The sequence below is a fragment of the Brucella ciceri genome (assembly GCF_041930145.1).
Lineage (GTDB): Bacteria > Pseudomonadota > Alphaproteobacteria > Rhizobiales > Rhizobiaceae > Brucella > Brucella intermedia.
Window position 1 is genome coordinate 572,087 of record NZ_JBHEEV010000001.1, and the last position, 57,671, is coordinate 629,757.

Below are 57,671 nucleotides of genomic sequence, written 5' to 3' on the forward strand. Positions count from 1 at the left end.
TGGCTGCAACCGCTCCTTTGCCTGCTTCTGGCCGCGACCACCGTCAAGCGCATCGCAAACGGAATAAGCGAGACAAAGAACCGTTAAAAGGTACTGGTCCGGGACTGGTATTGACGCAATTGGGGCCTATGTTGGTCCATTCAATTCCAGCTCAATCGGAGGCCATGCCAATGAAGAAAGCTAAAACTGCTTTTCTGTTTGCGGGCATATTCGCATTTTCATCCGCGCAGAGCCCGGCGCTCGCCGCCAGCGACGGCAGTTCCAGCCAGCGCGCCAGAGAAGTCACAGCGGTGGTCAACGCCGTGGCACAGAAGTTGCCCGGCCAGCCTATCAATACGGTGATGTATATCCGCTCCAACAATTTCGAGGTGCTGGCCGGCGACTGCACAGTGCGCGCGCATATCGTCTCGTCCGGCCACAAGGCGAAAAGCACCTCTCCCGACAAGATCAAGGTCCGGCTCAACAAGCGGCGCTGCGCACGCTAACTCCCGTTGAGCTGTGACCTCGCGACGGTCTTGACCACCCAGTCGGCGAAGACGCGCAGGCGGTTGCTCAGATGCCGGTTGGGCGGATAGACCAGATAGATCGGCGTCGGCTCTATCTCCCATTCCTGCAGGACGGGGCGCAGCGTGCCGCTGGCGATATCGTCCTTCACCATGAACAAGGGCGCCTGCACCACGCCGAGCCCGGCCCGCGCGGCGGCAAGATAGGTGGTCGATTCGTTCGCCGCCACCACATAGCGCCCGTTGACCTCGATCTCCTCCGTCCCCTTCCTGAAGCGGAACGGCATCTGCTGGCCGGTCGATGGCCGGAAATAGCCGACCACAGTACAGTCACGGCTGAGGTCCGACGGGTGAAGCGGCGTGGAGCAACGGTCGAGATATTCGGCGGAAGCGCAGGCGATGAAATGCATGTCGCCGATGCGGCGCGCAATCAGCGACTGGTCGGCCAGCTCCCCGATGCGAATGGCGCAATCGACATTCTCCGCCACATAATCGACAGGCCGGTCCGACACGCCGAGATCGATCTGGATATCGGGATAGCGCTGGTGAAACTCCATCAGCGCCGGAATGATGATGAGATTGGCGACCGCGCCCGCCATTTCGACGCGCAGGCGCCCCTTGGGCAAGGTCTGCGCGCTAGACAGGCTGCCGTCGAGTTCGGCAAGATCGGCGAGCAAACGGGCCGCACGCTCGTAATAGAGCGCGCCGTCCGGCGTCACCAGAACGCGGCGGGTGGTGCGATTGAGGAGCTTCGTACCAAGATGGGCTTCCAATCCCTGAATGAGATTGCTGATCGTTGCCTTGGGCATGTTGAGCGAGGCGGAGGCGCGCGTGAAATTCCCGGTTTCGACAACCCGGAGAAAGGCGCGCATGGCCGAAAGCTGGTCCATTATCAAAAAGCCGTTATTGTTCGAGATTCTGGACAGTGTAACCAATTATAGGGGACTATTCCAGTTCATAGACAATGATAATATCTGATCATGGCAGTTTGCCGCTAGCGCATGTCCCCCAAAAGTGGGAACCGGTTTTGGGGCAAGGACTTGCGTGAATACAGCCAGAGCATTTCCGACGATTCCGTTCAGACAGAAATGCTCCGGCGCATCGTGCAGCCCGGTGGAGATCACCTGACAGGCATGAATGCGGCGCAGCAAACAGCCGGAGCGTGGGCGCGAACCATATATAGGCGTGTCCTGCTCCAGACGCATCATTTTCGGACCGGAAGCGTGAAACGGTTTTGCGTTCGGAAATACGTGGAAATAGAATGGATAGGGCGGTCTGGACGATTCCGTGTGACAGAACCGCTTTATACATGAAGGCCAGAAAAGATGTGCGAGAAGTTTAGTGTAGAGACGTTGCAGGTTCATGGGCGACTTCATGGTCAAGCCCAGGGACAGGCGGGCGACTGCACCTGCAAGGCGCGCATCTACCGGGGGACAAAGCTGCTCTCCCCGCCGCCGGTGGTGCTGCACCTTCACGGTGGCGCTTTCTCGGCCAGTTGTCTGGGCGCCTGCGAGCGCGTCGCCGAAACACTTGCCGAGGCGGGTGCGGTGGTCGTGTCGCCGGAATATTCGTCAGCCTGTCTCAACCCGTTCCCGGCGGCGCTTGAGATAGTCTATTCCATCCTGACTTCGATGCGCGCGCGCTGCCCGGAGTTTGCGCACAAGAAGTCGATGCTGTTCGTCGCCGGTGAAGAGGCGGGCGGCAACCTTGCTGCCGGCGTGGCCCTGATGGCGCGCGATCAATATCTGACCGATCTCAAGGGTCAGATACTGCTTTCGCCCATGCTCGACCCCTGCCTCGCCACGGCGTCTTTCCGCAAATATTGCCCGGAAAGCGCCGTCAAGACGATGTCGGATGGCTGGCAGCATTATCTGGGCGAGTGTGCGGGTTTCACCCACCCCTATGCCGCGCCCGCCTTGTGTACCCGTCTTGCTGGTCTGGCACCCACTTTGCTTGTCACCAGCGCCCAGTGCCCGATGCGTGATGAAACGCAGGCCTATGCCGAGCGTCTTCGTCAGGCGGGCGTGAAGGTCCAATCGCATGTCCTGCCCGGAAAAGCCGGCTGGATACCTGAAAACAAGGTGGCGGGCACCGACTGGTCGCCACAGGAGCACAAACTTGTAGACCTGTTTTCCGATTTCTTCCGGCAGGCAGGAGCAAAGGCAATCGCAGCATGACATCAGTTTTAAAGTCCTCCCAAGCTTTGACCTGATGCCCCAATGAAGCCGGCCCCCACCGGTTAGAGCGAAGCTCTAACCTCCTTGATTGAAAGCATAATCAGACCGAACCTCTCCGGTCGGGTTATGCTGCAGGAGATACAACAATGACATCGATTACAGCCCGCCGGGCCCTATGGGGCGCCGGCCTGAGTATCCTATTGTCTGCAGCTGGCGGCGGCGCCATTCTCTTCGGCGCGCCCCACCTCAAGGCCGATGCCGCAACCGATATTTCCGCTCCCCCGCCTGCCGTGCCGGTTTCCGTCGCCAGGGCGGAATCGCGCCGCATTGCGACCTGGGAAGAATTTTCCGGTCGTCTGGAAGCGATCGACCGGGTTGAAATTCGCCCGCGCGTCGGCGGCGCAATCCTGAAAGCCCATTTCCGCGAAGGCGCTCTGGTGAAACAGGGCGATCTGCTCGTCACCATCGATCCCGAGCCCTATGCAGCGGCGGTGGAAAAGGCGAAGGCACAGGTTTCAGCCGAAGAGGCCCGCGTTGCGCTGGCCAAGACGGAACTGGAACGCGGACGCCAGCTCGTCACCACCCGCACCATCGCCCAGAGCGGCCTCGACCAGCGGTCCAGCGCCTATGACGAGGCGCAGGCAAGCCTGCGTTCAGCCAAGGCGGCCCTTCGTACCGCCGAGCTCGATCTTCAATATACGGAAGTGCGCGCGCCGATTTCCGGCCGCGTCGGGCGGCTGGAAGTAACGGCAGGCAATCTGGTTGCCGCAAGTTCCGCCTCGCCGGTCCTGACCACGCTTGTTTCGGTCGATCCGATCTATGCAAGCTTCAGCGCCAATGAGGAAGTCGTCACCAAGGCGCTTGCCAAGCTTGCAGCCTCGCCCGGCGGAAACGCCATCGAGCGCATTCCGGTCCAGATCGGCACCGCTTCCGATGAAGGCACCCCGATTTCCGGTCATATCCAGCTCATCAACAATGAGGTCGATGCCACGACCGGCACGATCCGCGTTCGCGCCGCAATCGACAATCCGGACGGCAGGCTCATTCCCGGCCAGTTTGTCCGCATCCGCTTCGGCGAACCGGAACCGGATGAAAAGCTGGTGGTGAGCGACCGCGCCATTGCCTCCGATCAGGACAAGAAATTCGTCTTCGTGGTCGGGGCCGATAACAAGGTCGAATACCGACAGGTGGTTCTGGGACGCAATTATGACGGCCTGCGCATCATCGAAAGCGGGTTGAAGCCCGGCGAGAATATCGTCGTGAACGGCCTGCAGCGCATTCGTCCGGGCGTGGTCGTCGCACCGCAACCCGTCACCGAAACACTTGCCAAAAACTGAATTAAAACGGCGCGCCTGAGCGCGCGCTAACCGCAAATGCTCAGCCTCAGCAACCCGCGAAATCTGCCGATTTCGCGGGCCGGGAGAGTCTTTGCCCATCCGCCACGGCATCGGCCCAAAAATCGATTTCGATTTTTGGAAAGCACGATGCCCAGACCCAAACAATTAGAGCGTCCTTTGTGCGTTCGACCGAACGCACGGCGCTCTAAGGGGGATAAACAGATGAACTTCTCACGCTTTTTCGTCGACCGGCCGGTCTTCGCTGGCGTTCTGTCGGTCCTGATCTTCGTTGCCGGTCTGATCGGCATGACAGGTCTGCCGATCTCGGAATATCCGGAAGTCGTGCCGCCGCAGATCGTGGTTCGCGCGCAATATCCGGGCGCCAACCCTGCCGTCATTTCCGAAACCGTCGCCACGCCGCTTGAAGAACAGATCAACGGCGTCGAGGGCATGCTCTACATGCAGAGCCAGGCGACCGCCGATGGCGTCATGACGCTGACGGTCACCTTCGCGCTCGGCACCGATCCCGATCAGGCCCAGCAGCTGGTGCAGAACCGTATTTCGCAGGCTGAACCGCGCCTGCCGGAAGAGGTGCGCACGCTTGGCGTCACGACCGCCAAGAGCTCGCCCGACCTGACGCTCGTCGTCCATATCATCTCGCCCGATGGCCGGTATGACGTGAACTATCTGCGCAACTATGCGGTTCTGAACGTCAAGGACCGTATCGCCCGTATCCCGGGCGTCGGTCAGGTGCAGATATTCGGCGGCGGCGATTATTCGATGCGCGTCTGGATCGACCCGCAGAAGGCCGCCGAACGCGGTCTTTCCGCAAGCGACATCGCCAATGCCATCCGCCAGCAGAACGTTCAGGCCGCTGCCGGCGTCATCGGCGCATCGCCGTCCGTTTCCGGTCTCGACCTGCAACTTTCCGTCAATGCGCAGGGCCGTCTCCAGTCGCCGGAAGAATTCGCCAATATTGTCGTGAAGTCAGGCAATGAAGGCGAAATCACCCGGCTGGGCGATGTGGCGCGCGTCGAAATGGGCGCCGCCGATTATTCGCTGCGCTCGCTGCTCGACAACAAGCTCGCGGTCGGCATGGGCGTGTTCCAGTCGCCCGGTTCCAATGCGCTGGACATTTCCGAAAACGTCCATGCGGCCATGGCGGACCTGAAGAAAACCATGCCGGAAGGCGTGGATTTCGACATCGTCTATGACACGACCGGGTTTGTGAAGGCTTCCATCGAGTCGGTCATCCATACGCTGCTCGAAGCCATCGTGCTGGTGGTCATCGTCGTCATCCTGTTCCTGCAGACATGGCGCGCCTCCATCATTCCGCTGGTTGCCGTTCCCGTTTCCATCGTCGGCACGTTTGCGGTGATGTATGTGTTCGGCTTCTCCATCAATGCACTCAGCCTTTTCGGCCTGGTGCTTGCCATTGGCATCGTGGTCGACGACGCCATCGTGGTGGTGGAAAATGTCGAGCGCAACATCGAACAGGGGCTGTCGCCGGTCGAGGCAACCTATCGCGCCATGCAGGAAGTGTCCGGGCCGATCATCGCCATTGCGCTGGTGCTGGTCGCGGTCTTCGTACCACTTGCCTTCATCACCGGCCTGACAGGCCAGTTCTACCGTCAGTTCGCGCTCACCATCGCAATCTCGACGGTGATCTCGGCCTTCAATTCGCTGACGCTTTCGCCTGCCCTCGCGGCACTGTTGCTGCGCGGTCACGATGCGCCGAAGGATCGGCTCACCCGCATCATGGACAAGCTGTTCGGCTGGTTCTTCCGTGGCTTCAACCGTTTCTTCGGTGCAAGTTCGGAAGCCTATGGACGCGGTGTCGGCAGCATCCTCTCGCGCAAGTCGCTGGTCATGGGCCTCTATGTCGTGCTGCTCGGCGTCACCTTCGTCCTGTTCCGCGCGGTGCCCGGCGGCTTCGTTCCGGCGCAGGACAAGCAATATCTGATTGGCTTCGCGCAATTGCCGGATGCGGCAACGCTCGACCGGTCGGAAGATGTGATCCGTCGCATGAGCGACATTGCGCTCAAGCATCCGGGCGTGGCCAATGCCATCGCCTTCCCCGGCCTGTCAATCAACGGTTTCACCAACTCGTCGAACTCCGGCATCGTTTTCGTGACGCTGAAGTCGTTCGAGGAGCGCAAGACCCCGGAACTGTCGGCCAATGCCATCACCATGGAGCTGAACCAGCAATACGGCGCCATTCAGGATGCCTTCATCGCCATGTTCCCGCCGCCGCCCGTTCAGGGTCTCGGCACGACAGGCGGCTTCAAGCTCCAGCTTGAGGATCGCAACGGGCTTGGCTTCAAGGCGCTTGACGATGCGACCAAGGCGTTTCTCGCCAAGGCCTATCAGACGCCGGAACTGGCTGGTCTCTATTCGAGCTACCAGATCAACGTGCCGCAGCTTTATGCCGATCTGGACCGCGTGAAGGCGCGACAGCTTGGCGTGGCGGTGACCGACGTGTTTGAAACCCTGCAGATTTATCTGGGTTCGCTCTATGTCAACGACTTCAATGCCTTCGGACGCACCTACAGCGTGCGCATTCAGGCCGATGCGAATTATCGCAGCCATGCCGAGGATATCGGCAAGCTGAAGGTGCGTTCGCAGTCCGGCGAGATGATCCCGCTGTCGGCGCTTCTGAAAGTCGAGCAGACCGTGGGTGCGGAACGCGCCATCCGTTATAACGGCTTCCTTTCCGCCGATATCAACGGCAATCCCGCCCCCGGCTTCTCGTCCGGTCAGGCGCAGGCTGCCATTGAACGGATCGCGGAGGAAACCTTGCCGCCCGGCATCACCTTCGAGTGGACGGATCTGACCTACCAGCAGATTCTGGCTGGCAGCTCCGGTTTCCTCGTCTTCCCGCTGGCGCTGCTGCTCGTCTATCTGGTTCTGGCCGCGCAGTATGAAAGCCTTGCCCTGCCGCTGTCGATCATCATGATCGTGCCGATGGGGATCATGGCCGCACTCACCGGCGTCTGGCTGACAGGAGGCGACAACAACGTCTTTACCCAGATCGGCTTGATAGTCCTTGTGGGGCTGTCGGCGAAGAACGCGATCCTGATCGTGGAATTCGCCCGCGAACTGGAGCTTTCAGGACGAGGCGTCGTGCAGGCGGCGGTCGAGGCAAGCCGGTTGCGCCTGCGTCCGATCCTGATGACATCGATGGCGTTCATCATGGGCGTGGTGCCTCTGGTAACGTCGACCGGCGCCGGTGCGGAAATGCGCTCGGCCATGGGCATCGCGGTCTTTGCAGGCATGATCGGCGTGACCGCCTTCGGCATCTTCATGACGCCGGTGTTCTATGTGCTGATCCGCAAGCTCTCCGGCGAGCGCCCGTTGAAACATGCAGGCGCGAAGATCGAGGCCCCGCATCTGGCGCCGGGGGAATAATCCCGGCGTCTCCTTCCATCGCCTTCCACAGAAGGGCCGGAGCAATCCGGCCCTTACTTCGTTGTGGATTGGCCTTCTGCCGTCGCGATATCGCCCGAATCGGTTTCTTAAGAGGAGGCTTTGTCCGCTGCATGAAGGAGAAGATCGTTGCAGAAGTCCGGTTTGCTTGCCCTCGTCCTCGCTGCCACCGCCCTGGCAGCATGTTCCGAAACGACGCCCGGTCCTTCGGCAAGCGCCTCCCCCGCCAGACCGCCGGTCGATCCCACCCCCATCACCGGCAACTGGTGCAGCCCTGACGGCCAGCGATTCGCCATTTCCGGCGAGCGTTTCGACAGCCGCGACGGCCAGTGCTCGGTCACGCGCATGAACAATTACGAAGGCACCTTTACCGTCTCGATGTCCTGCACGGCCAACGGGCAGCAGTCGAAGGAAAACATCACCATTTCACCCGTCGGACAGACGCTGCATATCTCGTTCCTGTCGATGGGCGGCAAGCGCGCCGTGGTCAACCGCTGCGCCTCCTGACCGGGCCGAAATCAAATCAAGGCAGAACCGTGAACCGGCGCGATTTTCGCGCCGGATGCGTTTTTTCGCGGCAAACCATGACTTTTTCCCACCAAAACTTGTGGCGAACGCCCGACAAAATCATGGCGAAAATGCGGCAAATGGCATTTTGGGGATGATGTGATGCGACAGGAGGGGTCCGCTCTGCTAAACTCTCCGCTGCAATGCCATACCCAAATTATAGGGAGACAGACATGAAAGTCGTATTCGTGACTACCGCTGTCCTCGCTCTGTCGGTTACCGGCGCGATGGCAGACTGCACCTATCACAGTGCTCAATCCTCCACGAAAATGGAGAAGCCGCAGACCACTGCAAGCATCCAGACAACGGCTCCGGAACAGAAATAACCGCCGGAAAGCCGGGAACCGGATAGCCCATCCTGATTCGTGACGATCGCGCCGCAACGCCGGTCGTCACTTTTTTCTGAAATTGAAACAGGGCAAAAAAAAGCGCGCCCTTCAGATGAAGGACGCGAAAGAGTTGCAAGCTCGCTCTGTTCGAGGAACCTGAACGGCAGGTTCTAGGCTCGACCAGATGCCTGTCGGCCATTTTGCCCTGGAAGCGACCCAGAATGCGGGACCGGTTTTTATTCGTAGCTCGAAACGCTTCGCTTCGAGAGTAACCGTTATCGCCGCTTCCGCGCTGTCCGGACTGGTTTGGCTGCCTATCGACCCCGACTCCCCGCGGTCGATAAGCAGCCCCCGCCCAATTTTTTGAGTCAGCCTCCTAAGCCCCAACAGGCCGACGGTTATTTAGTGGACGCTCTAGTAGCGAAAAACAATTCCCCTATTCAGGGGGGTAGGTTAGAAAGAAGAACTGACCCACTTTTCCGGCAATGACTTTCAGCAGCCGGTAGATTTTGAAAGACTTTATGAAACCGTTTGATATTTATTTGAAATTGGACCAGACTTTTTCAGTGTTATGTGCGAATTGACGCTTTTGAAGGGGAATTTCGTCCGCCAAACTCAGGAGATTCTTGAAATTTCGGGCATCCTCCCTTTTAAGCTTCGCTGCATTCGCATTCGTTCGTTTCTGGAGATACCTCACGTGTCATGCGCAAACTGGATGTTCGCTTTCCGGCGTCTTCTGGCGCTCCCGGCACTGATCGCGCTTTTCGCCGTCTGCCAAATCATCCTTTCCACAGGCGCGGCTCCTGCTGCATCGCCTGCGACGGTGACCATCACGCTGACCGTCATCGCCCCCGATGGAACGACGCGCGTATTGAGCAATGACGACTTCACGCAGTTGCCGCAGAATACGTTGCAGACCAACACCGCCTGGACCGAAGGTCCGCAGAATTTCGACGGCGTGCTGCTGCGCGACGTGCTGGCAACGGTGGGTGTGGACGGTAAGAACGCCCCCAACCGTTCGATCACCATTCTTGCGCTCAACGATTACAGTATCAGCATTCCGCTGGAGGACGCCTACAAGTACAATGTCCTTGTGGCGCGCAGGATGAACGGCCGGGAGCTGAGCCTGCGCGACAAGGGACCATACTGGATCGTCTATCCGCGTGACCAGCATCAGGAACTGAACGATTCGCGCTATGATCACCGCTGGGCATGGCAGGTGAAGCAGATCGAGGCGAAATGAGAATCAAGCGGGGCTATATTCTCTCCGGCCTTGTCATGGCAGGTTTTGCGGCCCTGCTCGCTTATGCATTCAGCCAGCTTCTCCAGATCCAGAAATCGCTGGCGACCTATACCGGCGAGAACATGGTCTGGGCCATCACCAAGACCGAACGCGACGCCGGACGCCTGGCCGAAACGGCGCTGACAATGCCGGCGGGCAGCACCGACACCGCCGATCTCTCGCTCCGCCTCGACGTTCTTTACAGCCGTTTCGCGCTTCTGGCCGACGGGCCGCAGAAGAAATATTTCGCCCGTATTCCGGGCGCTGCCGAAATCATCCAGCGCAATACCGACCGGCTTCCCCAGATCGAGGCGATGATCAAGGCCGGGCCGGAACAATTCGACCCTATAGCCATCTATCGGGCGCTGGTGCCCATGCGCGATGAACTGACCAAGGTTGCCGATGACGCGACGATCGTGGAGCAGGACCATGGCGGTGCGCAGCGCGACCAGCAATTGCAGTCGATCTACCTGATCATGTTCGCGGTGCTGGGCATCATGGCGACGGGCGCCATCCTGTCCTGGCAGGTGGTTTCCAACATGCGCAAGGCCGAGCGCGCCCACAAGGCATTGCAGGAGTACAAGCAGCAACTCGAACAGACCGTCGCCGACCGCACCGCCGCCCTGCGCGAGGCGCTGGAAAGCGAGCGCAAGGCCAAGGAACTCTACAAGAGCTTCATCACCACGGTTTCGCACCAGTTCCGCACGCCCGTATCGATCATCGACATCATCGCCCAGCGCTTCATCCGCCGCGCCGACGAGTTCACGCCCGAAATCATCATCGACAAGGCCAAGCGGATGCGCAACGCCAGCCGCCGCCTGATCCTGCTTCTGGAAAGCACCGCCAATGCGGAACGCCTTGATGAAAGCGGGTTCCAGATCAACCGCCAGCCGGTCGATTTCTCCGAACTGGTGCGCAACACCTGCGCCTATCATCAGGAGCTGCATCCCGAGCTGGAACTGGTGACGGACATTCAGGACAGCGAGACGTTCTGTTACTGCGACGGCATTCTGGTCGAGCAGATTCTTGTCAACCTGCTTGGCAACGCCACCAAATATTCGCCCGCCGGCAAGCCCATCGAAGTGACCACGGAAGAAGACGAGAACGAATTCCGCTGCATCGTCCGCGACCACGGTATCGGCATACCGGCGGAGGAAGCGGATCGCATATTCACGCGCTTTTTCCGCGCCAGCAACGCATCGCACATGGCGGGCACCGGCCTGGGCCTCAGCCTGTCGCGCGCGCTCGCCGAATTGCACGGCGGAACGCTTGTCTTCACTTCGATTGAAGGACAAGGTACGGTATTCATCCTCACTCTACCAAAGGTGGCCCAGCATGCGACTGCCTGAAATCCTCCCCCAGCCGACCGTCCTCTGCATCGAGGACGAAACCCATATTCTGGAAGAACTGATCGATGAACTGGGCACTTCGGGGTTCAACGCCATTGGCGCGGCCAATGCGACCGAAGCGCTGCGCGTGCTGGACACGACGACGCCCGACATCATCATCTGCGATATATTGATGCCCGGCACCAACGGCCTGCAATTTCTGGAACAGATCCGCAGTTCCCGCACCGACCTTGCCGGAACGCCATTCCTGTTCCTGACCGCGCTTGCCGACCGCAGCCACGAGCTGACCGGCAGGGAGGCCGGTGCCGACGATTACCTGACCAAGCCGATCGATTTCGATGTCCTCATCCTCACGATCCGCGCCCGGCTCAATCTGGTGGCGCGCGTGAAGGCCATATCCAACCAGCCTGCGGCAGCGGAGCCGAACGGCGAGTTCATCCATCTTTCGCGCCGGGAAACCGAAGTGCTGAAGGAGATAGGCACCGGACAGCGCAACGGCGAAATCGCCCGCAAGCTTGGACTGTCGGAACATACGGTCAGCGATTATGTGAAGGCCATCTACCAGAAGCTCAGCGTGTCGTCGCGGGCCGAGGCAACGCGGGAAGCCATAAGGCGTGGCCTGGTCGACATGAGATAGTGGCCGACATGAGATAGGCTTTCGAATTCAACCGGTTTTTCTGGGGATGAGCGGTAATGATCTCGACAATCCGAAAGCCCCAAATTACGGTTTGCCCATGAAGCAACCGGTTCGACAACGCGCTGTCTTCTTCATTGGCGGCTATGATCCGAAAACGCCGGAGGCGTTTTTTGGACGATTGAACAGAGAAATCAAACGGTTCGAGGCACTGTGGAGCGTTCGTTCCGACGTTTCGGATGTCAGCGTGTCGCCGGACGGCGAGATCGGCTCCGTCGCGATCGCGACGGCCTCCGCCGATGATGGATGGGCGACCCAGACCGACTTCAATTTTCTCGTTCTGGACAAGATCGTGCTCGCGGATTTCGACCGTCCGCTGCCGGTCAGGCTCGCCAAATATCTCGCCGCCTTCGGGGATTTCGTCCTGACCGGCACCGCCTTCCGCTTCTTTGCCAAGGCCTGGCGCTTCGGGCTTTATTTTCTCTATCCTTTTCTCGTGCTGGCCCTGTTCGCCGTTGCGGGCTATGCGGTGGCGCGATGGACGGTCCAGTGGCTCGGCGCACTGAGCTGGCTCGTCGGCCTTGCGGTTTTTTTCGCGGCGCTCGCCATTCTGGGCAAAAGATGGTCCACCAACCACCTGATGGACCTCTGGTCGTTCTCGCTCAATTTCATTCGCGGGCGGCGGCGGGATGCAGAATCCCTGATGCAGCGCTTCGCAGCCGGCATTGTCGAGCGCACCGCGGCGAAACATTATGATGAAGTCATCCTGATCGGCCACAGCACCGGCGGCATGCTGATGCTGGATGTTGCCGCGCGCTGCCTTGCCATCGATCCGGAATTCAGCAGCCATGCGCCGAAGGTGACGGTCCTCACGCTCGGATCGACCGCGCTCAAGGCCGGTTACCATCCGGCGGGCGGGCATTTTCGCGAGGGCGTGCAGCGGCTGGTGGACGATGGCGGGATCGACTGGGTGGAAATCCAGTGCCTGACCGATGCGATCAACTTCTACAAGACCGACCCCGTGGCCGAGATGGGTTTGAAGCGGGATGCGCAGCGATCCTTTCCCGTCACGCGGACGGTGCGCATAAAGGAAATGCTGCAGCCGGAAATCTACCGGCGTGTGAAGCGGAACCTTTTTCGCGTGCATTATCAATATGTATTCGGAAATACGAAGCCCTATTGGTATGATTTCTTTCAAATCTGCTGTGGGCCGGTCTCGCTTCGGGAACGGACCGACGACCGCATAATCGGCGCCCTGCCAAGGAAGGAAACTGTTGCCGAATGACACCGACACTGGCTGCAATCGTCTGGAGTATCGGGCTTGTCGCCTGGGTCGTCATCCGCATTCCGCACCAGCGGCGCGCGCGCAAGATCAAGGTTGCGAAGGATGCAAGGACGCTGGCCGACAGGCTGGCGCTGGGGGCGGCGACTGTCGGCCTGTCGCTGATCCCGATCGTCTATGTCGCAACCGGCTTTCCAGCCTTTGCTGACTATGCCTTCCAGCCGTGGCTGGCCTGGATCGGGGTGATTGTCGAGATCGCCTTCCTCTGGCTTTTTTATGCAAGCCACCGGCAGCTCGGCAAGAACTGGTCGGTCTCGCTTGAAATCCGCCGCGAGCACAAGCTGGTGACCGAAGGGCTCTATAAATATGTCCGCCACCCGATGTATCTGTCGTTCTGGCTGTGGGCGATTGCGCAGTTCTGCCTGCTTCCGAACTGGTTTGCGGGGTTGGCGGGCCTTGTCGGTGTCGCCATCCTCTATTTCTACCGGGTCGGCCACGAGGAGGCGATGATGCGCGCGGCGTTCGGCGCATCCTATGACGACTATGCGCGCAGGACGGGCCGCGTCATCCCGAAGATCAAAATATAGCTCAAGTTCTAGTGATTTGGCCGAAGCGGATCGGCGCTCTAAATACTCTTTCGATGCGTTCCGTTCGAAAGCCATTTTCGAACGTGCCCCAACAGGTAGTCGAAGATGGTTTCAAAGCCCGATAGTTTGCATTCGAAAATGACCCGCCGCAGCCTGATCTTTGCGGGGGCGGCGCTCGCCTTCTGTGGGGGCGCGGCCCAGGCAGCGCCCAGAACGCCTTCCCGAACGGCGCCGCAGGCCGATGTCTACCTCCTGCGCGGCTTCGGGGATATCTTCTCCACCGGCATCGACGAGATCGGCAAGCAGTTGCAGGCCAACGGCGTCGATGCGCATGTCGAGGGGCATCAGGCATGGCGTTTTGTGCTGAACCGGATTCTCACCGACCAGAGAAACAATCCGCGTGCGCCGGTGGTGCTGATCGGCCATTCGCTGGGCGCCAATGCCGTTATCGATATTGCAGCGGCGCTTGAAAAGAAGGGCATCCAGGTTGCCTATATGGCGACCTTTGCCGCTACCGCTCCCGCCCCCCTGCCCGGCAATATAAGACGTGTGGTGAACTTCTATTTCAAGGAGCACGGCTGGGGCCTGCCGCTGACGGCCGGGCCACGTTTCAGGGGAAGCCTCGACAACCGCGATTTTTCAGGCATGAAGGATATCGGCCATTTCAACATCGAGAAGCAGCGCCCGCTTCAGGACGAAGTGGTGCGCAATGTGATGGGCATCGTGCGTTCGAGATGATCGGAAAAGCCGAATGGCGGAAGAGAATGGGAGTCGAACCCACCAAAGACCGTCTATCGGCCCCTCCCGGATTTGAAGTCCGGACATGCCACCGGGCATGCATCCCTTCCAGATATTGATTCATTCCATAAATTCGTCTCAGGTGGCCGCGACGAGAGGCCGTTTCTGCCCGGCTGCCACCATTTCACTTACTCCTCATTCCTACCGCACCAGCAATCGAAGCGTCAATCTGGACAACTGGCCGATCATTGAATGATGCAGGTGCCCGGCCATTCATTGCAGGCTCGGTTTGCGCAACCGCCTGCGACAGCCAGAACCAGTATCAGGCACATGGTTGTTGAAAAGGTTTTCACAGGGCTCCTCCCGTTTGTTGCGTTTCCCCTTGCGCAAAATCGCCAAACAGGTCGAGCTTGCGGCGGTTGAGGCGGCGCATGTCTCCGCGCCTTATCGTAACGCTGTTGCGGTCGAAGAATTCCAGTATCTGGATCGCCACCTTGCGGCCGCTGTCGACCCGGTCGCGAAATCGCGCAGCGATAAACCAGCCGCTGTCGAAAGCCGCGTCCATGTCCGACAATATTCCGATCATCTCGGCAATCGTTGCGCGGAGGAAAAAATGGTCGTGCGCCACTTCATGCACCCGGCCCATGCGCCCGGCAAGCTTGAGCAGGCGGCGGATATCTTCCTCCCGCTCATCCAGCAGACCCGCAATATCGCGCACGCGCGGCGGGCGAAAACGGGCATCGCCGCCAAGAAGCGGCGCGATGCGCTGCCAGAGCGCCTCGTCGGCATCGCTCATCGTCACTTCATGATCGCGCAGGCGCAGCCAGGCACCGTCGAGCCGCAACAGGTCCGCCTCGATGAGTGCAGCAATGGCGGCGCGGAAGGCCGGAGCAGGCAGGCGCGGCTTCAACAGCAAGCGCAGCCGCTCCACACCCATGCCAATCAGGTCCGGGTTCTCCGTGTGGAAAGCACCGAGCCGCGCCACAATCTCGTCCCGCAGCGCATTCCATCGCTCCGGCAACAGCAGGAGCACGGAATTCGCCTGCGGCAGCATCACCGCATCGAGCGCCTGCGCCAGTGCCTGCGGATCGTCGGCCAGCGCCCGGTCGCGCTGGAAGGCCGTCGCATCCAGATAATATGGTTCGACGGACAGCAGCGCCCGCGCCGCCTGCACGGGATCATCGATGGAATGGGCGTCGAGTTGCGCCATGCGCTCGGGGCTGCGGCGCTTGCGCTGCGGCGGACGCAGATCGAGAAAACGTCCGCCCCCGATGGTTCGTTGCGCGGACACATCCCGGATGACGAAACGGTCTCCGGCGGCCACGGCAAGGGGGCGATCCAGAACCATTTGCACCCGGTCTTCGCTCCCGGGCCGAAGCTCGCCGCCCCGCAAAGGCACGATGCGCGCGCCAACTTCCGCCGACGCATGATGTAGGCGCGCAGGAAACCACTGGCCTATCGGCTTTTTCTCGGAAGGCAATATTTGCAGCGAAGCATCGATGCGGTCCGTGGGACGATGCAGAGGGGGCGACACCAGCATGTCGCCGCGATGCACCGCCTCTTTCGATATGCCTTCGCCTGCCAGATTGAGCGCGCAGCGATCACCCGCCTGCGCGGTTTCGCTCGGCCGGTTCTGCGCATGAATGGTCCGGACCCGCGCTTCTTTTCCAGCCGGGCTGATCGCCAGATGATCGCCGATGGCGACCTTGCCGGAAAGCACCGTGCCAGTGACGACCGTACCCGCGCCCTTCAGCGTGAAGGAACGATCCACGGCCAGACGAAAACGTCCGTTCGCCTGCCGCTCGCCAACCGCATGGGCCTGCGCCTCCAGCATGGTTCTGAGATCGTCGATCCCGGCACCGGACACGGTGGAAACCGCCAGAACGGGAATATCGACAAGCCCCGTCAGCGCCAGTTCGTTGCGGATAGCGGTTTCCACTTCCGCAAGGCGGTCGGGCGCGGCAAGGTCGGATTTGGTAATGACGGCAACACCGCGCCGGATGCCGAGCAGATTGACGATTGCCAGATGTTCGCGGGTTTGCGGCATGATGCCGTCATCGGCGGCGACAACCAGCATGACGAAATCGATGCTCGCCGCCCCGGCCAGCATCGTATGCACGAACTTCTCGTGCCCCGGCACGTCGACAAAGCCCAGTATATCCTTTTCGTCGCCGGACAACGGCAGATAGGCAAAGCCGAGATCGATGGAAATGCCCCGCGCCTTTTCCTCTTTCAGCCGGTCCGTATCCACCTGGGTAAGCGCGCGCACCAGCGCGGTCTTGCCATGGTCGATATGCCCCGCCGTTCCAACGATCATGGTTGCTCGTCCAGTGCGCTGCGCGCTGCCTCGATGAAAGGCGCGGCAAGCGCGCTGCCGCCCGTCCTTGCGCGCTGCAGATAATCGTAAGCCGCCAAAGGATCGCGTTCCACGCCCATGCCGAGGTGCAGCGCCGCCCCCAGCATGGCCTGCCCGTCGGCATCGCCCGCGTCGGCGGCCTTTCGCCACCAGTAGACCGCCCGGGACGGATCACGCGGCACACCGAGGGCATTATGGTAGATCATGCCAAGCCGCGTCATGGCTGCGGCAACGCCGCCTTCGGCTGCCTTCAGCGCCCATTCACGCGCCTCCACCGGATCGGCGGAAATCACCTCGCCCTCGATGAGCATCCAGCTCAGCATGTCCTGCGCCTGCGCGTCACCCTGTTCGGCGGCAAGGCGGTAGAGCCGCGCAGCTTCCGGGTAATCGGCTTCGATGCCTTCGCCCTTGAAAAGCAGGGAAGCGAGATTGCGCTGGCCGGAAGCATCGCCAGCGGCGGCGGAAAGGGTCAGCCAGCGCTGCGCGAGGCCGATATTCTTCTCGACGCCCATGCCGCCTGCAAAACAGGCCCCGATATTGTTCTGCGCACGGGCATTGCCGCTACGGGCCAGCGGCTCCCAGATGGAAAGCGCCGTTGCGTAATCACCCGTCTTTGCAGCCGCAAGCGCCTTTTCCAGCGCCTGCGCCGTCGTGTCCTGCTTCGTTTTGCGGGCGAAGAGATCAGCAAGCCGCATAGGATGACAGGTTCCCGATGAAACTGCTTTCGTCGTCAAGACAGCGCAAGTCGAGCACGAGCGCGCCCTTTTCTATCCGCCCGATGACCGGGAGAGGCAGCGCGCGCAGCGAAGCGCCAAGCGCTGTCAGCGCGGAGCCGCTGCCGTCCTTCGGTGCAATCGACAGACCGGCGCTTGGCACGGTCGAAAGCGGCAAGGCCCCGGAGCCGATCTGGCTGGCGCACTCCGTCACCGTGACGGTGAAAGCGGGCCCGAGCACCTTTTCCAGCGCGGGTTTGAGCCTTTCCGCCTGCGCGGCAATTTCTGCCTGCGGGCGCGCCAGATAACGCAAGGTCGGCAGTTTTTCCGCAAGCCGCTGCGGGTTGCGATAAAGTTTGAGCGTCGCCTCAAGCGCTGCAAGCCTGATCTTGTCGACCCGCAAGGCGCGCTTCATCGGGTTCCTGTTGATGTGGGCGATCAGATCGCGCCGCCCGACGACGAACCCCGCCTGCGGCCCGCCGAGAAGCTTGTCGCCGGAAAAAGTGATGATATCAGCGCCTTCGGCCACTGCCTCGCGCACCGTCGGCTCATGTGCCAGACCGAAAGCTGTCAGGTCGGCCAGCGTGCCGGAGCCGAGATCGTTGACCAGCGGCACGCCCCTCGCCTGCGCGATTGCTGCAAGTTCCGGGGCAGTGACTTCGCGCGTGAACCCCTCGATCCGATAGTTGGAGGTGTGGACCTTCAGCACCAGACCCGTATCGGAGTTGATCGCATTCTCGTAATCGCGCGGATGGGTGCGGTTGGTGGTGCCAACTTCGACAAGCCGCGTACCGGCGCGGGTCATGATATCCGGCATGCGGAAAGCACCGCCGATCTCGATCAGTTCGCCACGCGAAACAATGGCTTCCTTTCCCGCTGCAAGGCTGTTCAGCACCAGAAGCACCGCCGCCGCGTTGTTGTTGACGATGGTGGCATCCTCTGCCCCGGTCAGTTCGCAGACAAGCGCGCGCAGATGATCGTCACGCTCGCCGCGCGCGCCGGAAGAAAGGTCGAACTCAAGAGAAACCGCCTGCCGCATGGCTTGCGTCGCAGCCTCGATTGCGGCTTCGGCCAGAATGGCGCGCCCGAGATTGGTGTGCAGGACCGTTCCAGTCAGGTTGAACAAGGGGCGCAGGCTCGACTGGCCGGATGCTTCGAGCAGGTGAATAACCCGCTCCGCCAAAAGCACGTTGCTGGAAGGCGCGGCGCCGGACTTCACCGCCTCACGCTCATTTCCCAGCACCTTCCGCACGGCTTCCGCCACCGAAGCATGGCCAAAGCTCTCCAATGCTGCGGCAAGCGCGGGCATTTGCAGGATGGCATCCACGGAAGGAAGATGGCGCAGCGACGATTTGATCTGGTCCATGCTGCCTCACAATCCGGCGAGAAGCGGGGAGAAACCACCCCGCCTGTAAGGCGTCTCGCGCATCAGCATGTCCAGGCCGAGGCTTGCAACATCGTCGGCCACCGGATCGGCATCCGAGGATAGCTGCTGATAGATGATCTTGACCCAGCTTTCGCATTCATCGCAGGTTTCGGCCTTGATGACGCCGCCGCCTTCTTCGACTTCCTTGTAGCCGATGCCTTTTGTGGACCCGCAGCACGTGCATTTGATCCGCACATAGTGCCAGAGCGTGTTGCAGACGGAACAGGAGCAGAAGCGCGCGCCATGCGCACCGTGCCAGCCGACGACCATGGAGCTTGACGGCATGCTGCCGCAAGCGGGGCAGACGCCATCGGCAACCGGCTTCACCGACTTCGGGTCGAGCGCCGAGGCGAGCCGCGCAAGATGAAGCTGCAATCCCGCCCAGATATAGATGTGCTCGGCAATTGCGTCAGGCGGCAGAACGCCGGCAAAGATCGCCTCGACCATCCGGCGACGTTCATTCGCATCGCTGCCCGCCACACGCTCCAGCGCATCGGCGGCGTCCTGCGGCTTGGCGATATTGCGGGCGCGCTCGAAGAGCCGGTCGAAGATGGTGTGAAGCCCCGCATCCGATGCGGCATCCGCACGATCGATCGAGGGCATCCCGAATTCGCGTCCCCGATCATTCTCCTGCCGCGCAGCGACAGGGCCGAGCCCGGCGTCTATTTCGGACTGCGCCTCGCTCAGATCAGCGATGAATTCCAGATAGGGTTTCAGCGGGCTGACCGAAGCCAGAATACGCAGGCGCTCCGCCCGTCTGGCAAAAAGCGCGCCGGGGTCCGGCAGTTGCACGAAGGGTGGGGCCGATATTTCGCCGATGACCGTCGGGTCCGGCACCAGATCTTTCTTGCCTGCCATGTCACTCCTCACGAACCCAACGGGCCACGTGGACCACTGAATAACGTCATTCTGAGGTGCCTGCCGGGAAATGCAACCCGGAAGGCGCGAAGTTCAGAGCATGATTCCGAAAAGCGGAGACCGGCTACGCAGGGAAATCATGCTCAAACAAAAGCCTGGGGCGAGATGAAGCTTCAATTTGAAAGCATGCCGCTCTAGGCGGCAGGCTTGCCGCTGCCCTGCTTCGCCTTCTGCTTCGATGTCAGTTCGCGCAGCCACTTGCGATGGTGCCGCCAGGCCCAGCCGCCCGTCACCGTGCCGCGTGTCATCGCATGGATCGTGCCCTTGACCCAGATCGCGGCATAGACATGCACGATCCAGACGCAGATGGCCGCAACCGCCGCCATGGAGTGAACGAACAAGGCCCAGCGCTGCTGGTTGATGCTGGTATAGGAGCCGAAATATTCGTTCCAGATCATCAGGCCGGACACGATCAGGATCACGATCAGAAGCGACATGGACCAGAAAACAAGCTTCTGACCGGCATTATATTTGCCGACTTCAGGCAGCTTTTCCTCATTGCCGGCAATCACGTCATTGGCCTGCGACAGCCATTGGCTGTCTTCGCGCTTCCACAGATTGGCGCTCCAGAAGCGCAGGAAAAGGCCGAGAAAGCTGAAGAACAGGACAACGCCGATCCATGGATGGATGGCGCGTGTCCACTGCCCGCCGCCAAACAGGCCCGACAGGAAAAACAGCCACGGGTGGAACATTGCAAGGCCGGAAAGGGCCAGCAGCACCAGGCTGGCGGCGGTGATCCAGTGATTGATGCGCGCGCCGCCGGAATAGCGGTGCACCCTGACCGGCGGGCCGGGTTCTATGCCGTCGCCGCGCTCAACATCGTCAAAGTCGGTCCTGCTCATGAGCTTTTTTCCCCCGTGAGCTTTTCGGCCTGTTCCTCGTCGTGCTCTGTCACGACATTCGGCCCCTTGAAGATATAGTGCAGCAGACCCGCTGCGGCGGCCAGCCCCATGACAGCCATGCCCGCATATTTGGACACGCCCTTCCACGCCTCGACAACCGGGCTGATGCGCGGATTGTTCGGCAGGTTGGCATAGAGTTCGGGCCGGTCGGCATGGTGCAGCACATACATGACATGGGTGCCGCCAACGCCCGGCGGATCGTAGAGCCCGGCATTCTCAAAGCCACGCGATTTCAGGTCCTTGATGCGTCCGTCGGCCCATTCCTTCATTTCGTCCTTGGTGCCGTAGACGATGGCCTGTGTGGGGCAGGCCTTGGCGCAGGCCGGTCCCTGCCCTACCGCGATGCGGTCGGAGCAGAGCGTGCATTTATAGGCCTTGTTGGTGACCTCGGAAACGCGCGGGATGTTGAACGGACAACCCTTGATGCAATAGCCGCAACCGATGCAGTTATCGTGGATGAAATCGACGATGCCGTTGGAATATTGCACGATTGCACCGGGCGCCGGGCAGGCCTTGAGACAGCCGGGGTCTTCGCAATGCATGCAGCCATCCTTGCGGATGAGCCATTCCAGATTGCCGGTATCGGGATTGTCCCACTCGGTAAAGCGCATCAGCGTGAAGGTGTCGGGCGTCAGGTCGTGCGGATTGTCATAGACGCCGACATTGATGCCCACTTCCTCATGCGTATCGTTCCATTCGGCGCAGGCCGACTGGCAGGCCTTGCAGCCGATGCACTTCGACACGTCTATGAGCTTCGCCACCTCGGTCTGGCGCTCGGCAGGCGGCGTCACATTCGACGCCGACCGCCTGATCAGGTCCTTGTCACCGAAACGCGGCTGTTGCGGCTGGACGCTAGGATTGGGAACGGGTGGAAACATTTTATCCCTCCTAAGCCACAGGCGCGCTTGAGCGCTCGATATTGACCAGAAACGCCTTGAATTCCGGCGTCTCGATGTTCGCGTCGCCGACGAAAGGCGTCAGCGAGTTGGGGCCGAAGCCCTTGCGGGCAGCACCCATGAAGCCCCAATGGAGCGGGATGCCGACCACATGCACCGTCTTGCCGTCGCAGATCAGCGGCTTGATGCGCTTGGTCACCACCGCCTTGGCCTTCACCGAGCCGCGCTTCGACCACACCCGCACCCAGTCGCCCTTGGCGATGCCCTTTTCCTTCGCCAGTTCCTCCGAGATTTCGACGAAGAATTCCGGCTGCAGGACTGCATTCACATGGACATGCTTGGTCCAGTAGTGGAAATGCTCCGTCAGACGGTAGGAGGTGGCCGCATAGGGGAACTCCTCCGAAGCCGTTTCGGCGAACTGCTTGAAGTCGTCGTTGAAGACACGCGCTACCGGATTGCCCCGGATGTTGGGCGCGATCACATTGGCGAGCGGCGATTCAAACGGCTCATAGTGGGCCGGGAACGGACCGTCGCGCATCATGCCGCGGCTGAACAGGCGCGACGCGCCTTCCGCATTCATGATAAAGGGGCCGACTTCCTGCGGCTTGGCGGTCGGCGCAATGTCCGGCACGTCATAGCCTGTCCACTTCGAACCGTCCCATTCGATGAGCTTGCGGCTCGGGTCCCACGGCTTGCCGTCGATGTCGGCGGAGGCGCGGTTATAGAGAATGCGGCGGTTCGCCGGCCATGCCCACGACCAGTTGAGATAGGCGCCCGTCTCGTCCGGATCGTGATTGTCGCGGCGGGCCATGTTGTTGCCCGCCTCGGTGAAGCAGCCGGAATAAATCCAGCAGCCTGATGCCGTCGAGCCGTCGTCGCGTAGCGCCGCGAAACCGGCGAGCAGCTTGCCCGCCTCGGCGACCACCTTGGTCGGATCGGCCGGGTCGGTGACCGTGGAAAGCGCGCGGCCGTTCAACTCCTTGGCCAGTTCTTCCGCTGTCGGCTCGCCCTCATCCTTGTAATCCCAGGTGAGATTGAGGATCGGATCGGGGAAAGCGCCGCCTTCCTTGCGATAAAGCTCGCGCAGCCGCAGGAAAATCTGCGCCATGATCCAGTTGTCGGTCTTCGCCTCGCCGGGCGGTGTGGCACCGGGCCAGTGCCATTGCAGCCAGCGCCCGGAATTGGTGAGCGAACCTTCGTCCTCCGCAAAGCAGGTGGAAGGCAGCTGGAACACTTCCGTCTGGATGGAAGCAGAATCCACATCGTTGAATTCGCCGTGGTTTTCCCAGAAACGCGAGGTTTCCGTTTCCAGCGGGTCCATCGTGACGAGGAATTTCAGCTTCGACAGGGCATCGGTCAGCTTCTTGCGGTTCGGCACCGCCATCAGCGGATTGAACCCCTGACAGACATAGCCGTTGACCTTGCCATCATGCATCATGTCGAAGATGCGCAACATGTCGTAGTTCGGCACGTCGAGCTTCGGCAGCCAGTCGAAAGCAAAGTCGTTTTCGACGGTCGCGGCGCTGCCCCACATCGCCTTCTGGAAACTGACGAAGAACTTGCGATAGTTCTGCCAGTAGCTCGTCTGGTTGGGGCGCAGCGGCTTGAAACCGCGTGTCGACATGTAGATTTCGAGATCGGTCTCCTTTTCGACCGGGATGTTCATATAGCCCGGCAGGAGGTTGGACATCAGGCCGATATCGGTCAGCCCCTGAATGTTGGAGTGACCGCGCAGCGCATTCATGCCGCCACCGCGCACGCCGATATTGCCGAGGATCAACTGCAGCATCGCCATGCAGCGAATATTCTGCGATCCCTTGGAGTGCTGCGTCCAGCCGAGCGCGTACATCGACGTCATCGTCTTGTCCGGCGCCGAGCATTCGGACATCATCTGGGCCACTTTCAGGAATTTCTCCTTCGGCGTGCCGCAGATGCGCTCCACCATTTCCGGCGTGAAGATGGAAACGTGCTCTTTCAGCAGGTTCCATACGCAGCGCGGGTTCTGCAGCGTATCGTCGACGACCGCATAGCCGTCATCGCCGATCACATATTCCCAGCTCGAGCGGTCGTAGTCGCGCTTTTCCTCGTCATAGCCGGTAAACAGCCCGTCCTTGTACTCGAAGCCATCCTTGATGATGTAGCTGGCATTGGTGAAATGCTTCACATAATCCCACTGCACCTTGTCATTCTGAATGCAGTAGTTGATGACGCCGAGCAGGAAGGCGATATCCGAACCCTGCCGGATAGGCGCGTAAAAATCCGCCACGGAAGCCGTGCGCGTGAAGCGCGGATCGACGACGATCAGCTTCGCGCCGCGATGGTGCTTGGCCTCCGTCACCCATTTGAAGCCGCACGGATGCGCTTCCGCCGCATTGCCGCCCATGACGACGACGAGATCGGTGTTCTTGATATCGGTCCAGGAGTTGGTCATTGCTCCGCGGCCAAATGTTGGGGCGAGACTCGCCACCGTCGGGCCGTGTCAGACGCGTGCCTGGTTATCGAATGCGACTATGCCTGTGCTGCGCACCACCTTGTAGGTGAGAAACGCCGTTTCGTTGGTGGTGGCCGATGCCGCGAGAAAACCCGTCGAGACCCAGCGATTGACCGTGGTGCCCGCCGCATTCTTCGCGATGAAGTTTGCGTCGCGATCGTCTTTCAGATGGCGTGCGATGCGGTCGAGCGCATCCTCCCACGAAATCTGCTTGAATTCGGCGGCGCCCGGCTCGCGCACCCGCGGATTTTTCAGGCGGGTCTCGGCCTGGACGAAACCCCTGAGTGCCGCGCCCTTCGGGCAAAGCGTGCCGCGATTGGTGGGGTGATCCGTATCGCCTTCGACGTGGATCAGATCGGCCTTCTCGCCTTTCCTCACATCCCCCTTGGAATAGAGGATGATGCCGCAGGCGACCGAGCAGTAAGGGCAGGTATTGCGGGTTTCGGTCGTGTTGGTCAGCTTGAAGGGGCGAATGGTTTCGGCATAGGCGCTTTCCACCGCACCAAAACCGAAGGACCCAAGCGCCGAAGCCGCCACTACCGCCCCCGTTCCGCCCAGAAACTGGCGGCGTGAGAGCTCCACATTCATTGCGCTGCACCTCCCTGATCGTCAGAAGAAAAATGCCGAAGCATATCCCTCCCTGAATTGGACTTGCCTGACATCAGTTCACCGCAATAAACCCAAGTTGTCAACCGAAGGGCAGGTTAAATTAATTAACAATAAGACCCATTTATCAATAATATGACTTTCATAGTCAGGTATTAATACATGAACCTCACCACAGGAATGACTTGGAAACGTGCCAGCTGATTGACGTTGCCGTGTAAAAACGCCAGACTGATGTCGTGGCTTCTTTTGTTGCTCCCGAGTTTCGGGGCTTGAATTTTGAGCGGCTCCTGCCTCGCACCGGCTTCCCTGACCCGATGCGACGGCATCGTGCGGCCCTCGGCTCCGGCTCCCCTCAGCCGCGCAAAACCACAGCCCGAATTTCCTGCCATCGCTGCATCTATGCCCTTCGCGCGTTCCGGGCTTTTCGGGGTTTCCGGACCTTCCAGCTTGGCGGCGCGAAAGTCGTCCTTCCACGCCATCGCACAGAACAATTCAGAGCAAAAAGGGGATCGTCATGAACCGTCGGGAGCTTCTTAAATCCGGTGCGGCCTGTGCCGCCGTCAGCATGCTGCCGAATTTTGCCTCTGCGGCCAGCACCGCATTCGCGCCGCAGCCGTCGGACTGGCGCAGCTTCGAGATCACAACCAGCGTCACGCCTGCCGCTTCGGGAGAAGTCATTCGTGTCTGGGTGCCGCTGGCGGGCTTCAACGCCGATGACTGGAACCGCCCGGAGGGCAATCGCTGGACGACCAATGCCAAGGTCGCGCGGCTCGACCGCGATCCGGCGAGCGGCACCGGCCTTCTCTATCTCGAATGGGATGGAGGGGAAGAAAAGCCTCAAGCCGAAATCATCAGCCTCATCTCCACCCGCGACCGTTCGGGCAATCTCGAGGCACCGGCCAAGGCCGTGCCGCTGACCCGCGCGGAACGCGAACGCTATCTGGCGGGAACGCGGCTTGCGCCAGTCGATGGCATCGTCAAGCAGACCTCTGACAGGATCGTTGCGGATGCCGATACCGATCAGGAGAAGGCGCGCCGGATCTACGACTGGGTCGTCGCCAACACCTATCGACGGGCCTCCACGCGCGGCTGCGGAGACGGCAATATTGTCGCCATGCTCGACAGCGGCGATCTCGGCGGCAAATGCGCCGACATCAATCCTTTGTTCGTGGCTCTCGTCAGGGCGGCGGGAATTCCGGCCCGCGACCTTTATGGCGTGCGCGTCGCGCCTTCCGCCTTCGGCTACAAGAGCCTCGGCGCGAAAAACGAGGTCATCACCAAGGCCCAGCATTGCCGCGCCGAAATCTATCTCGACGGCATCGGCTGGGTCGCGACCGATCCGGCGGATGTGCGCAAGGTGATGTTGGAAGAGGAAAAGGACGGGCTCCCCGCCGACGATCCGCGTGTCGCAGCCGTGCGGCAAAAACTCTTCGGCTCCTGGGAGGGCAACTGGATCGCCTTCAATGACGGCAGCGATATCGTCTTGCCTTCCGCGCAAGGGCCGGAACTCGGCTTCCTCATGTATCCGCAGGCCGAAGTCGCCAGCACCCGTCTGGATTGTCTCGATGCGGACGCCTTCCGCTACGCCATGACCGCACGCGAAATAACGATATAAGTTTTGAGGTTATCATGGATATTGCATCGCCTATTCGTCTCAGCACGCTTGCCCATGGCGGCGGTTGCGGCTGCAAGCTTGCTCCAGCCGTTTTGCAGGATCTGCTGTCGGACCAGCCGGTCATGCAGCCGTTCAGCCAGCTTCTCGTCGGAACGGAAACCGGCGACGATGCCGCCGTCTGGCAACTGGACGACGAAAACTGCGTGATCGCCACGACGGATTTCTTCATGCCGATGGTGGACGATCCATTCGATTTCGGGCGAATCGCGGCCACCAATGCGATATCCGACGTCTATGCCATGGGCGGAACGCCGATCATGGCGCTGGCGATCCTCGGAATGCCGGTGAACAAGATGCCCGCCGAAATGATCCGAGAAATCCTGAAGGGCGGTTCCAGCATCTGCGCGGAAGCGGGCATTCCGGTTGCAGGCGGGCATTCCATCGACGCGCCGGAACCGATCTATGGGTTGGCGGTCATCGGCACCTGCAAGCTTTCGAACCTGCGCAGGAACAGCGGCGCGCGTGTCGGCGACACGCTGATCCTGACCAAGGCAATCGGCGTCGGCATCTATTCCGCCGCCTTCAAGAAGCAGGAACTCGACAGCGCCGGTTATGATGAAATGATGGCGTCAGTCACCTTGCTGAACCGGATCGGTGCCGAACTCGGCAAGGATGACGCCGTTCATGCCGTCACCGATGTGACCGGCTTCGGCATTCTCGGCCATGCGCTGGAAATGGCGCGCGGCTCCAATGCGGGCATTGCGCTGGACTATTCCGCCCTGCCCTTTCTCAATCAGGCCGAACATCTGGCGCAGGCCGGTTTCGTAACCGGAGCCTCCACCCGCAACTGGGCAAGCTACGGCCATGGCGTGCAGCTTCCGGACGACTATCCGCTCTGGAAACAGCAATTGCTGACCGACCCGCAGACGTCCGGCGGGCTTCTCGTATCCTGCGCGCCGCAGGAAGGCGAAAGGCTCCTCGGCAGCATCCGCGCCGCCGGCTATCCATCCGCCCGCATTGTCGGGAAAGTGACGGACGATGCGGGCCGCGTGACCGTAAACGGATGAAATCGCTGCAACATCAGCCTGAAAGCAGGATGCGTGGATTCTACAGTCTGGAGGGCCGTTTGTGCGTTCATAAGCACGTGCGGCGCTCCAGGACGGCTCATCAACAGCTCCCTCATTGTTTGGACTGTTCCCCTCTGGAAATCGGTGGCATGAGTCGATAAAGGCAGTAGCGCGTCCCGAAAAGTGCGAAGCGGTTTTCGGAAAAGATGCGCGTTAAAAACAAACGGATAATATTTTCCAGAGGGACATCATGGGCTATTTTCCAAGTTGGCGTTTGACATCAAACGCCGTCGTGCTTCCTGACGAGCGTCTTCCGGCCGCCGCCGCCATTCCGATGGGCGTGCAGCACCTGCTTGCAATGTCCGGCTCGACCATCGTCGCGCCCCTGCTGATGGGCTTCGATCCCAATGTAGCCGTCTTCTTTTCCGGCATCGGCACGCTTCTGTTCTTCGTGCTGACGGCAGGCCGGGTGCCGAGCTATCTCGGTTCGTCCTTCGCCTTCATCGCGGTCGTCATCGCCGCGACGGGCTATGGCGGCTCCGGCCCCAATCCCAATATAGCAATCGCGCTTGGCGGCATCATCGCCTGCGGCGCGCTCTATGCGCTTATCGGCCTCGTGGTCATGGCCATCGGCACGGGCTGGGTGGAGCGGCTTATGCCCCCGGTCGTCACCGGCGCCATCGGCGTTTCCATCGGCCTCAACCTCGCCCCGGTCGCTGTCGGCCAGCTGAAGGGAAGCGGCACGCATATCACCATCGCGCTGCTTACCGTTCTCTGCATGGGTATGATCGCCGCCTATGGTCCGCGCGGCACCAAGCGCCTGTCGGTGCTCTTCGCACTGCTTTTCGGTTATCTGCTGGTCCTGATCCTCGGCAACGGCCTCGGCATCGTGCCGGGCATCGATTTCACCGCCGTCAGCAATGCGGCATGGTTCGGCCTGCCGCATTTCACCACGCCGGAATTCAACTGGCAGGCGATCACCCTGATCGCGCCGGTCGCCATCGTGCTGGTGGCGGAAAACCTCGGTCATATCAAGGCGCTCGGTTCTATCACCGGCCAGAACATGGACCGCTACATCGGCCGCGGCTTCCTCGGTGACGGCATCGCGACCATGATTTCCGGTTCGGGCGGCGGCACCGGCGTTACCACCTACGCCGAAAACATCGGCGTCATGGCGATGACCAAGGTTTATTCCACGCTGATCTTCGTGATTGCCGCCGTCATGGCGCTGATCCTCGGCATGTCGCCGAAATTCGGCGCGATCCTGCAGACGATCCCGGCTCCGGTTCTGGCCGGTCTTGCCGTTTCGGTCTTCGGCCTCATCGCCTCGGCCATGGCGCGCATCTGGATCGTCAACAAGGTGGATTTCGCGGATTCCCGTAACCTGTTCACCGCCGGTGTGGCGCTCATTTTCGGCGCGGGCGACTTCACCTTGAAGATCGGCGAATTCGCGCTCGGCGGCATTGCGACATCGACGCTAGCCGCCCTCGTGTTCTATCAGTTGCTCGGCATCGGCCGCAGCGACAAGCCCGCCGAATAAAATCAGAGGGAGCGGGCATCCGGCCCGCTCCTTCCACTGCCGAAGCAGGTCCTGCTTGATCCGCATCAAATACTGTACTTCTATATTCGTCTATGTCCGAGAATGAAGATCATCCGGATGAGACGGGTTCATGCTATCAGACCTTTTCGAACATAACCGGCAGTGGGCCGCGGAAAAACGCCGGGAAGATCCCGAATATTTCAGCCGGCTGTCCTCGATGCAGCGCCCGGAATATCTCTGGATCGGCTGTTCCGACAGCCGCGTTCCGGCCAATGTCGTCACCGGATTGCAGCCGGGCGAGGTGTTCGTGCACCGCAACGTCGCCAACCTCGTCCATCGCGCCGATCTCAACCTGCTGTCGGTGCTCGAATTTGCGGTCGAGGTGCTGGAGATCAGGCACATCATCGTCTGCGGCCATTACGGTTGCGGCGGCGTGCGCGCCGCCATGGCCGGTTATGGCCACGGCATCATCGACAACTGGCTGCAGCCGGTGCGCGATATCGCGCAGACACATGAGCAGGAACTGGACCGCTTTACCGATCCCGAAGAACGCCTGAACCGGCTTTGCGAGCTGACCGTCGCCTCGCAGGTGGAAAGCCTGTCGCGCACGCCGGTTCTGCAATCGGCCTGGAAACAGAACAAGGAGATTGTCGTGCATGGCTGGATTTACGGCCTCAAGGACGGCCTGTTGCGCGACCTTCAATGCGACTGCACGAAAAGCGTGCTGGATTTTTCATGTCAGCAGGCCGGTTGATCCGCAAGCAGCCTCTCGGCCCTCAAGCGCATGTCGGGTGCAAGTTCGGCTGAACGCCGCGCAACCTTGTCGAAACATACAGAGGTAACTTCGTTGACCGCGCGCAGTTCGCCGTCGAGCGAACCCGCCATCGTCTGGCGAAACGTGATCGACGAGCGCCCGACTTTCAACACCTGCGAACAGATCGTCAGCAGGTCCCCGGCTGGCACTTCACGCTTGTATTCGGTTGCCGAGCGCACATCGGCCCAGCCGAATGCGTCATCGGGAATTTTCCCTGCGATGTGGCCAAGCAGTTGAAAGCTCGCATCGTCGAACATCCCGGCATAATGCCGGACATTCATATGCCCCATGACATCGCACATCCACGGATGCGCGACGCCGACAAAGGTAACAAGACCGCTCATCGCGCCACCGACCGGTAGCCGCCGAGGAAGGCCGTGAGATTATCGCCCAGCGCATCGCACAGATAGCCGCCTTCCTGCACGATGACGGTGGGCAGCCGCAGCTTCGCGATTGCTTCGGCAATGCGTCCGAAACCGCCGGTAGTCACCGACAACCCGCCGAACGGATCCCCCTCGAACGGATCGAGGCCGAGCGCGACCACGATCGCATCGGGCGCGAAGGCTTCGATGCGGCGGAAGGCCGTGTCGAGCGAGGCGAGGAATTCGGCGTCGCCGGATTTGCGCGGCAGCGGCAGGTTGAGATTGTAGCCAAGCCCCGCGCCTTCGCCGCGTTCGTCGGCGTGGCCCCAGAAGAATGGATAGAAACGCACCGGATCAGCATGGATGGAGACGGTCAGCACATCGGGACGGGAATAGAATATACCCTGCGTGCCGTTGCCGTGATGAAGATCGACGTCGAGGATCGCCACACGCCGGGCATTGGAGCGCAGGCGCTCTGCGGCGACCGCCGAATTGTTGACGAAGCAGAAGCCGCCCGCCACATCGGCAAAGGCATGATGCCCCGGCGGACGGCAGAGCGCATAGGCCGCAACTTCCCCTGCAAGCACCGCATCGGCGGCATCGACCGCGCTCCACGCGCTCCAGCACACGCTTTCCCACGTGTGTTCGGCAATCGGGCAGGCCGTATCGGCCATGTGATAGCCGACCTGCCCCACGGCGGACGCCGGATAGCGGCCGTCACGCGCGAGCGGATGGATGTTGGGGATCACCTCTTCCGACGCCTCTTCGATACGCCGCCAGCGGGCATGGATGTGCTGCAGGAATTCCAGATATTCCGGCGTATGCACGGCCGCAATCGGGCCAAGGCCGTGATTTTGCGGACGGATGATCTCGCAGCCTGCGGCCTTTGCACCGGCGAGCAGACGTTCGACACGCTCCGGCTGTTCGGGGTTCGGCTGCGGCGCGCCGCTGGAAAGAAAGGCTTTCGGGTCGTGACGCTTCTGCTCGACTGCGTAAAAGGCTTTCATGACTGCTCCCTGATTTGATTGATGCGCGCCAGGCGGGTGAAATCCTCACCATAGGCGCCGTGATCGCGGTCGGATTCGATCCAGCCGATACCGAGCCGCTCATAAAATCTCTGCGCAGCAATATTGTCCCGGTCCACGGCCAGCCGCAGATAGACGCCGCCCCGCGCCATCGACCAGGAGGAGACATGGCGCAGAAGCACTTCGCCGATCCCGTTGCCGCGAAAGGCTTCATCGACATAGAGGTCCTGCACGTAGACGCCGGGCTTGCCATACCATGTCGAGAAGATGGGGAAAAACAGGGCCAGCCCGGCAAATGCCCCGTCCACCTCGGCGATCAGGCTGGTGAATGCCGCATAGGGGCCGAAACCGTAACGGCGAAAATCCTCGACCGTGCTGGAAATCCTGTCGGCAGCGCCAAGCCCCTCGCCCATGATGCGGATCGCCTCATGGATCATTTCGGCATCAGCGGGTTCGCCCAGACGAACGATGACGCGCCTTTTGCTGTCCAACACGATTTTCGGCATCAGAACGCCACCCTGTCTCCGCCTTTGAGGCCCAGATATTCGCGTGCCTCCTCGGGCGTCGCAACGTCCAGCGACAGGCCGTCGAGGATGCCGCGTATGCGCCGCACCTGATCGGCATTGCTTCTGGCAAGCTGGCCGCGCCCGTCATAAAGGCTGTCTTCCAGCCCCACGCGGACATTGCCGCCCATGGCGGCCGCCATGGTTATCATCGGGATCTGGTGCCGCCCCGCCGCCAGCACGGAAAAGGAATAATCGTCCCCGAACAGCTTGTCGGCAATCCGCTTCATATGCATGAGATTGTCCGGATCGGCCCCGATGCCACCCAGAACGCCAAAGACGAACTGGATGAACAGATGGCCCGACACCAGTCCCCGGTCGCGGAAATGCGCCAGCGAATAAAGATGGCCGACATCGTAGCATTCAAACTCGAAACGCGTGCCGCAGCCCTGTCCGAGACTGGTCAGGATGCCTTCCATGTCCGCGAAAGTGTTCTTGAAGATGGAATGGCGGGTGGCTTCGAGCAGTTCCGGCTCCCACGCATGTTTCCATTCACGCGGCTTGTCGAGTGCCGGGAATAGCGCGAAATTCATCGAACCCATATTGAGCGAGCACATTTCCGGCTCTGCCCGGAGCGGCGCGGCCAGCCGGTCCTCCAGCGTCATCAGCGACGAGCCGCCGGTGGAGATATTCACCACGGCAGATGTCGATTGCTTGATGCGCGGCAGGAACTGCATGAACAGGTCCGGATTGGCGGAAGGCCTGCCGTCGCGCGGGTCGCGGGCATGCAGATGCAGGATCGACGCACCCGCTTCCGCTGCCGCAATGGCTTCGCTCGCAATCTCGTCGGGCGTTACCGGCAGATGCGGCGACATGGACGGCGTGTGCACGGAACCCGTCACCGCGCAGGTGATGATCACCTTGCGACCCATTTTCTTCTTGTCGGTCATGATCCGGTTTCCTTACGCATTCACGGGCAGTTTGAGCTCACGCGCCAGAACCTCCAGCGTGTCGCCGAGGATGTCGGTGATCTCGCCGACCTGTTCGCGGCTGACGATCATGGGCGGGCAGACGAGGAAATGATCGCCTTCGACGCCGCCGCGTGTGCGGCGCGAATAGATGATCAGCCCGCGCTCATAGGCGAGATCGACCATGCGCTGATGGGCGTTCAGCTCCTTCGGCAGCGGCTTCATGGTTTCGGGGTCGGAAACGAATTCGGCAGCGAGCAGCAGGCCCTTGCCGCGCACATCGCCGATAAAGGGGAAGCGCTTTGCAAGCCCTTCCAGTTCGCCCTTCAGCGCATCGCCCATGCGGGCGGCATTGCCGACGAGATCGAGGCGATCGATTTCCTGCAGCACTGCCTTGCCTGCCGCGCAGGCCAGCGGATTGCCGGCATAGGTGAAGCCATGCAGGAAGCCGCCCGCGTCCAGAACCGGCTGCACGATGCGCCCCGGCGCCGCCATCGCGCCCAGCGGGCAATAACCGGAGGCAAAGCCCTTGGAAAGCGCGATCAGGTCCGGCTTGCAGTTCCAGTGGTCGCCGCCCAGAAACTTGCCGGTGCGCCCGGCGCCGCTCATCACCTCGTCATGGATCAGCAGGATGCCATAACGGTCGCAGATTTCGCGGATGCGCGGATAATAGCTGTCGGGCGCAACCAGCGCGCCGGTAGAGGCGCCGCCGATCGGCTCCATGATGAAGGCGAGCACGCTTTCAGGGCCTTCCTCCTGAATCCGTTCCTCCAGCATGTCGGCATATTTCTGTCCGCGCTGTTCCATCGAGAGATTGTCGCGGTCGAGATAGGCGGTCGGCGCCGGAACCTTGGGCATTTCGCGCATGATGGGCGCGAAAGGCTCGCTCAGGGCCGCATAGCCGGTGACGGCGAGCGCCCCAAGCGTGCCGCCGTGATAGGAGGGAAAGCGCGAAATCACTTTCCAGCGCTTGCCCTGCCCGGTCGCAACCGCCCACTGGCGGGCGAGCTTGATGCAGGATTCGACCGCTTCCGAACCGCCGGAAACGAAGAATATCTTGTCCAGACCTTCCGGCATACGCTCTGCGGCCATGCGTGCCAGATCTTCCGCCGGTTCGTTTTCGAAATGCAGGCGATAGGCGAAGGTCACGCGGTCCATCTGCTCCTTCATGGCATCGAGCACGTTGCGATTGCCATGGCCGATATTGACCACCATCGCGCCGCTCGATCCGTCGATGACGCGACGTCCGTCCTGATCCCAGATGTAGATGCCCTCGGCGCGATCCACCAGCGGCCTGCGCAGGCGCGACTGGTAGAAAAGATGTGATGCCGGGCGTTCATTCTGTGCATTTGTGTTGAGCATGGCGTTACTCTGTCAGCGCTTGAGATATTGGTTGAGAACATTGGCGGTCACGCGCTCGACCATGCGGTCGCCGCGCTTGAGGGCCGCTACCCACTCGCAGCTTCCGGCGTGGAAGACCTCGCCCTTGCCGCGTGGAAAATTGACGATCATGCCGCAGCCCCGCTTGGTGCGTTCCACGGCTGCATCCCCATCGTTGCCAATCAGCGTATCGGCCACGAATTTTGCATCGGCGTCGGAAAGGAACTGGTCGTCGGCCGGAATATCCGCGCTTTCCTCCTTGAGAGACGACATGCCGAGCGCCAGAATCTGCAACCCGTCAGGTGCGCCGCTGCCCTCTTCCGGCTCCGGCAATCCGCCACGGATCACATAATCCAGTCCGTCGACCTCGTAGCCGAAGGCATGGCCTTGCGAACCCAGAAGATCGCCGTAATAGATGCCGGTTCCTGCAAAGGCCCAGTGTTCGGGACGATAGACCGGGAAACCGCGCACGCCGCGCGGGGCGCAGCCGCCCCAGCCGACATAAAGCCCGCGCAAGGCGTTGAGGCCGAATGTCTCTGCGGCAGGCCGTCCGGTTTCCGCCGCTTCCCAGCAGCCGCTTGTGCGGCGCGGATCGGCGGAGCGATAGACCGGATCTTCGGCGCGGGCACGGTATTTGTAGCAGGTCTGCCGCTTGCCATTATCCTCAAGCCGGGTCTGCCACATGAAATTGCCGGCGAAACGCGCCGCACGACCGCCGCCATCGACATAATTATCGACGGCATCGCGCATTTCCCATGTCCAGTATTCATCATGACCGACAAAGACCACGCAGTCATAACCGTCGAGAATTTCCGGCGCGAAATGCAGCTCATGCTGGGTTGCGAGATCGACCGCATAGCCTTCCCGTTCGGCCCAGCGGAAAAACAGGCTGTCATAGCTTGCCCAGCCGGACGAGGCATATTTCTTGGAATAGCCATTGGCATAGGCCCATTCCATGTGCGGATAGCGCGGGGGCGCGGCAGGGGGCGTGACGATTTCCAGCGGCACACGCGGCGCATCGGGCGGCAGCAGCGCGAAGCCACGGCAGAACGGGCGCTCGATGCTCACCGTCGTCGCATATTGATCGCCGTTCGGCCCGGTAATGCCCTGATAATGGTTGGAGCCGCCCCAGGTATTATAGGCCGTCCATGTGCCGGTTGCGGCAACCTGCAGGATACGGCCCGGCTTGCGCCCCGCCGCAGGGCGCAGGATGAACAGGTGATGGCAATGGATGGGCTGGCCGTCATTGCCATGCGCCTTCAGCGTGATGCGATAAGCGCCGGAGGGCCAGGTCTCATCCGTCCTGACGGCGAATGTCGTTTCCCAGCCGCAGCCGACGACCGAACATTGCGCCGGTGTATCCTGCCATTTGCAGTCGATCCCGCGTTTTGAGAATACCGGCGCTTCCACTGCGCCGTCCCGCACGATTTCGATGTCGAAACGTTGCGCGGTCGCACTTACCTGAAGATGAACCGTCGCGCCCGGCAGATAGGAATAGGCGTCGGTATAACACCAGATTTCGCCGCGCGGCCCGTCCATGCCGGGATATTCGTAATAATGGCCGAGGACAGCCTCGCGGCGCTGCGCCGGGGTCAGCCCGAAATCGGGAAACTCCGCGAAATTCACAAACTCGTTGTTTCGCTCGCTCATGCCGACACCTCACGCAGCCAGATATTTCTTGAGGAAGGAGCGGGTACGCTCCTGCACCGGGTTGCTGAGTATCTGGTCCGGCGGCCCTTCTTCCACGACCACGCCGCCATCCATGAACAGGATGCGGTCGGCAACCTCGCCTGCAAAACGCATCTCGTGCGTGACGATCAGCATCGTCATATGTTCGGCGGCAAGCTGTTTCATGACGGCATTCACTTCGTCCACCAGCTCGGGGTCGAGCGCCGAAGTTGCCTCGTCAAACAGCATCACTTTCGGCTGCATGGCGAGCGCACGCGCGATTGCCACACGCTGCTTCTGCCCGCCCGACAGGCGCGAGGGATAGACGTCGATCTTGTCGGCAAGCCCGACCTTGGACAGAAGCTCCAGCGCCAGCGTGCGCGCCGCGTCCTTGCCCATGCCCTTGAGCTTGATCGGGCCGAGCGTGATGTTTTCCAGCACGGTCAGGTGCGGGAACAGGTTGAAGTGCTGGAACACCATGCCCATCTGCTGGCGCACCGCATTGATGTGCTTTTCGAACGCCTGCCCTGCCAGCGGCTGGTTGACCTGCACGCCGTCCAGCCAGACCTCGCCGCCATTCAGCGTTTCCAGATGGTTGATCGACCGCAGGAGCGTGCTCTTGCCGGAGCCGCTGGGGCCGATGATGGCAACGATCTGGCCCCGCGCCACTGAAAGGTCTATGCCCTTCAATACTTCCAGCGCGCCGTAGGCCTTGCGGGCGCCCTTCACTTCGACCATCGGTTTTGCCGATTTGGAGCTGCTCATCGCGTGACCTCCACTTTTCTTTCAATGCGCCGCAGACCAGCCTCGAGCACGAGATTGACCACGTAATAGATGGCCGCGACGGTGATATAGAATTCAAACGGGCTGAAGGTTTCACTGATGGCAAGCTGGGCGCTGTGCACCAGTTCCGCAATGCCGATGATCGAAACCAGCGACGTGTCCTTCAGAAGAACGATCATGTTGTTGCCGATCGGCGGGATGGTGTTGCGGATCGCCTGCGGAATGACGACATAGCGCAAGGCCTGTCCGTGGCTGAAACCGATGGAACGGGCGCCTTCCATCTGGCCGGGATCGACAGCCACGATGCCTGCGCGGATGATGTCGGCATTATAGACCGCGAAATGCAGGCTGAGGCCGATGATGCCCGCGCCAAGGGCCGGAATATCGATGCCGATCTGCACCAGCCCGAAATAGATCAGGAACAGTTGCAGCAGAAGCGGCGTTCCCATGAACAGCCACATGAAGAACCGCACCGGCCAGGCGAGGATTGCGGGCGCATAGAGCACCACCAGCGCAAATGCGATGCCGAGCACGAAGCTCAGGAAGGCCGAAGCCACGGTCAGAACCAGCGTCCACCAGAGGCCGGTCAGAAGCAGATCGGTATAGGGAGTGACGATGCTGAAATCGAGAGCCTGCATCCAGTCCTCCCTCACTGCGCCGCAAAGCGCTTGTCGAGAAAATCGACCCCGCGCGCCACGACATAGATGATGATCATGTAGAGAATGGCGGCGACGCCGAAAATCTCGAACGGCTTGTAGGTCGAGCCGATAAAGCGCTGCGCGGTATAGGTCAGCTCGACCACCGAAATGGTGGAAACCAGCGCCGAGCCTTTCAAGAGAGCGATGGCGTTGACGCCAAGCGGGCGGATCATCAGGCGAGCCGCCTGCGGCAGCACGACGAGACGCATGGTCTGGCCGCGTCCGAAACCGACGGAGCGCGCGGCTTCCGTCTGTCCGCGATCAACGCTCTGGATCGCGCCGCGGATCGATTCCGACATATAGGCGCCGATATTCAGTCCCAGCCCGATGACACCGGCGGCAAACGGCTCCAGATTGATGCCCACCTGCGGGCCGCCGAAATAGAGAATGAAGAGCTGCACCAGGCAGGGCGTGCCGCGAAAGACGCTGACATAGGCCGCCGCCAGCCCGCGCAGAATGGGGGAGCGGGAAAGGCGGCCCGCCACGAGTATTGCAGCCACCACAAGGCCCAGGATCAGGGCCAGCGCGGAAATTTGCACAGTCACCCATGCCGCCTCCAGAAAAAACGGGAGGACGCGCTGCATCAACGCAAAATCCATCGGAAAACTCCGGTCAATCGGTTCTCAGCCGGCCCGGACAATTGCCGGGCCGGGATGACGGCATGTCAGCGGATGTCGCTGCCGATCCACTGCATCGAGATCTTCTCGTAGGTGCCGTCGGCCATGATCTCGTCGAGGGCCTTCTGCATCGCTGCCTTCAGTTCCGGATTGTTCTTGCGGATGGCGATGCCGATGGCGACGCTGCCGCCTTCGATGTCCGGCGTATCGAGCTTGCGGACCTTCTGCCCGGTTTCCTTGATCGCCACCATGACCGGGATATTATCGACGACGATGGCGTCGACGCGGCCCGAATTCAGCTCCAGCATCAGTTCCGGCAGGCCCTTATAGGTGCGGATGGTCCAGCCGCCCTGCTCGCGCGCCCATTTCTCGTGGGTTTCGCCAAGCGTCACGCCCAGCGTCTTGCCCTTGAGATCATCGAGCTTCTGCACGGCAGAGTCTTCCTTCACGAAAACCGCGCGGCCCGCGTGATAATAGGGTCCGACGAAGTCCACCGCCTTCTCGCGCTCCGGAGTGATCGTCATGGAGCCGACCACCGTGTCGAACTTGCCCGCCCGGAGACCTGCGACGATACCGTCCCATGCTGTGGTGATGAGCTGCGGCTTCAACTGCATGCGTTCGGCAATGGCCGAACCGATGGACGCATCGAAGCCCACGACCTCGTTCTTCTCATTGACGAAATTGAACGGCGGATACTGGCCGCTCATGGCGATCTTGAGTTCTCCCGATGCCTTGATCTTTTCAAGATCATCCGCCTGTGCGGGCGCAACTGCAAAAACTGCGGTGGCGGCAATCGCGGCAGCGGCAATGAAACCCGTGAATCTGTTAAACATCTTGTTCCCGACTTCCTCTTGTTTGTTTTTCTTGAGGCTTGTTTCTGCCCCTCAATATTCATGATTGCTTTTATGGATTCATTTCGCAAATAGATAATGGGAATGGATTGCATAGATTTCATGAATGGATAAAGCCATGTCGTTACATCGGCCCGAGCGTCTTGTCTGGGATCTGGACTGGAACCTGCTGCGCAGTTTCGTGGTGATCGCCGAGGTGAAAAGCATCACCCGCGCAGCCGAACGCCTCAACCTCAAACAGCCGAGCGTAAGCAATGCCTTGCGCCGTCTGGAAGACCGCATCGGCCAGCGGCTGGTGGAGCGGGACGCCACCCATTTTGAACTGACGGAAGTCGGCAAGCTTCTTTATGAGCAGAGCATCGAGGTCTTCGGCGCCATCTCCCAATTGCCGCAGCTGGTGCGCGGGGTGGGAGACGATGTGACCGGCCATGTCACCATATCGGTTGCGAGCCACATTATCTCGCCGATCTTCGATCAGGCGCTTGCGCTCTTTCACGAACAGCATCCGCGCGCGACCCTGACGATCAACGTATCCGCCAGCACCGAAGTCGCCCGGCTGGTGCGCGAGAAGCGCGCCTCTTTCGGTTTGGGGCTGGTAAGCAATCGCGATCCGGCGCTGGACTACACGATGGTCTATCGGGAGTTCTTCGGCTTTTTCTGCGGCCCCCGCCATCGCATGTTCGGCCAGTCGGGACTGACGCTCGCCGATCTGAAGGGGGAGCCGTCCGTGTCGTTCCAGACCGACCATATCGCCGACGCGCTGCGACCTGTCGCTCTCCTGCGCAGCGAGGCGCGGCTTTCGCCGGAGGTGGTCGGCACGTCATCGAGCCTTGAGGAAGTGCGCCGCATGATCATCACGGGCCTTGGCATCGGCCCGCTGCCGCTGCACGTGGCCCGGCGCGAGATCGATGACGGTCTTCTCTGGCGCCTGCCACCCTATGAAAACCCGCCCGCCATCGATGTTTTCCTGATCCACAATCCGGAAACCAATCTCAACAAGGCCGAGAAAGCCATGCTTGCCGGACTGAAGGGGCTGATCGCTTCCACGCCCATGGAAGAGCGTATCTATGGAGATTGACGAGCGGGCGTTACCCGCTCGTCCTTATGGCGTCATTCCGCCGCTTCGGCAGCGCATAGCGCATCGCATTCGGCGGTTTCCGTCGCAGCGGAAAGGCTGGCCTGACCAAGCGCGACGACGGCCATTGCGCTGAGGCTCGCCACGACCGAAACCCAGAAGCCGTTCCCGGCACCGAAATTGTCGACCACCCAGCCGGAAACGAAGGCCCCGAGCGCCATGCCGATGCCAATGCCAGTCATGACCCAGGTGATGCCTTCGGTCAGCATCGCTTCGGGCACGCGGCGTTCGATCAGGCCGAAGGCCGTGATAAATGTCGGGGAAATCGCAACACCGCTGACGAACACCGCCGTTGCCAGAAGCGCGGTTGATGTACCGGCGAAGGGCAGCGGCAGCGCAGTCAGGGCAAGGACGCTGACGGCGATCAGCAACTGGCGCTGCAATGGAATGCGGATCGACAATGCGCCAAGCGTTATCCCTACAAGAAACGAACCGATGGCATAGACACCGATGACGATGCTGGCGGCGCCGGGCTCGCCAAGCTCACGCGTGATCGCCACGGCGCTGACTTCAGCCGTTGCGAAGGTCGAGCCGACGAAGATGAGAGCAAGCGTGATGATTTGCACGGGACGCGACCAGATCGCCGAACGTTGCGGGTGGTTCCGGTCGAGCGCACGAACCGGCGGCTCGCTGGAACGCTGCAGGAGGAAGGCAACCGTCCCCACGGCGAGGAAGGCCGTGCTGATCAGCATTCCAGCTTCGGGAAACAGCGAAACCGCCAGGGCCACGGAAAGGGAGGCACCGGAAATATAGACCAGCTCATCAGCCGCAGATTCAAACGCGAAAGCGGTGTTCAGCTCGGGACGATTGCGGAAAATTTCAGTCCATCTTGCCCGCACCATCGCGGGAATGCTGGGCATGACGCCGGCAAAGAACGCCGAGGCGAACAGGGTCCAGTTGGCCCAACCCTGATTGGTAGCTATGAGCAGGAAGACGAAGGCTATCACCGAAACGATGGTGGCGGGCATGACGATGCGGCTTTGTCCGTAACGGTCGACAAGGCGCGAAATCTGCGGCGACACAAAAGCATTCGTCAGCGCGAAGGTGGCGGAGACCGCGCCCGCCAGCCAATATTCGCCATGGGTCTGCGCGAGCATGGCTACGATGCCGACAGGCGCCATCGCAATGGGAAGACGGGCGAAGAATGCAGCCGCCGAAAAGCCGACAGCGCCGGGCGCGCTGAAAATCTCTCTATATGGATTGGACATCGGAGTGGGTCCTTGAAAGGGGAAATTGCATCACTTGCATACGGTCCGTATGTTAATTAAATAATTGATACGCGGCGTATGTCAACTAATATACGCAGCGTATCTGAATAAATGGAGCGACGATGCGTAAACCTCGCAGCGAAATGATTGCCGAAACAAGGGCGAAGCTGATGGCTGCGGGCCGCAAGGCTTTCGGCACCGTTGGCTATGCCGAAGCTTCGATGGATGACTTTACCGCCTCCGCCGGTCTGACGCGGGGCGCGCTCTACCATCATTTCGGCGACAAGAAGGGTCTTCTGCAGGCCGTGATCAACGAAATCGATTGCGAGATGGCCGCGCGGCTGTGCACGATTTCGGCGAAGGCGCCCAACCGCTGGCAGGGCTTTGTCGACGAGAATGTCGCCTATATCGAAATGGCGCTGGAACCTGAAATCCAGCGCATCATGTTCCGCGACGGACCGGCGGTGTTTGGCGATCCGTCCTGCTGGCCGAGCGCCAATGGCTGCATCCGCACGATCACCACAAGCCTCGATGCCTTGCGCGAGGAAGGCGTCATCATCGATATCGACGCGGAAGCCGCCGCACGGCTGATCAACGCGGCAAGCAGCAGCGCGGCGCAGTGGATCGCCAATTCCGACGATCCCGAAGCCACGTCAAAGCGCGCGGTGAAGGCGTTCCGGACATTCCTGGAAGGTCTGTTGAAGCGGGAAGGTTGAGCTAGCCCGAGACGATCGAGGTGAAATCAGCCATGCCCGCGAAACGGGCGGCACGGACCTTGCCATATTTGCTCTTGTCGACGACAAGATGTTTCTCGACGGCGCGTTGCATGGCCATCTGCTTGATCGGCACTTCGTGGAAGTGCGAGCACGTGACCCCGTGCTGTTCATCGACCCCGCCGGCGGACAGAAAAGCCTTGTTGATGTTGACGCGCTTCAGCACATCGATCCCCTCATCGCCCGAAAACGATGCCGCCTCCGGGTGGTAAAGCCCGCCCAGAACGATGAGGCGCACATCGCCGCGCTGCGACAGGATTTCGGCGATGTTGAGCGCATAGCAGACGACGGTGATGTGCTGGTTCTGCGGAATGCGGTGAGCAAGATGCGGCATCGTCGTGCCGCAATCGATGAAAACCGTATCATAGGGTTCGATCAAAGCAGCGGCTGCGGCGCAAGCCTGCGCTTTCGCGCCGGCATGGCTGTCCTTTTCAAAATCGAAGACATAATCGCCGTTGGCACCGTCTTGTGTGGGGATAATGTAACCACCCAAACAATTGAGCGCTGCGCCGTCGCTGCCTATATCGCGGCGGATCGTCATTTCCGAAACGCCGAGGCGCGCTGCCGCATCGCGCAGACGAAGCACGCCGACTTCATCGACCAATGCCGCCAGTTCAGCGATGCGCTCTTCTTTTCGGCTGATTCTGCTCACACTGTCCCCAATTCTTGCAGTCTGCTCATCCGTTTATACGTCCCTCACATTTCACGCAATTACGATCCTTCGATCTTGACAGGCCGAACATAAATGTGAAACGATCCAAACATAATGATCGGATTATAACATTATAATTCGCATTGTCGGGAGGATATGACAACAGGGTTTTGCGCGCGCCGGACAGAATTCGGTTCGCAGCGTCAAACAGGCGGGAAAACAGATTGATTTTCGCCCGGCCGGGAAGCCGGGCATGGAGGAGAACGCCGGTGCACCCACCGTTCCGGGTGCACCGGCGCAGCAACAGTTGAGCCTGTCGGAGCCACCGAGGCAGACGGCCAAGGAATTCCCAGGGAGGAAAAACCGGTGAAAAAATTTCTAGCATCCGTGGCGATTGCCATGTCCGTTGCCGTTCCGCACGCTTTCGCGGAAGGCGTCGTTGATACGTCGAAGATCAACAAGGAACTCATCACCACGGCCAATGACAAGAAGTACACCATCGCGACGGTCGTGAAGGTGGACGGCATTGCATGGTTCGACCGCATGCGCGATGGCGTGGACCAGTTCAAGGCCGATACCGGCAATGACGTCTGGATGGTCGGCCCGAGCCAGGCGGACGCCGCGGCACAGGTGCAGATTGTCGAAAACCTGATCGCGCAGGGCGTTGACGCTATTGCCATCGTGCCGTTCTCGGTCGAAGCAGTGGAGCCGGTTCTGAAGAAGGCGCGCGAGCGCGGCATCGTGGTCATCAGCCATGAAGCATCCAACATCCAGAACGTCGACTACGACATCGAAGCCTTCGACAACAAGGCCTATGGCGCCAACCTCATGAAGGAACTGGGCAAGTCGATGGGCGGCAAGGGCAAGTATGTCACGACCGTAGGCAGCCTGACCTCCAAGTCGCAGATGGAATGGATCGACGGTGCCGTCGAATACCAGAAGGCGAATTTCCCGGAAATGGCAGAGGCAACCGGCCGCCTCGAAACCTATGACGACGCCAACACCGACTATAACAAGCTCAAGGAAGCGATGACCGCCTATCCGGACATCAAGGGCATTCTCGGCGCGCCGATGCCGACCTCTGCCGGAGCCGGACGCCTGATCGCCGAAGGCGGTCTCAAGGGCAAGGTCTTCTTCGCAGGCACGGGCCTCGTTTCGGTGGCTGGCGAATATCTGAAGAATGACGACATTCAGTACATCCAGTTCTGGGACCCTGCCGTTGCAGGCTATGCCATGAACATGCTGGCCGTCGCAGCGCTTGAAAAGAAGAACGACCAGATCAAGGCCGGTCTCAATCTGGGTCTGCCGGGCTATGAAAGCCTGCTGGCGCCGGATGCCGCCAAGCCGAACCTGCTCTATGGCGCAGGCTGGGTCGGTGTGACCAAGGAAAACATGGATAAGTACGACTTCTGATATCCATGGATGTTTAGAGCGCATCCCGAAAAGTGTGAAACGGTTTTCGGAATAGATGCGCGTCTAAACAAACATATGGAGCGCCGATCTGATTCAATCATATCGAAACGCGCTTGACGGGAGGAGCTTCATGCCCCTCCCACCCTGCCAATCGCATTCCAGCCTTGCACGAGGCCCCTCATGAGTGAAAACCTGATCGAACTGCGCCATATCGGGAAACGTTTCGGTGGCGTCAGGGCGCTGGACGACGTTTCCTTTGCCATCAAGCCCGGCGAAATCCACTGTCTGGCAGGCGAGAACGGCTCCGGCAAATCTACCATCATCAAGGTCATGTCGGGCGTCTACACGCCGGAAGACGGCGAGATACTGATCGACGGCAAACCTGTCGGCAAGCTCGATCCCGTCAAGTCGGTTCATCATGGCATCCAGGTGATCTATCAGGATTTCTCGCTGTTCGGGAACCTGACCGTTGCCGAAAATCTGGCCATCAATACTTTTCTGATCGAAGGCCGCAAGGGCGTCGACTGGAAGCGGGTGCGCGAACTGGCGCAGAAGGCACTGGACCGGCTTGGCGTCAGCATCGACCTCGATGCGGATGTGGACAGCCTGCCCACTTCCGGCAAGCAGATCGTGGCGATTGCGCGCGCCGTCATGGCCGACGCCCGGCTCATCATCATGGACGAACCGACAACCGCACTGACGCGGCATGAGGTGGACGCGCTGTTCAGGATCGTGCGCGATATTCAGACGCAGGGCATCGCGGTGCTCTTCGTCAGCCACAAGATGCGCGAGATGCTGGAAATAAGCGAAAGGCTGACCGTCTTCCGCAACGGCAGGAAAGTTGCCGAAGGCCCGATTTCCGATTTCGACGAGCCGTCGATCACACGCGCCATGACCGGCCAGGAACTCACATCGGACCATTATCACTGGACCCCGCGTGAAGGCGCTTCGGCCAATCCGACGCTGGAAATCGCCAATCTCTCCGTTCCCGGTTCCGTGGACAATGCCAGCCTCACCCTCCATGCAGGCGAGATCGTCGGCATATCCGGGCTGATCGGTTCGGGCCGCACGGAGCTCGCGCTGGCTCTCTTCGGCATGAAGCCGGATTTCACCGGCACCGTGCGTATCGACGGCAGGCAGGTCCACCCGAAAACCGTGCAGGAAGGGATCGCCTGCGGCGTCGCCTATGTGCCGGAAGACCGCCTGACGGAAGGCCTGTTCCTGGCGCAATCGATCGAGCGCAACATCATCGTGACCTCGATCGAGAAATTCGTGCGCGGCCTTTTCATAGACCGCGCGAAGGCGGACACCACGACCCGCGACATGTTTTCGGCAATGCACATCGTGGCCCCCGGCCCGCATACGCCAGTCAACCACCTGTCGGGCGGCAATGCGCAGCGCGTGGTGCTGGCGCGCTGGCTTTTGACCGGCGCCAAGGTGCTGATCCTCAATGGGCCGACCGTGGGTGTCGATGTCGGCTCCAAGGCGCAGATCCACAACATCATCCGCAAGCTCGCGCGCGATGAAGGGCTCGCCGTCCTGATGATTTCCGATGACGTGCCCGAGTTGGTGCAGAACTGCAATCGTGTGCTGGTGATGCATCGCGGGCGTTTCGTCGATGAGCTTTCCGGTGAAACCATGACCGAAGATGCCGTCAACGACCGGCTCAAGACGCTGAATTGAGGAGCCGGCAAATGAAATTCTTCCGCAGTACCGAATTCATCATTGCCTGCGTCCTGTTCGCGGCGATGGTCATTATCGGCCTCATCAATCCGGCATTCTGGTCGCTGGACAATATCTTCGGCCTCCTGCGTTCCAATGTCGTGATCGGCATCATGGCGCTCGGTGTGTTGCTTGTGATGATTTCCGGCGGCATCGATGTTTCCTTCACCGCCTTTGCCATCGCGGCCATGTATCTGACAGTCCGCGCCATGGTCTATCTCGGCTATGACGGCGTGTTCATTCCCTTCGTCGCGGCAACGCTGATCGGCCTGCTGCTCGGCGCTTTCAACGGCCTGATCATCCATCGCTTCAAGATGATCCCGCTGATCGTCACGCTCGGCACAGGCTCCATCGTGCGCGGACTGGTGCTGGGCCTTGTCGGCACCAGCATCGTCAACATCAACAAGATGCCGAAGGAACTGATCGCATTCGGCAAGACCGATGTGATCTCGCTGACATCGGCCTCCGGCACGGCTTTCGGCCTGACCGCGATGTTCCTCGTCTATCTGGCGCTGGCGCTGCTGATCCACCTGATCCTCAACTATACGATGATCGGGCGCAGCGTCTATGCCTATGGCGGATCGCCGGAAGCGGCAAAGCGCGTCGGCTTCAATACCCGCCGCACCATCTTCTTCGTCTATTGCGTGGCCGGGGCGCTCGCAGGCTTCGCGGGCCTTCTGCATTCCTCGATGATCTGGCTTGCCAATCCGCGTGATTTCGTCGGGCTTGAGCTGGACGTGATCGCAGCCGTGGTTCTGGGCGGCGCGTCGATCTTCGGCGGACGCGGCACCGTTCTCGGCACGCTGATGGGTGTCTTCATGCTCGTCATGGTCAAGAACTCGCTCATCATCATGAAGGTCGACACCACATGGCAGCGCGTCGTGGTGGGTCTCATCATCATCGTTGCCACCGCCATCACCGCATGGCGTGACCGCAAAAGCATCGCCTGAGGAGACAAGCGACATGAAACAGTCTTCCGACATGCGCCGCATCCTTGGCGGAGACAGCAATATCATCCAGCTCATCGTCATCACCGTGCTGGTCTTTGCGTTGATGACCTGGATGAATCCGGACAAGTTCCTGCGCTATTACAACTTTGAATCCATCAGCTACATCATGCCGGAGCTGGGCATCCTCTCCGTCGCCATGATGATTGCCATGCTGACGGGCGGCATCGATCTTTCGGTGGTCGGCATCGCCAATCTGGCGGGCATCGTGGCCGGGGTTTATTTTCACTCCTCCATGGTGCAGGCGGCACAGGCCTCCGGCTCGGGGATGCTGTTCTACACCATCATCGGCATATTGCTCGCACTGCTGGTCGGGCTTGTGTCGGGGCTGGTCAACGGCCTCCTCATAGCCAGGCTGCGCATCACGCCGATCCTCGCCACGCTCGGCACCGGACAGGTGCTGATGGGGCTTGCCCTGGTTCTGACCGGCGGGCCTGCCATCGTCGGCTTCCCCGATGCGTGGAACTGGGTCGGTAACGGCAATCTGTTCGGCATCGCCACGCCTTTCCTTCTGTTCATCGCGGTGTGCATCGTCGTGGCAATTCTCCTGACGCGCACGACGCTCGGCATCAATCTCATGCTGATCGGCACCAATCCCCGGGCTGCCGTCTTTGCCGGCATCCGCAAGGAGCGCATGATCCTTTACTCCTACATGCTCACCGGCGTTCTGGCTTCCATAGCCGGGATCATCCTCTCGGGCCGCACCAACGCCGCCAAGTCGGACTATGGCGCGTCCTACCTGCTGCAAGCCGTGCTGATCGCCGTTCTCGGGGGCACCAATCCGGCAGGCGGCAAGGGGCGGGTGCTGGGCATCGCCATCGCGCTCGTGGCGCTGATGCTGCTTTCCTCCGGCTTCCAGATGATGCGGTTCTCCAACCATCTCATCGATTTCATCTGGGGCGCTTTCCTCATTCTCGTCATCGCGATCAACGCATCGCGCAATCAGGGCAGGTGATCCCTATGCAAAATATCGGGCCGGACATCGAATTTCATCTTCGCCGCCAGGATTTTGTCGAGCAGCCGCATGTGATCGCCAACACCTATGGCCTCAGCGTCACCGCCTTTCGCTATCCAAGCGGCATAGAGGCCCTGCTGGTCGAGAACGAGCGCGGCAACATCATCGTGCTGCCCTTCATGGGCCAGATGATCTGGGGGGCTGAATTCGACGGCGTGGACCTCACCATGGGCAACAGCTTCTCCATGCCGCGCCCGGCAACCACCATCGTGGAAACCTATGGCTGCTTTGCGTTCCACAGCGGCATCCTGCGCAATGGCTGTCCTTCGCCTCAGGACAATCATCTTCTGCATGGCGAAATGGCCTGCGCAAAGATGGACAAGGCGGGCCTTCTCTTTGGTCATGACGCGCGCGGCGTCTTTGTCGAGATCACCGGCGAATACGAATATGTAATGGGCTTCGGCGCGCATTATCTGGCACGGCCAAGCGTGCGGCTTCATGCCGATGAAACGCTGTTCGACATCACCATGGACGTGGAGAACCTTTCATCCGCTCCTATGGAGCTGATGTATATGTGCCACGTCAATTTCGCCTATGCGGAAGGCGCGCGGATCGTGCAGCCGGTGCCCTATACGCCGGATCACGTGCAGGTGCGCACCGCCGTTCCCGGCCACGTTACGCCCAACGACGATTACCTGTCGCTGATCGACGAACTGGCCTCCGACCCGGCCGCGATGGAAGTGCTGGATGAACCGGAGCGCTACGATCCCGAGCAGGTCTTCTATATTCGCGGCTTGCCGAAAGATGCCGATGGCAACACACATCTGATGATGCAGCTTCCCGAGGGCGACGGATTTGGCATTTCCTACCCGACCGAAATCTTCCCAAAAACCGTGCGCTGGATTCTCGTGAACGGAGACGCGCAGGTTGCAGCCTTTGCCCTGCCCTCGACCTGCGAGCCGGAAGGCTATCTGGCCGAAAAAGCCAAGAACAATGTGCAGGTGCTGGCACCGGGTAAGCGCGCCGTCTTTCCCGTGCGCGTCGGCTATCTCGATACGACAGCCGCCGAACAGTTTGAAGCCACGATCAAGGCACTCTGAAATTTCAAAGGAACGTCTCATGACCAGAAAGATCGGAGTGGTCGGCTCCAACATGGTGGACCTCATCACCTATGTGAACCGTATGCCCGGCCCCGGCGAAACGCTGGAAGCCCCGACATTTGAAATCGGCTGCGGCGGCAAGGGCGCCAATCAGGCCGTCGCCGCCGCGCGCCTTGGCGCGGATGTGATGATGGTCACGCGGGTGGGCGACGATATTTTCGCCGACAGCACCATCCGCAACCTGAATGAGTTCGGCGTCGATACGCGCCATGTGCGCAAGGTCCCCGGCAAATCGAGCGGCGTAGCCCCAATCTTCGTCGAACCCTCGGGTGAAAACTCGATCCTCATCGTCAAGGGCGCCAATGCCGATCTTCTGCCCGCCGAAGTCGACAAGGCTGCCAACGATCTGAAAGCTTGCGGCCTTATTCTCATGCAGATGGAAGTTCCGGTCGAGACCGTCTATCACACCATCGCCTTTGCTGCAGAAAATGGCATTGAAACCATCCTGAACCCGGCCCCTGCCGCCGCCGATCTCGATCCCGAATTGATCCGGCAGGTGACCTTTCTCGTGCCGAACGAGAGCGAGTTGGCAATCCTCTCCGGCCTGCCGACCGGGACGGACGATGAAATCGTCAGCGCAGCGCGTTCGCTCATCGCGCGTGGCATCCGCACCGTCATCGTTACGCTCGGCGGACGCGGAGCGCGGATGATTACGGCAAGCGAAATCGTCAATATTCCGCCAGTCAAGGTCACGCCGAAGGACACGACTGGCGCAGGCGATGCCTTTATCGGCTCCTTCGCCCGGTTTTACGCCGGGACCGGCGATGTGGAGGCCTCGCTTCGCAAGGCCGCCCTGTATGCGGCCCATTCCATCACCCGGTCCGGCACGCAGAAAGCCTATGCCAGCCAGGAAGAATTCGAAACGTTCTGCCGCGATCACGCCCCCTCGACCGAACGCGCCTGATCGTAACTGAACCCATGAACGGACAATGAAATGACCGAAGCCCTCCCCCGCAATAACGGGACACCGCTCAAGCCGGACTGGTTTGAGGACGTGTCCGTCAATCGCAGCGCCTCCGAGCGCCGCGCCGCCACCATCAGCGCCCGCCGTTCGGTGAAGAAGGAATATCAGGCGGCGTGGCTCATCCGCGCCATCCAGTGCATCGACCTGACGACGCTCGCCGGCGACGATACGGCGGGCCGCGTGCGCAGGCTCTGCGCCAAGGCGCGCCGTCCGGTACGCGAGGATATTCTGGAAGCGCTGGGCCTCGCGGATGCAGGCATCACCACCGGTGCGGTCTGCGTTTATCCGACCATGGTTCCGCACGCCGTGAAAGCGCTTGAAGGTTCCGGCATTCCGGTCGCCTCGGTGGCGACGGGCTTTCCTGCCGGTCTGACCCCCTTGCCGCTGCGCCTTGCCGAAATCACCTATGCGGTGGAACAGGGCGCGCATGAAATCGACATCGTGATTACCCGCGAGCACGTGCTGACGCAGAACTGGTCAGCCCTTTACGACGAGATTGCCGCCATGCGGGAAGCCTGCGGCGATGCGCATATGAAGGCGATCCTCGCCACCGGCGATCTCAACACGCTCACAAATGTCTATCGCGCCTCGATGGTGGCGATGCAGGCGGGTTCGGATTTCATCAAGACCTCGACCGGCAAGGAAGATGTCAACGCCACCTTGCCGGTGAGCCTGACCATGGTGCGGGCGCTGCGCGATTATGGCGCGCTTTCCGGCCAGAGCGTCGGCTTCAAGCCTGCGGGCGGCCTCAAGAGCGCCAAGGATGCGCTCGCCTGGCTCACCCTGATGAAGGAAGAACTCGGCAATCGCTGGCTGGAACCCGATCTGTTCCGCATCGGCGCATCATCGATGCTTGGAGATATCGAACGGCAATTGGAGCACTTCGTGACCGGGCGCTACTCCGCCGCCAACCGTCACGCTGCTGCATAAAGTTTATCGCATTTCTGCGACGCCAAAAGCTCCATTTGGCTGCAAATGCTTAGAGGATTTTCAGAATGCGACCCATCAAGGACATTCTCAAGACCATGGAATACGGACCTTCACCCGAAGCAAACGGCGATGTGAACCTGTGGCTGGAACAGCATGGCCGTTCTTTCGGCCACTATATCAACGGAGCCTTTGTCAAGCCGGAAGGCCGCAAGGCGATCGCCGTCGCCAATCCGGCCAATGGCGACAAGCTCGCAGAAATCACCTGCGGCAATGCGGATGATGTCGATCAGGCGGTAAAGGCCGCCCGCGCCGCTTTCGGCAAATGGTCCAAGCTGTCGGGCTACGAGCGTGCGAAATATCTCTATGCCATCGCGCGCCATATCCAGAAGCGCGAGCGCTTTCTGGCCGTGCTGGAAACCATGGACAATGGCAAGCCGATCCGCGAAACCCGCGATATCGACATTCCGCTCGCCGCCCGCCATTTCTACCATCATGCGGGCTGGGCCGAGATGGTGGAAGATGAGTTCAAGGGCTTTTCGCCGGTCGGCGTCTGCGGTCAGGTCATTCCGTGGAATTTCCCGCTTCTCATGCTTGCCTGGAAGATCGCACCCGCTTTGGCCGCCGGTAACACGGTGGTTCTGAAACCTGCCGATCTGACGCCGCTTTCGGCCATTGCCTTTGCTGAAATCTGCCACGAAGTCGGCTTGCCCGCAGGTGTCGTTAACATCGTGCAGGGCGATGGCACCACCGGCGCGGAAATCTGCGGCCACGACGGGGTGGACAAGGTTGCCTTCACCGGCTCGACGCGGGTTGGCCGCGTCATTCGCGAGCAGATCGCAGGTTCGGGCAAAAAACTGTCGCTGGAACTGGGCGGCAAGTCGCCCTTCATCGTCTTTGAAGATGCCGATCTCGATGCCGCGGTCGAGGGTGTGGTCGATGCCATCTGGTTCAATCAGGGCGAAGTGTGCTGCGCCGGATCACGGCTGCTGGTGCAGGAAGGCATTGCCGGGCGTTTTTATGCCAAGCTGAAAAAGCGCCTCGAAAGCTTGTGGGTCGGCGATCCGCTCGACAAATCGACCGATGTCGGGGCCATCGTCTCGCCCGGTCAGGTGAAGCGCATTTTCGATCTTATCCAGAAGGGCATCGAGGAAGGCGGCGAATTGTGGCAGACGCCGAACCCGCTGCCAGCCAAGGGCAATTACATCGCCCCCGGTTTCTTCACCGAAGTGGATCAGGCCTCGACCGTGTGTCAGGTGGAAATCTTCGGGCCGATTGCGGCGGCGACGACCTTCCGCACCCCGGACGAAGCCGTCTCGCTTGCCAACAATACGCGCTACGGGCTGGCTGCGTCGATCTGGTCTGAAAACATCAATGTCGCGCTCGATCTTGCGGCGCGGGTGAAGGCCGGTGTCGTCTGGATCAACTGCACCAACATGCTGGATGCCGGAGCCGGTTTCGGCGGCTACCGCGAAAGCGGGTTCGGCCGCGAAGGCGCACGCGAGGGCATGTACGAATATCTTGTCTCCGATTGGGAAAAGGCCCTCTCCCCGGCCGAGGTTGCGGAAGTCTTCGTGCCATCGGCCTCGCCTGCCAGTGACGACAAGGTCGCTATCGACGGTATTGATCGCACGATGAAGAACTATATCGGCGGCAAGCAGGCGCGCCCCGATGGCGGCTACAGCTATTCGGTCATCGGCAAGGGTGGCGCGGTCATCGGTCAGGCCGGGATCGGCAATCGCAAGGACATTCGCAACGCGGTGGAAGCGGCGACAAAGGCCGGAAGCTGGGGCGCAGCAACAGCCCATAACCGGGCGCAGGTGCTCTATTATCTCGGCGAAAACCTTGATGCGCGCCGGGCGGATTTCGTGGCGCGACTGATGGAAAGCACCGGCGTCAACGAGAAAAAGGCGGAAGAGGAATTTGAAACCGCGCTGCGCCGCATCTTCTATTATGCCGCGCAGGCCGACAAGTTCGACGGGGCGGTGCACTCAACCAAGTCGCGCCATGTAACGCTGGCGATGAACGAACCGTGGGGCGTGATGGGCATCGTCTGCCCGGACGAAGCGCCGCTTCTGTCGCTCGTCTCGCTCGTGCTTCCCGCAATCGCCATGGGCAACCGAACGGTGGTCGTGCCTTCCAGCCGCCAGCCGCTGGTCGCAGGCGACTTCTATCAGGTGCTCGACACGTCCGATGTGCCGGGCGGCGTGGTCAATATCGTCACCGGAGAACGCGACCTTCTGACGAAGACGCTGGCCGAACACGACGATGTTGCGGCTGTCTGGTACTTCGGTTCCCGCGAGGGCAGCGCCATGGTCGAAAAGGCTTCAGCCGGAAACCTCAAGGCCACTTGGGCCAACAACGGTCGCCTGCCCAACTGGCTTAACAGGGCCGAAGGACAGGGCCGTGATTATCTGCGGCGGGCTGTGCAGGTGAAAAATATCTGGGTGCCTTACGGGGCATAGGCCAAGAATAAAAGGCCCGCTTCGGCGGGCCTTTTGCTGTGCATTTACTGCGGCACCCACAAAATGGCGTCGGAATTGATCCCGAGAAGCAACGCCTGCGCGACAGCACGCGCCTTCAACTCTTCGCTTGGCTCCGGCTCGCGCGACAGCACCCAGAAGTAACTGCGCGTAGAGCCGACAATGATCGACCATTGATAGCCGCCTTCATCGATATCCATGATGTTGTAGCCGCCGTAGAATGGCCCGAAGAAGGAAACTTTCAACGCGCCTTCGTCGGGAGACCGAACAAAGCGCGCGGTTCCGGTGGCCTGCGTCCAGCGACCTTTCCACGGATCGAAGCCGCGATTGACCACTTTCACCGTTTGATCGGGATTCAGCGAATATTCCGCGGTCGTGCGCGTCAGACCACGCTCGAAACGGTTTTCAAGCCGTCCCACTTCGTACCACTTGCCGAGATAGCGCGTGAGATCGAAGGGTTTAACCGGGACTATTCCCTGTGGAATTTGCGGCGAGCTTGCCCGGGTCAGCGCGTATCCCGCGGCCAATCCCGTCAGACCCAGGGCGAGTTTTCCAAATCTCATCGTCTTCCCTTCCTTTTTCGCATGAAGAGAAAAACCGATGCCGGGGCGATTGGTTCCCCACAGGCGGCAGGACGCCCTTTCGCAACGTCATCCAACTGTCACGCAATCCGAATAGAAGCTCCCAAGTCATTTGGATTGCGGGAAAATGTTACAGTCCTCTAATATAAAAGCGGATATTGCCGTTCGGGCTGAGGGGCTGAATCTTGCCTACGGTCCGACCACGATATTGAAAAATATCGATCTTTCACTGCCGCGAGGACAGACCCTCGCCCTGCTAGGGCCGTCCGGTTGTGGCAAGACCACGCTGCTTCGCCTCGTGGCCGGACTGCTCGCCCCGACGAAAGGATCGATCACGATCAACGGCATCACCGTCGCGGATGCCCGGAAGGGCACTTTCGTCCCGCCTGAAAAGCGGCATCTCGGCATGGTGTTTCAGGATTATGCGCTCTGGCCGCATATGACCGTTTTCGGCAATGTGTCCTTTCCGCTCGAAATGCGCGGGCTGGGCCGCGCGGAGCGGGAAAAGCGCGTTGCCTCCGCACTCGACCGCGTTGGTCTGGCCGGATTTGGAGAGCGTGCGATCAGCGATATATCGGGCGGCCAGCAGCAGCGCGTCGCCATTGCCCGCGCCATCGTTGCCGAACCGGGACTGGTATTGTTCGACGAGCCGCTTTCCAATCTCGACCGGGAACTGCGCGAAAACATGGTCACCGAGATCGGGCAGCTTGTCGCCAATCTGGGCCTGACCGCGATCTATGTCACCCACGACCAGAGCGAAGCCTTTTCCCTGGCCGATCAGGTGGCTGTCATGCGCGCCGGTGTGATCGAGCAGCTGGCTTCGCCTGAAGCGCTTGTCGCCGAGCCGACCACACCTGCGGTCGCCGATTTCCTGCGGCTCGGCTGTGTCGTACCGGTCGAACAGCGCGACAATGCCTACAAGATCGCGCGCACTGAAATCCACATCGCCCAAGGTTCCGCCGCCGGACAGGCAACCCATGTGCTGTTGCCGTCGCGCTCCGTGCGCAGCGTTCCCGTCCATGAAGCCGCAATTCCCGCAACCGTGCTGCGCTCGCAGTTTCGCGGCGACGGCCACCTGACCACGGTGCGCATCGGTTCGCAGCAGGACGGTCACGAACTGACTTATCTCGACCATATCCGCCTTTCTCCCGGCGTTCCGGTCGGCATTTCGGTCGATGCCAGCCAGCTGCGCTGGTTTTCGAAATAGGACCATTCCATCAGGCAACATCTCAGGAGAGACAGATGAAAAAATCCATTCTCGGCGCAGGGCTGGCGCTTGTCACCGCCTTGCTGTCCAGCACGGCAGCCCATGCAGACATCACCGTCTATTCGGCTGGTCCCGGCAGCCTGATCGAAAAGCTTGCGGCAGGCTTCACCGCCAAGACCGGCGCGAAGGTCAACGTCTTTCAGGCAACCACCGGCAAGGTCATGGCGCGCATCGAAGCGGAAGCCGCCAATCCGGTTGTCGACGTTCTGATTTCGGCGTCCTGGGACACGGCAACCGACTTCGCCAAGCGCGACTGGCTGGTGGCCTATACCAGCCCGAATGCGGAGAAAGTACCGGATTTCCTCAAGAACGAAACCGCGGTCGCGCAGGGCGTCTCCGCCCTCGGTATCGCGTGGAACCCAGCGAGCAAGACGCCGAAGCCTGCCGAATGGGCCGATCTCGCCAAGCCCGAATACAAGGATCAGGTCAACCTGCCGGACCCGGCGCAGTCGGGCGCGACCTTCGAGCTCGTTGCCGCCCTTCAGGCCCAGCAAGGCTGGGACCTTTTCAAGAACCTGCATGAAAACGGCGCGGCTGTGGCCGGTGCCAATGCAGAGGCTCTGAACCCCGTCCTTCAGGGTGCCAAGGCCGCCGTGTTCGGTGCCGTCGACTATATCTCGCTTGCCGGCAAGGCCAAGGGCGAATCCATCGACGTCATTTTCCCGGCATCCGGCACAGTGATCGCGCCCCGCCCCGCCATGATCCTCAAATGGTCGAAGAACCAGGATGAGGCCAAGCAGTTCGTCGACTACATGCTGTCCGACGAAGGCCAGAAAATGGTTGCCGACACCTATCTGATGCCTTCTCGCACCGATGTTCCAGCCAATCGCCCGCTGATCGGCGATCTTAAAATCCTGCCGATCGACGCCAAGGAAGTCTACGGCAAGCGCGACGAGACGCTGAAGGAATTCGGCGCCGCCTTCGCAGCCAGCAACTGATATTTGAGGGGAAGACAGACATGAAGACAGGCGGTGCGGCGGCTCGCAATCCGCTCGGGTTCGTTGCGGTTGCCGGGCTCGCTTTCATCGTCGCGGTACCGTTTGTCTTCATCGTTCTTCAGGCTGTCTTTCCGCAACTGGGGAGAGGCTCGCTGGCCGAGCCTTTCCTGCATCTCCCGGCCCTGTTTGAAGACCCGAAGCTTTTGCGCATGAGCGGCAACACAGTGCTGCTGGGGCTTTCGGTGGTCGTGCTTTCCGCCTTCATCGCCGTTCCGCTCGCCGTTTTCCGCGCGCTCTACAAGGTGCCTTTTGCCGTCCTGTGGGACGTGCTGATGCTCGTGCCTTTCATGATCCCGCCCTATATCGCCACGCTTGGCTGGATCATGACGCTGCAACCGCGCGGCTATCTCGAGCAACTCATCGGTTTCAATCTGGCGCCCTTTCTGTTTTCGGTCGCCGGCATGAGCTTCGTCATGGCGCTGAACACGTTTCCGCTCGTCTATTTTGCGGTATCGCGCACGATTGAAGCGGTCGGCGCACGTTATTCCGATGTCGGTCGCGTGTTCGGCGCCTCGCCGTGGCGCTCCTTCTTCCGCATCACCCTGCCACTGGCGACACCGGGCCTTGCGGCAAGCCTTTTGCTCGTTTTCGCCGCAGCCATCGAGGAATATGGCACCCCGGCAGCCCTTGGACGCCGTTCCGGCTTTGAAGTGCTGGTGACGGAGATCGATCTTCGCATTTCCGACTGGCCCATCGACCTTGCGGGTGCTGCCGTCTTTTCGCTGGCGCTCGTCTGCCTGTCGCTGGCGGCTTTTCTGGTCCAACGCTGGATATTGACGCGCCGGTCCTATGTGACGACCGGCGGCAAGCCACAGGCAAAGGACAAGCGTCCGCTCGGAGCGCTCACCATTCCCGTGGTCGCTCTCTTCGCCCTCGTTGCCTTCGCTGCAACGGGCGTTCCCCTGCTGGCCATTCTGGCGACCGCTCTTTCCAAGACCGTATCCGGCGGGCTGGTGCCGTCGAACCTCGGCTTCGACAATTTTGCCGCCATTGCCGAAAACAGCGCAGGCGGCATGCGCGCGCTCGTCAACAGCCTCTCGCTCGGCGTCGCAAGCGCTCTCCTGACCGGGCTTCTCGGCGCGGTCGCCGCCTATGCCGTCGTGAAGATGCGTTTTCGCGGGCGCTTCTGGCTCGACATACTGACTGTCCTGCCCAATGCCTTGCCCGGCGTCGTCGTCGCGGTCGGACTCATTCTGGCCTGGAACCAGCCCGCCCTGCCCGTCTCGCCCTACAACACACCGCTGATCCTGCTGCTTGCCTATTGCTGCATTCTTCTGCCGCAGCCGATCCGCTATGCATCCGCTGCCTTCCACCAGATCGGCGACAATCTGGAAGCCGCGGCGCGTGTGTGCGGCGCAAACAGCTTCACAGCTTTCCGGCGCATCATGCTGCCGCTGATCGCGCCAAGCCTCATAACGGCCATGCTGCTCGTCTTTGCCATTGCCACGCGTGAGCTGGTCGCATCCATACTGGTCGCTCCGGTCGGCATGCAGACAATCTCGATCTTCATCTGGCGTCAGTTCGAGCAGGGCTCTGTCGGGCTCGGCATGGCCATGGCATTCATCGCCATCCTTATCACCACACTTCTGCCGCTGATCCTGATGGGCTTGTTGAAGCGCTCCGGCCTCGTTAGAATCTGACCTTCCTTCCCTACGGGGACATGCTGCAACAGCAGGGTCGAAATTCAAGCGCATCGAAAAGCCGGGAGAACCATTTTGACGAAACAAGCCGTTGTCTTGAAAAGAGAAGACTGGGCGAGGCGCGACGATGCGTGGTCCGGCCGCGTCGAAGGCAAGAGATTTGGTACCGATGCGTCGATCATATTCTTCTCGACCGATGTTGTCGGGCATGGTCCCAAACTGCACCAGCACCCTTATGACGAGATTTTCATCGTTCGTCAGGGAAATGCGCTGTTCATGGTCGGCGACGAAAAGATGGAGGTATCAGAAGGCCAGGTTGTATTCGGTCCGGCAAACATACCGCACAAATTCGTCAATCTCGGCCCCGGACGTC

General features: G+C 60.7%; 53 protein-coding genes and 1 tRNA gene (2 of these 54 running past the window's edge). 31 read left to right on the plus strand and 23 right to left on the minus strand.

The features are described from left to right. Together JNC63_RS02585 and JNC63_RS02590 are read left to right on the plus strand one after the other, a co-directional pair. Positions 1–87: the 3' portion of a CDP-alcohol phosphatidyltransferase family protein gene (locus tag JNC63_RS02585; RefSeq protein WP_006472075.1), read on the plus strand. 519 nt of this gene lie to the left of the window's left edge; 87 of the gene's 606 nt are visible here — the last part of the coding sequence; the start codon falls outside the window, past its left edge; its stop codon occupies positions 85–87. Positions 88–170: 83 nt separating this feature from the next. Then, positions 171–485: a hypothetical protein gene (locus JNC63_RS02590; protein ID WP_006472074.1), complete on the plus strand. Its 315-nt coding sequence runs from the start codon at positions 171–173 to the stop codon at positions 483–485. Here the strand turns inward: JNC63_RS02590 and JNC63_RS02595 are convergent. Then, positions 482–1,393, minus strand: a complete 912-nt coding sequence (locus JNC63_RS02595; RefSeq protein ID WP_006468346.1) for a LysR family transcriptional regulator — start codon at positions 1,391–1,393, stop codon at positions 482–484. The genes JNC63_RS02590 and JNC63_RS02595 overlap by 4 nt on opposite strands. 435 nt (positions 1,394–1,828) lie before the next feature. Between JNC63_RS02595 and JNC63_RS02600 the strand changes: the two genes are divergently transcribed. The 11 genes from JNC63_RS02600 (at position 1,829) to JNC63_RS02650 (ending at position 14,211) form a co-directional block, all read left to right on the plus strand. After that, positions 1,829–2,680, plus strand: a complete 852-nt coding sequence (locus JNC63_RS02600) for an alpha/beta hydrolase (protein ID WP_006468345.1) — start codon at positions 1,829–1,831, stop codon at positions 2,678–2,680. A gap of 146 nt (positions 2,681–2,826) precedes the next feature. Next, positions 2,827–4,017, plus strand: a complete 1,191-nt coding sequence (locus JNC63_RS02605; protein WP_006468344.1) for an efflux RND transporter periplasmic adaptor subunit — start codon at positions 2,827–2,829, stop codon at positions 4,015–4,017. Positions 4,018–4,239: 222 nt separating this feature from the next. Then, a complete protein-coding gene (locus tag JNC63_RS02610; protein ID WP_006472072.1) occupies positions 4,240–7,425 on the plus strand; it encodes an efflux RND transporter permease subunit in 3,186 nt (1,061 codons plus the stop codon). A gap of 147 nt (positions 7,426–7,572) precedes the next feature. Further along, a complete protein-coding gene (locus tag JNC63_RS02615) occupies positions 7,573–7,950 on the plus strand; it encodes a hypothetical protein (protein ID WP_006468342.1) in 378 nt (125 codons plus the stop codon). A gap of 233 nt (positions 7,951–8,183) precedes the next feature. After that, on the plus strand, positions 8,184–8,336 hold the full coding sequence (locus JNC63_RS02620) for a hypothetical protein (protein ID WP_022570581.1): 153 nt from the start codon (positions 8,184–8,186) through the stop codon (positions 8,334–8,336). A 700-nt stretch (positions 8,337–9,036) separates the two neighbouring features. Then, positions 9,037–9,582 carry a putative pterin-binding protein gene (locus JNC63_RS02625; RefSeq protein ID WP_235691671.1) on the plus strand — a complete coding sequence of 182 codons (546 nt, stop codon included), beginning with the start codon at positions 9,037–9,039 and terminating at the stop codon, positions 9,580–9,582. Next, complete coding sequence (locus JNC63_RS02630) at positions 9,579–10,970, plus strand: sensor histidine kinase (protein WP_006472071.1); 1,392 nt, start codon at positions 9,579–9,581, stop codon at positions 10,968–10,970. Before JNC63_RS02625 ends, JNC63_RS02630 begins: the two co-directional genes overlap by 4 nt. Next, on the plus strand, positions 10,957–11,607 hold the full coding sequence (locus JNC63_RS02635) for a response regulator transcription factor (RefSeq protein ID WP_006472070.1): 651 nt from the start codon (positions 10,957–10,959) through the stop codon (positions 11,605–11,607). The genes JNC63_RS02630 and JNC63_RS02635 overlap by 14 nt, the downstream gene beginning before the upstream one ends. A gap of 97 nt (positions 11,608–11,704) precedes the next feature. Continuing rightward, on the plus strand, positions 11,705–12,889 hold the full coding sequence (locus JNC63_RS02640; protein ID WP_006472069.1) for an alpha/beta fold hydrolase: 1,185 nt from the start codon (positions 11,705–11,707) through the stop codon (positions 12,887–12,889). Next, a complete protein-coding gene (locus JNC63_RS02645; RefSeq protein ID WP_006468334.1) occupies positions 12,886–13,473 on the plus strand; it encodes a protein-S-isoprenylcysteine O-methyltransferase in 588 nt (195 codons plus the stop codon). The genes JNC63_RS02640 and JNC63_RS02645 overlap by 4 nt, the downstream gene beginning before the upstream one ends. A gap of 138 nt (positions 13,474–13,611) precedes the next feature. After that, the gene (locus JNC63_RS02650) at positions 13,612–14,211 is read left to right on the plus strand and encodes a thioesterase domain-containing protein (RefSeq protein ID WP_025092114.1); all 600 of its coding nucleotides are present in this window, start codon (positions 13,612–13,614) and stop codon (positions 14,209–14,211) included. A gap of 14 nt (positions 14,212–14,225) precedes the next feature. Here JNC63_RS02650 and JNC63_RS02655 read toward each other — a convergent pair. The 9 genes from JNC63_RS02655 to JNC63_RS02695 all read right to left on the minus strand — a co-directional run bounded on the left by JNC63_RS02655 (position 14,226) and on the right by JNC63_RS02695 (position 25,001). After that, positions 14,226–14,321 (minus strand) — tRNA-Sec (locus tag JNC63_RS02655). Positions 14,322–14,560: 239 nt separating this feature from the next. Next, positions 14,561–16,528, minus strand: coding sequence for a selenocysteine-specific translation elongation factor (gene selB / locus JNC63_RS02660; RefSeq protein WP_025092115.1), 1,968 nt, complete (start codon positions 16,526–16,528; stop codon positions 14,561–14,563). After that, positions 16,525–17,262: a tetratricopeptide repeat protein gene (locus JNC63_RS02665; protein WP_006472067.1), complete on the minus strand. Its 738-nt coding sequence runs from the start codon at positions 17,260–17,262 to the stop codon at positions 16,525–16,527. The genes selB and JNC63_RS02665 overlap by 4 nt, the downstream gene beginning before the upstream one ends. Further along, entirely contained in the window at positions 17,249–18,646 is a 1,398-nt protein-coding gene (gene selA, locus JNC63_RS02670) for an L-seryl-tRNA(Sec) selenium transferase (RefSeq protein WP_006468329.1), read from the minus strand. Before selA ends, JNC63_RS02665 begins: the two co-directional genes overlap by 14 nt. Before the next feature lie 6 nt (positions 18,647–18,652). Continuing rightward, positions 18,653–19,564: a formate dehydrogenase accessory protein FdhE gene (gene fdhE / locus JNC63_RS02675; protein WP_006472066.1), complete on the minus strand. Its 912-nt coding sequence runs from the start codon at positions 19,562–19,564 to the stop codon at positions 18,653–18,655. A 194-nt stretch (positions 19,565–19,758) separates the two neighbouring features. Continuing rightward, on the minus strand, positions 19,759–20,466 hold the full coding sequence (locus JNC63_RS02680) for a formate dehydrogenase subunit gamma (protein ID WP_006468327.1): 708 nt from the start codon (positions 20,464–20,466) through the stop codon (positions 19,759–19,761). After that, complete coding sequence (fdxH, locus tag JNC63_RS02685; protein ID WP_006468326.1) at positions 20,463–21,404, minus strand: formate dehydrogenase subunit beta; 942 nt, start codon at positions 21,402–21,404, stop codon at positions 20,463–20,465. Before fdxH ends, JNC63_RS02680 begins: the two co-directional genes overlap by 4 nt. 10 nt (positions 21,405–21,414) lie before the next feature. Next, the gene (gene fdnG, locus JNC63_RS02690) at positions 21,415–24,501 is read right to left on the minus strand and encodes a formate dehydrogenase-N subunit alpha (protein WP_077684181.1); all 3,087 of its coding nucleotides are present in this window, start codon (positions 24,499–24,501) and stop codon (positions 21,415–21,417) included. A 173-nt stretch (positions 24,502–24,674) separates the two neighbouring features. Then, positions 24,675–25,001 (minus strand): hypothetical protein, encoded by a 327-nt coding sequence (locus JNC63_RS02695; RefSeq protein ID WP_006472063.1) that lies wholly within the window; start codon positions 24,999–25,001, stop codon positions 24,675–24,677. Between the two features lie 35 nt (positions 25,002–25,036). Here JNC63_RS02695 and JNC63_RS02700 point away from each other — a divergent pair, with 35 nt between their 5' ends. From JNC63_RS02700 to can, 4 genes are all read left to right on the plus strand, one after another. Beyond that, the gene (locus JNC63_RS02700) at positions 25,037–26,137 is read left to right on the plus strand and encodes a transglutaminase-like domain-containing protein (RefSeq protein ID WP_006472062.1); all 1,101 of its coding nucleotides are present in this window, start codon (positions 25,037–25,039) and stop codon (positions 26,135–26,137) included. Positions 26,138–26,151: 14 nt separating this feature from the next. Then, positions 26,152–27,204: a selenide, water dikinase SelD gene (gene selD / locus JNC63_RS02705; protein ID WP_006472061.1), complete on the plus strand. Its 1,053-nt coding sequence runs from the start codon at positions 26,152–26,154 to the stop codon at positions 27,202–27,204. A 250-nt stretch (positions 27,205–27,454) separates the two neighbouring features. Next, positions 27,455–28,744 (plus strand): solute carrier family 23 protein, encoded by a 1,290-nt coding sequence (locus tag JNC63_RS02710; protein WP_006468320.1) that lies wholly within the window; start codon positions 27,455–27,457, stop codon positions 28,742–28,744. Between the two features lie 130 nt (positions 28,745–28,874). Further along, positions 28,875–29,498 (plus strand): carbonate dehydratase, encoded by a 624-nt coding sequence (gene can, locus JNC63_RS02715; protein WP_025092117.1) that lies wholly within the window; start codon positions 28,875–28,877, stop codon positions 29,496–29,498. On the opposite strand, the gene JNC63_RS02720 is transcribed toward can, so the two are convergent. The 10 genes from JNC63_RS02720 to JNC63_RS02765 all read right to left on the minus strand — a co-directional run bounded on the left by JNC63_RS02720 (position 29,483) and on the right by JNC63_RS02765 (position 38,395). Continuing rightward, entirely contained in the window at positions 29,483–29,902 is a 420-nt protein-coding gene (locus JNC63_RS02720) for an acyl-CoA thioesterase (protein WP_006468318.1), read from the minus strand. The genes can and JNC63_RS02720 overlap by 16 nt on opposite strands. Continuing rightward, the gene (locus JNC63_RS02725; RefSeq protein WP_006468317.1) at positions 29,899–30,927 is read right to left on the minus strand and encodes a histone deacetylase family protein; all 1,029 of its coding nucleotides are present in this window, start codon (positions 30,925–30,927) and stop codon (positions 29,899–29,901) included. The genes JNC63_RS02720 and JNC63_RS02725 overlap by 4 nt, the downstream gene beginning before the upstream one ends. Then, entirely contained in the window at positions 30,924–31,451 is a 528-nt protein-coding gene (locus JNC63_RS02730) for a GNAT family N-acetyltransferase (RefSeq protein WP_006468316.1), read from the minus strand. The genes JNC63_RS02725 and JNC63_RS02730 overlap by 4 nt, the downstream gene beginning before the upstream one ends. Continuing rightward, on the minus strand, positions 31,451–32,398 hold the full coding sequence (gene kce, locus JNC63_RS02735) for a 3,5-dioxohexanoate:acetyl-CoA acetone transferase (protein WP_374846108.1): 948 nt from the start codon (positions 32,396–32,398) through the stop codon (positions 31,451–31,453). The genes JNC63_RS02730 and kce overlap by 1 nt, the downstream gene beginning before the upstream one ends. 12 nt (positions 32,399–32,410) lie before the next feature. Beyond that, positions 32,411–33,778 carry an aminotransferase family protein gene (locus JNC63_RS02740; RefSeq protein WP_006468314.1) on the minus strand — a complete coding sequence of 456 codons (1,368 nt, stop codon included), beginning with the start codon at positions 33,776–33,778 and terminating at the stop codon, positions 32,411–32,413. Between the two features lie 12 nt (positions 33,779–33,790). Further along, positions 33,791–35,446: a N,N-dimethylformamidase beta subunit family domain-containing protein gene (locus JNC63_RS02745; RefSeq protein WP_006468313.1), complete on the minus strand. Its 1,656-nt coding sequence runs from the start codon at positions 35,444–35,446 to the stop codon at positions 33,791–33,793. 9 nt (positions 35,447–35,455) lie between these two features. Next, on the minus strand, positions 35,456–36,202 hold the full coding sequence (locus JNC63_RS02750) for an amino acid ABC transporter ATP-binding protein (RefSeq protein WP_006472059.1): 747 nt from the start codon (positions 36,200–36,202) through the stop codon (positions 35,456–35,458). A 23-nt stretch (positions 36,203–36,225) separates the two neighbouring features. After that, a complete protein-coding gene (locus JNC63_RS02755) occupies positions 36,226–36,885 on the minus strand; it encodes an amino acid ABC transporter permease (RefSeq protein ID WP_006472058.1) in 660 nt (219 codons plus the stop codon). Positions 36,886–36,896: 11 nt separating this feature from the next. Beyond that, positions 36,897–37,544: an amino acid ABC transporter permease gene (locus JNC63_RS02760; RefSeq protein WP_006468310.1), complete on the minus strand. Its 648-nt coding sequence runs from the start codon at positions 37,542–37,544 to the stop codon at positions 36,897–36,899. Positions 37,545–37,609: 65 nt separating this feature from the next. Beyond that, a complete protein-coding gene (locus JNC63_RS02765; RefSeq protein WP_021585454.1) occupies positions 37,610–38,395 on the minus strand; it encodes an ABC transporter substrate-binding protein in 786 nt (261 codons plus the stop codon). Between the two features lie 136 nt (positions 38,396–38,531). On the opposite strand from JNC63_RS02765, the gene JNC63_RS02770 reads away from it, so the two are divergent. Beyond that, a complete protein-coding gene (locus tag JNC63_RS02770) occupies positions 38,532–39,491 on the plus strand; it encodes a LysR family transcriptional regulator (RefSeq protein ID WP_006468308.1) in 960 nt (319 codons plus the stop codon). 32 nt (positions 39,492–39,523) lie between these two features. Here the strand turns inward: JNC63_RS02770 and JNC63_RS02775 are convergent, their stop codons facing one another. After that, the gene (locus JNC63_RS02775; protein ID WP_025092119.1) at positions 39,524–40,756 is read right to left on the minus strand and encodes an MFS transporter; all 1,233 of its coding nucleotides are present in this window, start codon (positions 40,754–40,756) and stop codon (positions 39,524–39,526) included. Between the two features lie 122 nt (positions 40,757–40,878). Between JNC63_RS02775 and JNC63_RS02780 the strand changes: the two genes are divergently transcribed. Then, positions 40,879–41,472 carry a TetR/AcrR family transcriptional regulator gene (locus tag JNC63_RS02780; RefSeq protein WP_006468306.1) on the plus strand — a complete coding sequence of 198 codons (594 nt, stop codon included), beginning with the start codon at positions 40,879–40,881 and terminating at the stop codon, positions 41,470–41,472. 1 nt (position 41,473) lies between these two features. Here the strand turns inward: JNC63_RS02780 and JNC63_RS02785 are convergent, their stop codons facing one another. Next, positions 41,474–42,181 carry a DeoR/GlpR family DNA-binding transcription regulator gene (locus JNC63_RS02785; protein WP_006468305.1) on the minus strand — a complete coding sequence of 236 codons (708 nt, stop codon included), beginning with the start codon at positions 42,179–42,181 and terminating at the stop codon, positions 41,474–41,476. A 366-nt stretch (positions 42,182–42,547) separates the two neighbouring features. Here JNC63_RS02785 and JNC63_RS02790 point away from each other — a divergent pair, with 366 nt between their 5' ends. The 8 genes from JNC63_RS02790 to JNC63_RS02825 all read left to right on the plus strand — a co-directional run bounded on the left by JNC63_RS02790 (position 42,548) and on the right by JNC63_RS02825 (position 52,794). Then, positions 42,548–43,594, plus strand: coding sequence for an autoinducer 2 ABC transporter substrate-binding protein (locus JNC63_RS02790; RefSeq protein WP_006468304.1), 1,047 nt, complete (start codon positions 42,548–42,550; stop codon positions 43,592–43,594). 180 nt (positions 43,595–43,774) lie between these two features. Further along, positions 43,775–45,277: a sugar ABC transporter ATP-binding protein gene (locus tag JNC63_RS02795; protein WP_075041576.1), complete on the plus strand. Its 1,503-nt coding sequence runs from the start codon at positions 43,775–43,777 to the stop codon at positions 45,275–45,277. Between the two features lie 11 nt (positions 45,278–45,288). Further along, positions 45,289–46,266 (plus strand): ABC transporter permease, encoded by a 978-nt coding sequence (locus JNC63_RS02800; RefSeq protein WP_006472056.1) that lies wholly within the window; start codon positions 45,289–45,291, stop codon positions 46,264–46,266. Positions 46,267–46,279: 13 nt separating this feature from the next. After that, a complete protein-coding gene (locus JNC63_RS02805; protein ID WP_006472055.1) occupies positions 46,280–47,278 on the plus strand; it encodes an ABC transporter permease in 999 nt (332 codons plus the stop codon). A 5-nt stretch (positions 47,279–47,283) separates the two neighbouring features. Then, positions 47,284–48,378 carry an aldose 1-epimerase family protein gene (locus JNC63_RS02810; protein ID WP_006472054.1) on the plus strand — a complete coding sequence of 365 codons (1,095 nt, stop codon included), beginning with the start codon at positions 47,284–47,286 and terminating at the stop codon, positions 48,376–48,378. 19 nt (positions 48,379–48,397) lie between these two features. Further along, complete coding sequence (gene rbsK, locus JNC63_RS02815) at positions 48,398–49,342, plus strand: ribokinase (RefSeq protein WP_025092120.1); 945 nt, start codon at positions 48,398–48,400, stop codon at positions 49,340–49,342. Positions 49,343–49,372: 30 nt separating this feature from the next. Next, positions 49,373–50,332, plus strand: a complete 960-nt coding sequence (deoC, locus tag JNC63_RS02820; protein WP_006468299.1) for a deoxyribose-phosphate aldolase — start codon at positions 49,373–49,375, stop codon at positions 50,330–50,332. Between the two features lie 65 nt (positions 50,333–50,397). Further along, positions 50,398–52,794, plus strand: a complete 2,397-nt coding sequence (locus tag JNC63_RS02825; protein WP_006468298.1) for an aldehyde dehydrogenase family protein — start codon at positions 50,398–50,400, stop codon at positions 52,792–52,794. Between the two features lie 44 nt (positions 52,795–52,838). Here the strand turns inward: JNC63_RS02825 and JNC63_RS02830 are convergent, their stop codons facing one another. After that, positions 52,839–53,375 carry a lipocalin family protein gene (locus tag JNC63_RS02830; protein ID WP_006468297.1) on the minus strand — a complete coding sequence of 179 codons (537 nt, stop codon included), beginning with the start codon at positions 53,373–53,375 and terminating at the stop codon, positions 52,839–52,841. 145 nt (positions 53,376–53,520) lie between these two features. Between JNC63_RS02830 and JNC63_RS02835 the strand changes: the two genes are divergently transcribed. The 4 genes from JNC63_RS02835 to JNC63_RS02850 form a co-directional block, all read left to right on the plus strand. Beyond that, positions 53,521–54,600 (plus strand): ABC transporter ATP-binding protein, encoded by a 1,080-nt coding sequence (locus JNC63_RS02835; RefSeq protein ID WP_006472053.1) that lies wholly within the window; start codon positions 53,521–53,523, stop codon positions 54,598–54,600. 35 nt (positions 54,601–54,635) lie between these two features. Continuing rightward, on the plus strand, positions 54,636–55,598 hold the full coding sequence (locus JNC63_RS02840) for an ABC transporter substrate-binding protein (protein ID WP_006468295.1): 963 nt from the start codon (positions 54,636–54,638) through the stop codon (positions 55,596–55,598). 20 nt (positions 55,599–55,618) lie between these two features. Beyond that, a complete protein-coding gene (locus tag JNC63_RS02845) occupies positions 55,619–57,298 on the plus strand; it encodes an ABC transporter permease (RefSeq protein WP_006468294.1) in 1,680 nt (559 codons plus the stop codon). A 75-nt stretch (positions 57,299–57,373) separates the two neighbouring features. After that, positions 57,374–57,671 carry the 5' portion of a cupin domain-containing protein gene (locus JNC63_RS02850; protein WP_006468293.1) on the plus strand. 56 nt of this gene lie beyond the right edge of the window, so only the first 298 of its 354 coding nucleotides appear in the window; it begins with the start codon at positions 57,374–57,376; its stop codon lies beyond the right edge, outside the window.

Coding starts and splice junctions, on each gene's coding strand:
- JNC63_RS02650 (WP_025092114.1), top strand. CDS start 13,612: ATGACCCGCCGCAGCCTGATCTTTGCGGGGGCGGCGCTCGCCTTCTGT.
- fdxH (WP_006468326.1), bottom strand. CDS start 21,404: ATGTTTCCACCCGTTCCCAATCCTAGCGTCCAGCCGCAACAGCCGCGT.
- JNC63_RS02840 (WP_006468295.1), top strand. CDS start 54,636: ATGAAAAAATCCATTCTCGGCGCAGGGCTGGCGCTTGTCACCGCCTTG.
- selA (WP_006468329.1), bottom strand. CDS start 18,646: ATGGACCAGATCAAATCGTCGCTGCGCCATCTTCCTTCCGTGGATGCC.
- kce (WP_374846108.1), bottom strand. CDS start 32,398: ATGACCGACAAGAAGAAAATGGGTCGCAAGGTGATCATCACCTGCGCG.
- JNC63_RS02590 (WP_006472074.1), top strand. CDS start 171: ATGAAGAAAGCTAAAACTGCTTTTCTGTTTGCGGGCATATTCGCATTT.
- JNC63_RS02710 (WP_006468320.1), top strand. CDS start 27,455: ATGGGCTATTTTCCAAGTTGGCGTTTGACATCAAACGCCGTCGTGCTT.
- deoC (WP_006468299.1), top strand. CDS start 49,373: ATGACCGAAGCCCTCCCCCGCAATAACGGGACACCGCTCAAGCCGGAC.
- selB (WP_025092115.1), bottom strand. CDS start 16,528: ATGATCGTTGGAACGGCGGGGCATATCGACCATGGCAAGACCGCGCTG.
- fdhE (WP_006472066.1), bottom strand. CDS start 19,564: ATGGCAGGCAAGAAAGATCTGGTGCCGGACCCGACGGTCATCGGCGAA.
- JNC63_RS02770 (WP_006468308.1), top strand. CDS start 38,532: ATGTCGTTACATCGGCCCGAGCGTCTTGTCTGGGATCTGGACTGGAAC.
- JNC63_RS02795 (WP_075041576.1), top strand. CDS start 43,775: ATGAGTGAAAACCTGATCGAACTGCGCCATATCGGGAAACGTTTCGGT.
- JNC63_RS02830 (WP_006468297.1), bottom strand. CDS start 53,375: ATGAGATTTGGAAAACTCGCCCTGGGTCTGACGGGATTGGCCGCGGGA.
- can (WP_025092117.1), top strand. CDS start 28,875: ATGCTATCAGACCTTTTCGAACATAACCGGCAGTGGGCCGCGGAAAAA.
- JNC63_RS02760 (WP_006468310.1), bottom strand. CDS start 37,544: ATGGATTTTGCGTTGATGCAGCGCGTCCTCCCGTTTTTTCTGGAGGCG.
- JNC63_RS02600 (WP_006468345.1), top strand. CDS start 1,829: ATGTGCGAGAAGTTTAGTGTAGAGACGTTGCAGGTTCATGGGCGACTT.
- JNC63_RS02725 (WP_006468317.1), bottom strand. CDS start 30,927: ATGAAAGCCTTTTACGCAGTCGAGCAGAAGCGTCACGACCCGAAAGCC.
- JNC63_RS02630 (WP_006472071.1), top strand. CDS start 9,579: ATGAGAATCAAGCGGGGCTATATTCTCTCCGGCCTTGTCATGGCAGGT.
- JNC63_RS02810 (WP_006472054.1), top strand. CDS start 47,284: ATGCAAAATATCGGGCCGGACATCGAATTTCATCTTCGCCGCCAGGAT.
- JNC63_RS02680 (WP_006468327.1), bottom strand. CDS start 20,466: ATGAGCAGGACCGACTTTGACGATGTTGAGCGCGGCGACGGCATAGAA.
- JNC63_RS02595 (WP_006468346.1), bottom strand. CDS start 1,393: ATGGACCAGCTTTCGGCCATGCGCGCCTTTCTCCGGGTTGTCGAAACC.
- JNC63_RS02765 (WP_021585454.1), bottom strand. CDS start 38,395: ATGTTTAACAGATTCACGGGTTTCATTGCCGCTGCCGCGATTGCCGCC.
- JNC63_RS02635 (WP_006472070.1), top strand. CDS start 10,957: ATGCGACTGCCTGAAATCCTCCCCCAGCCGACCGTCCTCTGCATCGAG.
- JNC63_RS02700 (WP_006472062.1), top strand. CDS start 25,037: ATGAACCGTCGGGAGCTTCTTAAATCCGGTGCGGCCTGTGCCGCCGTC.
- rbsK (WP_025092120.1), top strand. CDS start 48,398: ATGACCAGAAAGATCGGAGTGGTCGGCTCCAACATGGTGGACCTCATC.
- selD (WP_006472061.1), top strand. CDS start 26,152: ATGGATATTGCATCGCCTATTCGTCTCAGCACGCTTGCCCATGGCGGC.
- JNC63_RS02845 (WP_006468294.1), top strand. CDS start 55,619: ATGAAGACAGGCGGTGCGGCGGCTCGCAATCCGCTCGGGTTCGTTGCG.
- JNC63_RS02750 (WP_006472059.1), bottom strand. CDS start 36,202: ATGGTCGAAGTGAAGGGCGCCCGCAAGGCCTACGGCGCGCTGGAAGTA.
- JNC63_RS02695 (WP_006472063.1), bottom strand. CDS start 25,001: ATGGCGTGGAAGGACGACTTTCGCGCCGCCAAGCTGGAAGGTCCGGAA.
- JNC63_RS02835 (WP_006472053.1), top strand. CDS start 53,521: ATGTTACAGTCCTCTAATATAAAAGCGGATATTGCCGTTCGGGCTGAG.
- JNC63_RS02645 (WP_006468334.1), top strand. CDS start 12,886: ATGACACCGACACTGGCTGCAATCGTCTGGAGTATCGGGCTTGTCGCC.
- JNC63_RS02740 (WP_006468314.1), bottom strand. CDS start 33,778: ATGCTCAACACAAATGCACAGAATGAACGCCCGGCATCACATCTTTTC.
- JNC63_RS02805 (WP_006472055.1), top strand. CDS start 46,280: ATGAAACAGTCTTCCGACATGCGCCGCATCCTTGGCGGAGACAGCAAT.
- JNC63_RS02775 (WP_025092119.1), bottom strand. CDS start 40,756: ATGTCCAATCCATATAGAGAGATTTTCAGCGCGCCCGGCGCTGTCGGC.
- JNC63_RS02745 (WP_006468313.1), bottom strand. CDS start 35,446: ATGAGCGAGCGAAACAACGAGTTTGTGAATTTCGCGGAGTTTCCCGAT.
- JNC63_RS02755 (WP_006472058.1), bottom strand. CDS start 36,885: ATGCAGGCTCTCGATTTCAGCATCGTCACTCCCTATACCGATCTGCTT.
- JNC63_RS02640 (WP_006472069.1), top strand. CDS start 11,705: ATGAAGCAACCGGTTCGACAACGCGCTGTCTTCTTCATTGGCGGCTAT.
- JNC63_RS02620 (WP_022570581.1), top strand. CDS start 8,184: ATGAAAGTCGTATTCGTGACTACCGCTGTCCTCGCTCTGTCGGTTACC.
- JNC63_RS02720 (WP_006468318.1), bottom strand. CDS start 29,902: ATGAGCGGTCTTGTTACCTTTGTCGGCGTCGCGCATCCGTGGATGTGC.
- JNC63_RS02730 (WP_006468316.1), bottom strand. CDS start 31,451: ATGCCGAAAATCGTGTTGGACAGCAAAAGGCGCGTCATCGTTCGTCTG.
- JNC63_RS02610 (WP_006472072.1), top strand. CDS start 4,240: ATGAACTTCTCACGCTTTTTCGTCGACCGGCCGGTCTTCGCTGGCGTT.
- JNC63_RS02825 (WP_006468298.1), top strand. CDS start 50,398: ATGCGACCCATCAAGGACATTCTCAAGACCATGGAATACGGACCTTCA.
- JNC63_RS02800 (WP_006472056.1), top strand. CDS start 45,289: ATGAAATTCTTCCGCAGTACCGAATTCATCATTGCCTGCGTCCTGTTC.
- JNC63_RS02780 (WP_006468306.1), top strand. CDS start 40,879: ATGCGTAAACCTCGCAGCGAAATGATTGCCGAAACAAGGGCGAAGCTG.
- JNC63_RS02665 (WP_006472067.1), bottom strand. CDS start 17,262: ATGCGGCTTGCTGATCTCTTCGCCCGCAAAACGAAGCAGGACACGACG.
- JNC63_RS02605 (WP_006468344.1), top strand. CDS start 2,827: ATGACATCGATTACAGCCCGCCGGGCCCTATGGGGCGCCGGCCTGAGT.